Annotated in this window: 66 protein-coding genes and 2 pseudogenes (1 of these 68 cut by a window edge); 32 read left to right on the forward strand and 36 right to left on the reverse strand. The window is 62.3% G+C overall.

Going from position 1 to position 53119, the window contains the following annotated elements:
* Nucleotides 1–376 precede the first annotated feature (376 nt).
* From fumC to JQK88_RS28875, 3 genes are all read left to right on the forward strand, one after another.
* Nucleotides 377–1774, forward strand: coding sequence for a class II fumarate hydratase (fumC, locus tag JQK88_RS28865; RefSeq protein ID WP_192251403.1), 1398 nt, complete (start codon nt 377–379; stop codon nt 1772–1774).
* A 226-nt stretch (nt 1775–2000) separates the two neighbouring features.
* Nucleotides 2001–2423 (forward strand): DoxX family protein, encoded by a 423-nt coding sequence (locus JQK88_RS28870; protein WP_192251407.1) that lies wholly within the window; start codon nt 2001–2003, stop codon nt 2421–2423.
* A 142-nt stretch (nt 2424–2565) separates the two neighbouring features.
* Nucleotides 2566–2979: a DoxX family protein gene (locus JQK88_RS28875; protein WP_192251411.1), complete on the forward strand. Its 414-nt coding sequence runs from the start codon at nt 2566–2568 to the stop codon at nt 2977–2979.
* Between the two features lie 11 nt (nt 2980–2990).
* Here JQK88_RS28875 and ppx read toward each other — a convergent pair whose 3' ends face one another.
* Entirely contained in the window at nt 2991–4523 is a 1533-nt protein-coding gene (gene ppx / locus JQK88_RS28880) for an exopolyphosphatase (RefSeq protein WP_192251414.1), read from the reverse strand.
* The gene (locus JQK88_RS28885; RefSeq protein ID WP_192251417.1) at nt 4523–6724 is read right to left on the reverse strand and encodes an RNA degradosome polyphosphate kinase; all 2202 of its coding nucleotides are present in this window, start codon (nt 6722–6724) and stop codon (nt 4523–4525) included. Before JQK88_RS28885 ends, ppx begins: the two co-directional genes overlap by 1 nt.
* Nucleotides 6725–6961: 237 nt before the next feature.
* On the opposite strand from JQK88_RS28885, the gene JQK88_RS28890 reads away from it, so the two are divergent.
* Both JQK88_RS28890 and JQK88_RS28895 read left to right on the forward strand, forming a co-directional pair.
* Nucleotides 6962–7207: a zinc-finger domain-containing protein gene (locus JQK88_RS28890; protein ID WP_203280212.1), complete on the forward strand. Its 246-nt coding sequence runs from the start codon at nt 6962–6964 to the stop codon at nt 7205–7207.
* 19 nt (nt 7208–7226) lie between these two features.
* Nucleotides 7227–8450 carry an FAD-dependent monooxygenase gene (locus JQK88_RS28895; RefSeq protein WP_203280213.1) on the forward strand — a complete coding sequence of 408 codons (1224 nt, stop codon included), beginning with the start codon at nt 7227–7229 and terminating at the stop codon, nt 8448–8450.
* A gap of 24 nt (nt 8451–8474) precedes the next feature.
* On the opposite strand, the gene JQK88_RS28900 is transcribed toward JQK88_RS28895, so the two are convergent.
* The 6 genes from JQK88_RS28900 to JQK88_RS28925 all read right to left on the reverse strand — a co-directional run bounded on the left by JQK88_RS28900 (nt 8475) and on the right by JQK88_RS28925 (nt 13792).
* The gene (locus JQK88_RS28900; RefSeq protein WP_192251426.1) at nt 8475–9140 is read right to left on the reverse strand and encodes a TIGR02117 family protein; all 666 of its coding nucleotides are present in this window, start codon (nt 9138–9140) and stop codon (nt 8475–8477) included.
* A gap of 102 nt (nt 9141–9242) precedes the next feature.
* The gene (locus tag JQK88_RS28905; protein ID WP_023671483.1) at nt 9243–10046 is read right to left on the reverse strand and encodes an amino acid ABC transporter ATP-binding protein; all 804 of its coding nucleotides are present in this window, start codon (nt 10044–10046) and stop codon (nt 9243–9245) included.
* 21 nt (nt 10047–10067) lie between these two features.
* Nucleotides 10068–11225 (reverse strand): amino acid ABC transporter permease, encoded by a 1158-nt coding sequence (locus JQK88_RS28910; RefSeq protein ID WP_192251429.1) that lies wholly within the window; start codon nt 11223–11225, stop codon nt 10068–10070.
* Nucleotides 11226–11230: 5 nt separating this feature from the next.
* Nucleotides 11231–12418 carry an amino acid ABC transporter permease gene (locus JQK88_RS28915; protein ID WP_192251432.1) on the reverse strand — a complete coding sequence of 396 codons (1188 nt, stop codon included), beginning with the start codon at nt 12416–12418 and terminating at the stop codon, nt 11231–11233.
* A 62-nt stretch (nt 12419–12480) separates the two neighbouring features.
* Complete coding sequence (locus tag JQK88_RS28920) at nt 12481–13509, reverse strand: amino acid ABC transporter substrate-binding protein (protein ID WP_192251435.1); 1029 nt, start codon at nt 13507–13509, stop codon at nt 12481–12483.
* Nucleotides 13510–13600: 91 nt separating this feature from the next.
* Nucleotides 13601–13792, reverse strand: a complete 192-nt coding sequence (locus JQK88_RS28925) for a hypothetical protein (RefSeq protein ID WP_162712180.1) — start codon at nt 13790–13792, stop codon at nt 13601–13603.
* 189 nt (nt 13793–13981) lie between these two features.
* Between JQK88_RS28925 and JQK88_RS28930 the strand changes: the two genes are divergently transcribed.
* The 5 genes from JQK88_RS28930 (at nt 13982) to JQK88_RS28950 (ending at nt 18184) form a co-directional block, all read left to right on the forward strand.
* Nucleotides 13982–15151 carry a cystathionine beta-lyase gene (locus JQK88_RS28930; protein ID WP_192251438.1) on the forward strand — a complete coding sequence of 390 codons (1170 nt, stop codon included), beginning with the start codon at nt 13982–13984 and terminating at the stop codon, nt 15149–15151.
* A gap of 225 nt (nt 15152–15376) precedes the next feature.
* Nucleotides 15377–16462, forward strand: a complete 1086-nt coding sequence (locus JQK88_RS28935) for an HPP family protein (protein WP_203280214.1) — start codon at nt 15377–15379, stop codon at nt 16460–16462.
* Nucleotides 16463–16549: 87 nt separating this feature from the next.
* Nucleotides 16550–17254 (forward strand): RNA polymerase sigma factor, encoded by a 705-nt coding sequence (locus JQK88_RS28940; protein WP_312037345.1) that lies wholly within the window; start codon nt 16550–16552, stop codon nt 17252–17254.
* Between the two features lie 83 nt (nt 17255–17337).
* Nucleotides 17338–17862 (forward strand): DUF4142 domain-containing protein, encoded by a 525-nt coding sequence (locus JQK88_RS28945; RefSeq protein WP_192251446.1) that lies wholly within the window; start codon nt 17338–17340, stop codon nt 17860–17862.
* 10 nt (nt 17863–17872) lie between these two features.
* A complete protein-coding gene (locus tag JQK88_RS28950) occupies nt 17873–18184 on the forward strand; it encodes a cupredoxin domain-containing protein (protein WP_192251449.1) in 312 nt (103 codons plus the stop codon).
* On the opposite strand, the gene JQK88_RS28955 is transcribed toward JQK88_RS28950, so the two are convergent.
* A complete protein-coding gene (locus tag JQK88_RS28955; protein ID WP_192251451.1) occupies nt 18160–19044 on the reverse strand; it encodes a crotonase/enoyl-CoA hydratase family protein in 885 nt (294 codons plus the stop codon). The two genes, JQK88_RS28950 and JQK88_RS28955, sit on opposite strands and share 25 nt — an antisense overlap.
* An 85-nt stretch (nt 19045–19129) precedes the next feature.
* On the opposite strand from JQK88_RS28955, the gene JQK88_RS28960 reads away from it, so the two are divergent.
* Complete coding sequence (locus tag JQK88_RS28960; RefSeq protein WP_192251453.1) at nt 19130–19720, forward strand: TetR/AcrR family transcriptional regulator; 591 nt, start codon at nt 19130–19132, stop codon at nt 19718–19720.
* Here JQK88_RS28960 and JQK88_RS28965 read toward each other — a convergent pair.
* Both JQK88_RS28965 and JQK88_RS28970 read right to left on the reverse strand, forming a co-directional pair.
* On the reverse strand, nt 19717–20943 hold the full coding sequence (locus tag JQK88_RS28965; protein ID WP_203280216.1) for an anion transporter: 1227 nt from the start codon (nt 20941–20943) through the stop codon (nt 19717–19719). The two genes, JQK88_RS28960 and JQK88_RS28965, sit on opposite strands and share 4 nt — an antisense overlap.
* Before the next feature lie 654 nt (nt 20944–21597).
* Nucleotides 21598–21843, reverse strand: a complete 246-nt coding sequence (locus JQK88_RS28970) for a hypothetical protein (RefSeq protein WP_192251457.1) — start codon at nt 21841–21843, stop codon at nt 21598–21600.
* A 273-nt stretch (nt 21844–22116) separates the two neighbouring features.
* Here JQK88_RS28970 and JQK88_RS28975 point away from each other — a divergent pair, with 273 nt between their 5' ends.
* Nucleotides 22117–22404, forward strand: coding sequence for a hypothetical protein (locus tag JQK88_RS28975; protein WP_246501551.1), 288 nt, complete (start codon nt 22117–22119; stop codon nt 22402–22404).
* Between the two features lie 67 nt (nt 22405–22471).
* Here the strand turns inward: JQK88_RS28975 and JQK88_RS28980 are convergent, their stop codons facing one another.
* Nucleotides 22472–23767, reverse strand: coding sequence for a sensor histidine kinase (locus JQK88_RS28980; RefSeq protein WP_312037347.1), 1296 nt, complete (start codon nt 23765–23767; stop codon nt 22472–22474).
* Here JQK88_RS28980 and JQK88_RS37235 point away from each other — a divergent pair.
* From JQK88_RS37235 to JQK88_RS29005, 6 genes are all read left to right on the forward strand, one after another.
* Nucleotides 23651–24112 carry a hypothetical protein gene (locus JQK88_RS37235; protein ID WP_312037349.1) on the forward strand — a complete coding sequence of 154 codons (462 nt, stop codon included), beginning with the start codon at nt 23651–23653 and terminating at the stop codon, nt 24110–24112. The genes JQK88_RS28980 and JQK88_RS37235 overlap by 117 nt on opposite strands.
* A gap of 38 nt (nt 24113–24150) precedes the next feature.
* Nucleotides 24151–24447 (forward strand): hypothetical protein, encoded by a 297-nt coding sequence (locus JQK88_RS28985; protein ID WP_203280217.1) that lies wholly within the window; start codon nt 24151–24153, stop codon nt 24445–24447.
* A gap of 149 nt (nt 24448–24596) precedes the next feature.
* The gene (locus tag JQK88_RS28990; RefSeq protein ID WP_192251461.1) at nt 24597–24764 is read left to right on the forward strand and encodes a Thivi_2564 family membrane protein; all 168 of its coding nucleotides are present in this window, start codon (nt 24597–24599) and stop codon (nt 24762–24764) included.
* A 100-nt stretch (nt 24765–24864) separates the two neighbouring features.
* Complete coding sequence (locus tag JQK88_RS28995; RefSeq protein WP_312037346.1) at nt 24865–25071, forward strand: hypothetical protein; 207 nt, start codon at nt 24865–24867, stop codon at nt 25069–25071.
* Nucleotides 25072–25204: 133 nt separating this feature from the next.
* Nucleotides 25205–25663: a GFA family protein gene (locus JQK88_RS29000; protein ID WP_192251463.1), complete on the forward strand. Its 459-nt coding sequence runs from the start codon at nt 25205–25207 to the stop codon at nt 25661–25663.
* A 332-nt stretch (nt 25664–25995) separates the two neighbouring features.
* Nucleotides 25996–26553, forward strand: coding sequence for a hypothetical protein (locus tag JQK88_RS29005; RefSeq protein WP_203280219.1), 558 nt, complete (start codon nt 25996–25998; stop codon nt 26551–26553).
* Here JQK88_RS29005 and JQK88_RS29010 read toward each other — a convergent pair.
* The gene (locus JQK88_RS29010; protein ID WP_203280220.1) at nt 26550–26819 is read right to left on the reverse strand and encodes a hypothetical protein; all 270 of its coding nucleotides are present in this window, start codon (nt 26817–26819) and stop codon (nt 26550–26552) included. The two genes, JQK88_RS29005 and JQK88_RS29010, sit on opposite strands and share 4 nt — an antisense overlap.
* Before the next feature lie 168 nt (nt 26820–26987).
* Here JQK88_RS29010 and JQK88_RS29015 point away from each other — a divergent pair, with 168 nt between their 5' ends.
* Nucleotides 26988–27182, forward strand: coding sequence for a hypothetical protein (locus JQK88_RS29015; RefSeq protein ID WP_112562371.1), 195 nt, complete (start codon nt 26988–26990; stop codon nt 27180–27182).
* Nucleotides 27183–27256: 74 nt separating this feature from the next.
* Here the strand turns inward: JQK88_RS29015 and waaF are convergent, their stop codons facing one another.
* The 13 genes and pseudogenes from waaF to JQK88_RS29080 form a co-directional block, all read right to left on the reverse strand.
* Nucleotides 27257–28279, reverse strand: a complete 1023-nt coding sequence (gene waaF, locus JQK88_RS29020) for a lipopolysaccharide heptosyltransferase II (RefSeq protein ID WP_192251471.1) — start codon at nt 28277–28279, stop codon at nt 27257–27259.
* Nucleotides 28276–29217 (reverse strand): glycosyltransferase, encoded by a 942-nt coding sequence (locus JQK88_RS29025; RefSeq protein WP_192251474.1) that lies wholly within the window; start codon nt 29215–29217, stop codon nt 28276–28278. The genes waaF and JQK88_RS29025 overlap by 4 nt, the downstream gene beginning before the upstream one ends.
* Before the next feature lie 431 nt (nt 29218–29648).
* Complete coding sequence (msrA, locus tag JQK88_RS29030; protein ID WP_203280221.1) at nt 29649–30167, reverse strand: peptide-methionine (S)-S-oxide reductase MsrA; 519 nt, start codon at nt 30165–30167, stop codon at nt 29649–29651.
* Nucleotides 30168–30235: 68 nt separating this feature from the next.
* A complete protein-coding gene (locus JQK88_RS29035) occupies nt 30236–30559 on the reverse strand; it encodes a hypothetical protein (RefSeq protein WP_203280222.1) in 324 nt (107 codons plus the stop codon).
* 4 nt (nt 30560–30563) lie between these two features.
* Nucleotides 30564–30755 (reverse strand): hypothetical protein, encoded by a 192-nt coding sequence (locus JQK88_RS29040; protein WP_203280223.1) that lies wholly within the window; start codon nt 30753–30755, stop codon nt 30564–30566.
* A complete protein-coding gene (locus JQK88_RS29045) occupies nt 30740–30979 on the reverse strand; it encodes an ABC transporter permease (protein WP_203280224.1) in 240 nt (79 codons plus the stop codon). The genes JQK88_RS29040 and JQK88_RS29045 overlap by 16 nt, the downstream gene beginning before the upstream one ends.
* 96 nt (nt 30980–31075) lie before the next feature.
* Nucleotides 31076–31279: a Pam3-gp28 family putative phage holin gene (locus tag JQK88_RS29050; protein ID WP_203280225.1), complete on the reverse strand. Its 204-nt coding sequence runs from the start codon at nt 31277–31279 to the stop codon at nt 31076–31078.
* Nucleotides 31276–31977 carry a glycoside hydrolase family 108 protein gene (locus JQK88_RS29055; protein WP_203280226.1) on the reverse strand — a complete coding sequence of 234 codons (702 nt, stop codon included), beginning with the start codon at nt 31975–31977 and terminating at the stop codon, nt 31276–31278. Before JQK88_RS29055 ends, JQK88_RS29050 begins: the two co-directional genes overlap by 4 nt.
* A 158-nt stretch (nt 31978–32135) precedes the next feature.
* Entirely contained in the window at nt 32136–33080 is a 945-nt protein-coding gene (locus JQK88_RS29060; protein ID WP_203280241.1) for a glycosyltransferase, read from the reverse strand.
* A 992-nt stretch (nt 33081–34072) separates the two neighbouring features.
* A pseudogene (locus JQK88_RS29065) lies at nt 34073–34723 on the reverse strand (phage terminase large subunit family protein); the annotation flags it as partial.
* A gap of 548 nt (nt 34724–35271) precedes the next feature.
* A complete protein-coding gene (locus tag JQK88_RS29070; protein ID WP_376740468.1) occupies nt 35272–35946 on the reverse strand; it encodes a terminase large subunit domain-containing protein in 675 nt (224 codons plus the stop codon).
* Nucleotides 35906–36280 (reverse strand): hypothetical protein, encoded by a 375-nt coding sequence (locus JQK88_RS29075; protein WP_246501554.1) that lies wholly within the window; start codon nt 36278–36280, stop codon nt 35906–35908. Before JQK88_RS29075 ends, JQK88_RS29070 begins: the two co-directional genes overlap by 41 nt.
* Nucleotides 36273–36689, reverse strand: coding sequence for a hypothetical protein (locus tag JQK88_RS29080; RefSeq protein WP_192251504.1), 417 nt, complete (start codon nt 36687–36689; stop codon nt 36273–36275). The genes JQK88_RS29075 and JQK88_RS29080 overlap by 8 nt, the downstream gene beginning before the upstream one ends.
* Nucleotides 36690–37031: 342 nt before the next feature.
* Here JQK88_RS29080 and JQK88_RS29085 point away from each other — a divergent pair, with 342 nt between their 5' ends.
* From JQK88_RS29085 to JQK88_RS29100, 4 genes are all read left to right on the forward strand, one after another.
* Entirely contained in the window at nt 37032–37472 is a 441-nt protein-coding gene (locus tag JQK88_RS29085) for a Ros/MucR family transcriptional regulator (RefSeq protein ID WP_192249202.1), read from the forward strand.
* A gap of 140 nt (nt 37473–37612) precedes the next feature.
* Nucleotides 37613–37807, forward strand: a complete 195-nt coding sequence (locus JQK88_RS29090) for a hypothetical protein (protein WP_192249198.1) — start codon at nt 37613–37615, stop codon at nt 37805–37807.
* Between the two features lie 193 nt (nt 37808–38000).
* Nucleotides 38001–38270: a hypothetical protein gene (locus tag JQK88_RS29095; protein ID WP_192249196.1), complete on the forward strand. Its 270-nt coding sequence runs from the start codon at nt 38001–38003 to the stop codon at nt 38268–38270.
* Nucleotides 38271–38403: 133 nt separating this feature from the next.
* Nucleotides 38404–38709, forward strand: a complete 306-nt coding sequence (locus tag JQK88_RS29100) for a hypothetical protein (protein ID WP_192249193.1) — start codon at nt 38404–38406, stop codon at nt 38707–38709.
* 45 nt (nt 38710–38754) lie between these two features.
* On the opposite strand, the gene JQK88_RS29105 is transcribed toward JQK88_RS29100, so the two are convergent.
* The 3 genes from JQK88_RS29105 to JQK88_RS29115 all read right to left on the reverse strand — a co-directional run bounded on the left by JQK88_RS29105 (nt 38755) and on the right by JQK88_RS29115 (nt 40485).
* Nucleotides 38755–39108: a hypothetical protein gene (locus JQK88_RS29105; protein ID WP_192249190.1), complete on the reverse strand. Its 354-nt coding sequence runs from the start codon at nt 39106–39108 to the stop codon at nt 38755–38757.
* 363 nt (nt 39109–39471) lie between these two features.
* Nucleotides 39472–39885: a DoxX family protein gene (locus tag JQK88_RS29110; protein WP_203280228.1), complete on the reverse strand. Its 414-nt coding sequence runs from the start codon at nt 39883–39885 to the stop codon at nt 39472–39474.
* Between the two features lie 126 nt (nt 39886–40011).
* Nucleotides 40012–40485: an Lrp/AsnC family transcriptional regulator gene (locus tag JQK88_RS29115; RefSeq protein WP_192249184.1), complete on the reverse strand. Its 474-nt coding sequence runs from the start codon at nt 40483–40485 to the stop codon at nt 40012–40014.
* A gap of 112 nt (nt 40486–40597) precedes the next feature.
* Between JQK88_RS29115 and JQK88_RS29120 the strand changes: the two genes are divergently transcribed.
* Nucleotides 40598–41209, forward strand: coding sequence for an RBBP9/YdeN family alpha/beta hydrolase (locus tag JQK88_RS29120; protein WP_203280229.1), 612 nt, complete (start codon nt 40598–40600; stop codon nt 41207–41209).
* Here JQK88_RS29120 and JQK88_RS29125 read toward each other — a convergent pair.
* A complete protein-coding gene (locus tag JQK88_RS29125) occupies nt 41198–41377 on the reverse strand; it encodes a hypothetical protein (RefSeq protein ID WP_203280230.1) in 180 nt (59 codons plus the stop codon). The genes JQK88_RS29120 and JQK88_RS29125 overlap by 12 nt on opposite strands.
* A gap of 102 nt (nt 41378–41479) precedes the next feature.
* The gene (locus JQK88_RS29130) at nt 41480–42445 is read right to left on the reverse strand and encodes an SDR family oxidoreductase (protein ID WP_203280231.1); all 966 of its coding nucleotides are present in this window, start codon (nt 42443–42445) and stop codon (nt 41480–41482) included.
* Between the two features lie 208 nt (nt 42446–42653).
* Between JQK88_RS29130 and JQK88_RS29135 the strand changes: the two genes are divergently transcribed.
* Nucleotides 42654–42830, forward strand: coding sequence for a hypothetical protein (locus tag JQK88_RS29135; RefSeq protein ID WP_185970293.1), 177 nt, complete (start codon nt 42654–42656; stop codon nt 42828–42830).
* A 185-nt stretch (nt 42831–43015) separates the two neighbouring features.
* On the forward strand, nt 43016–43321 hold the full coding sequence (locus JQK88_RS29140; RefSeq protein ID WP_192249170.1) for a DUF982 domain-containing protein: 306 nt from the start codon (nt 43016–43018) through the stop codon (nt 43319–43321).
* 26 nt (nt 43322–43347) lie between these two features.
* Here the strand turns inward: JQK88_RS29140 and JQK88_RS29145 are convergent, their stop codons facing one another.
* Nucleotides 43348–44067 carry a Crp/Fnr family transcriptional regulator gene (locus tag JQK88_RS29145; RefSeq protein ID WP_192249168.1) on the reverse strand — a complete coding sequence of 240 codons (720 nt, stop codon included), beginning with the start codon at nt 44065–44067 and terminating at the stop codon, nt 43348–43350.
* A gap of 186 nt (nt 44068–44253) precedes the next feature.
* Between JQK88_RS29145 and JQK88_RS29150 the strand changes: the two genes are divergently transcribed.
* The 3 genes from JQK88_RS29150 (at nt 44254) to JQK88_RS29160 (ending at nt 45503) form a co-directional block, all read left to right on the forward strand.
* Entirely contained in the window at nt 44254–44484 is a 231-nt protein-coding gene (locus tag JQK88_RS29150; protein WP_192249166.1) for a DUF6894 family protein, read from the forward strand.
* Nucleotides 44485–44598: 114 nt separating this feature from the next.
* Nucleotides 44599–45099 carry a hypothetical protein gene (locus JQK88_RS29155; protein WP_192249164.1) on the forward strand — a complete coding sequence of 167 codons (501 nt, stop codon included), beginning with the start codon at nt 44599–44601 and terminating at the stop codon, nt 45097–45099.
* Between the two features lie 86 nt (nt 45100–45185).
* Nucleotides 45186–45503 carry a plasmid stabilization protein gene (locus JQK88_RS29160; protein WP_192249162.1) on the forward strand — a complete coding sequence of 106 codons (318 nt, stop codon included), beginning with the start codon at nt 45186–45188 and terminating at the stop codon, nt 45501–45503.
* Nucleotides 45504–45660: 157 nt separating this feature from the next.
* Here JQK88_RS29160 and JQK88_RS29165 read toward each other — a convergent pair whose 3' ends face one another.
* The 4 genes from JQK88_RS29165 to JQK88_RS37580 all read right to left on the reverse strand — a co-directional run bounded on the left by JQK88_RS29165 (nt 45661) and on the right by JQK88_RS37580 (nt 49149).
* A complete protein-coding gene (locus JQK88_RS29165) occupies nt 45661–47754 on the reverse strand; it encodes an EAL domain-containing protein (RefSeq protein ID WP_203280232.1) in 2094 nt (697 codons plus the stop codon).
* Between the two features lie 142 nt (nt 47755–47896).
* On the reverse strand, nt 47897–48454 hold the full coding sequence (locus tag JQK88_RS29170; RefSeq protein ID WP_203280233.1) for an RNA polymerase sigma factor: 558 nt from the start codon (nt 48452–48454) through the stop codon (nt 47897–47899).
* A gap of 158 nt (nt 48455–48612) precedes the next feature.
* On the reverse strand, nt 48613–49002 hold the full coding sequence (locus tag JQK88_RS29175; protein WP_203280234.1) for a DUF427 domain-containing protein: 390 nt from the start codon (nt 49000–49002) through the stop codon (nt 48613–48615).
* Nucleotides 49003–49047: 45 nt separating this feature from the next.
* Nucleotides 49048–49149 carry a putative RiPP precursor gene (locus tag JQK88_RS37580; protein ID WP_376740466.1) on the reverse strand — a complete coding sequence of 34 codons (102 nt, stop codon included), beginning with the start codon at nt 49147–49149 and terminating at the stop codon, nt 49048–49050.
* A gap of 683 nt (nt 49150–49832) precedes the next feature.
* Here JQK88_RS37580 and JQK88_RS29180 point away from each other — a divergent pair.
* The 3 genes and pseudogenes from JQK88_RS29180 to JQK88_RS29190 all read left to right on the forward strand — a co-directional run.
* Nucleotides 49833–50324: pseudogene (locus tag JQK88_RS29180) on the forward strand (Csu type fimbrial protein).
* A gap of 25 nt (nt 50325–50349) precedes the next feature.
* Entirely contained in the window at nt 50350–51072 is a 723-nt protein-coding gene (locus JQK88_RS29185; RefSeq protein WP_203280235.1) for a fimbrial biogenesis chaperone, read from the forward strand.
* A protein-coding gene (locus JQK88_RS29190; protein WP_203280236.1) for a fimbria/pilus outer membrane usher protein crosses the window boundary here: on the forward strand, nt 51044–53119 show its 5' portion. Its footprint extends 342 nt past the window's final position; the window shows 2076 of its 2418 coding nt (coding positions 1–2076); its start codon is at nt 51044–51046; its stop codon lies beyond the right edge, outside the window. The genes JQK88_RS29185 and JQK88_RS29190 overlap by 29 nt, the downstream gene beginning before the upstream one ends.

Consider the following 53119-nt stretch of genomic DNA (forward strand, 5'->3'; position numbering starts at 1 on the left):
GTGCGCCCTGCGTCGGCCTGAGGGCCTCACCGCCACCATCAAACTCCACCCCAAAAGGCAAAGCCGAGCGAGACATCACGGTCAAACCGCTCCGCACGCCTTTCTCCCGTAACTGTGCAACAGGCCCATCGAGGGGGAGATGGCCGGCAGGCCAGAGGGGGTCGCCGCGCACGGAGCGCTAGCCTCCTCTGTCGATAATAGAAGGTCGCATCAGGACGTACCGATCCCCTCTGTCGCCTTTGGCGACATCTCCCCCTCGAGGGGGAGATTAGCTGCGCCCTTCAACCGATTCGCATCCTCGCCCTTCGCAATCTTCGCTTGAAGCGATTTGTGCAACGCGATACGCCGTTGCCAAATTCGATCGTCGGAGAGACAAGTGACCGCTGCCAAGACCAGAACCGAAACCGACACGTTCGGCCCCATCGAGGTCGCCGCCGACCGCTATTGGGGCGCGCAGGCGCAGCGTTCCCTCGGCAATTTCAAGATCGGCTTGGAAAAGCAGCCGGCCTCGATCGTGCGTGCGCTGGGCATCGTCAAGCGGGCGGCGGCGGAAGCCAATATGGAGCTGAAGCGGCTCGATCCGGCCATCGGCAAGGCGATCATAGAGGCGGCGCAAGAGGTCATCGACGGCAAGCTCAACGACCATTTCCCGCTCGTGGTCTGGCAGACCGGCTCGGGCACGCAGTCCAACATGAATGCCAACGAGGTGATCTCCAACCGGGCGATCGAACTTCTGGGTGGCGTCATGGGCTCGAAGAAGCCGGTGCATCCCAACGACCACGTCAATATGAGCCAGTCGTCGAACGACACCTATCCGACGGCCATGCATATCGCCTGCGCCGAGCGCATCGTGCATGACCTGTTGCCGGCGCTGAAGCATCTGCACGCCGCGCTCGAGGCCAAGACCAAGGCCTTCGCCCACATCATCAAGATCGGCCGCACCCATACGCAGGACGCCACGCCCCTCACGCTTGGCCAGGAGTTTTCGGGCTATGCCGCGCAGGTCGCCTCCTCGATCAAGCGCATCGAAATGACGCTGCCCGGCCTGCAGGAACTGGCCCAGGGCGGCACCGCGGTCGGCACCGGCCTTAACGCACCGGTGGGTTTTGCTGAAAAGGTGGCAGACCGCATCGCCGCCATCACCGGCATCGCCTTCGTCACCGCGCCAAACAAGTTCGAGGCGCTTGCCGCGCATGATTCCATGGTGTTCTCGCATGGCGCCATCAACGCCGCCGCCGCGGCGCTCTTCAAGATCGCCAACGACATCCGCTTCCTCGGTTCTGGCCCGCGCTCGGGCCTTGGCGAACTGTCGCTGCCGGAAAATGAGCCTGGCTCCTCGATCATGCCGGGCAAGGTCAACCCGACGCAGTGCGAGGCGATGACGCAGGTCTGCGTGCAGGTGTTCGGCAACAATGCCTCGCTGACCTTCGCCGGCAGCCAGGGTCATTTCGAGCTCAATGTCTACAACCCGCTGATGGCCTACAATTTCCTGCAGTCGGTGCAGCTGCTCTCCGATGCCTCGATTTCCTTCACCGACAATTGCGTCGTCGGCATTGAAGCGCGCGAAGACAACATCAAGGCGGCACTCGACCGCTCGTTGATGCTTGTGACCGCACTCGCCCCGACCATCGGCTACGACAATGCCGCCAAGATCGCGAAGACCGCGCACAAGAAAGGCACGACCTTGCGCGAGGAAGCGCTGGCCACCGGGCTGGTCAGCGCCGCCGACTATGACCGGCTGGTGCGGCCCGAGGATATGACGCATCCGGGATAAGCAGTTCCAGTCGCGTCGCGATTCCCTGGGAAATTGCGTAGCCATCAGAGAATTTGACGGCGGGAAAATTTACTGCCGTCAAAGGCTGATCCGACACGAATTTTGCGCCCTTCGTCCGATCACGGAAATGTAAGCTCTGTGAACAATGTGTCGCCGGTCTGGTGGCTTTGGTGAACAGTCGGCTTGGTCTATCTGACGGGGCATCAACCCTTTTCGGAGAGCCACAATGTCCATCAACACTTCCACTGCCGGCGCCAGCACCGCGTCCAACAGTTCCACCACCATCCTGCTCGGCCGCATCCTGCTTGCCGCCATCTTCCTGCTTTCCGGCTTCGGCAAGCTCACCGCCATTTCCGGCACCGCCGGCTACTTCGGCGCCATGGGTCTGCCGGTGCCGACCGTAACGGCCATCGTCGTCGGCCTGATCGAATTGCTCGGCGGCATTGCCATCCTCGTTGGTTTCCAGACCCGCATCGCCGCCTGGGTGCTCGCCATCTTCACCATCGCAACGGCTCTTGTGGCCCATACCGGCTGGGCCGACCAGAATCAGATGATCCATTTCCTGAAGAACGTCGCCATCACCGGCGGTTTCCTTCTGCTGGCTTCCTCTGGCCCGGGCGCCTACTCGATCGACGCCAGGCGCGGCTGAGCTTTTCCCCTCCCAAGCCTGAAAAAAAGCGGCGCGGAATTTTCCGCGCCGCTTTTTCGTTATCTGTCTAAGCGCGCGTCCGCGTCCCATCCCTGCTAGGATCGGTGGCAGAACAGCCGGCGGACAGACAACGGAGACGACCATGCCTCGCGACGCACTGCTCCTGCTTTCCCGGCTGTTGCTCGCCGCGCTGTTCATCCCGTCCGGTTACCATGCACTTGCCGACATTGCCGGCACATCAGGCTATTTCGCCGGCCTCGGCATGCCGCTGCCGACGCTTGCCGCCTGGGGCACAGGGCTGTTCGAGCTGATCGCCGGGCTGTTGATCCTGGTCGGCTTTCAGACGCCGGTCGTGGCCCTGCTGCTTGCCGCCTTCTGCATCGTCGCGGGCACCATCGGCCATTACGGCCAGGGCGGCGACGATCCTATGCTCGCCTTCATGCACCAGCAGATGCTGATGAAGGACATTGCCATCGCCGGCGGCTTCCTGGCGCTGGCCATGGCTGGTGCCGGCGCCTGGTCGATCGATGGGCGGATCGCTGCAGGCCGCGGCTGAGCGCGTCTGGACTACTTCACTGACACGCTCGGCCCACCCTCAACCGCCAGCACCAGCCGGCGGTTGGTGATCCGCGCCAGCTGCGCCAGACGGCCGGCCGGGCGCTCGCCGTAGAGGTCCGAGAGCGAAGCCGGCAGCACCAGCGCCAGCGTGCCATTGCCGCGGTTTTCCCATTTCAGCTGCGGCATCACGCCGGGCATGGCCGCGGTCAGCAGGTAGACGACGCGCAGCACCGCCGCCAGGATGCGGGCGCGCTCGAGATAGCGCGGCGTCGCCAGCCCACGAATTTCCGGCGCGGCATCGTTGAACACACCCTCATGGCGGAACAGGCTGACCAGCGCCAGGAAGGCACGGCCGGGATGGTCGACGCCGATGAAGGAGGCGTGGGCGATGATGTTGAGCGACTGCTTGCCGCGATATTCCGGGTGTGCGCGCCAGCCTATATCGGCCAGCAGACAGGCGGCGTGGCGGTAGCGCGCCTCATCCTCGGTCTCGTCGATGCCGAAGGCGGCAAAGGTCTTGCCCGTCCATTCAACAAGCTCATGCGCATGGGTGACGGAACGCGAGCGCAGCCGGGCCAGTTCCTCCGAGGCGGAGACCAGCGGATCGGCCTTCTGCTCGGCCTGGTCGAGCAGCGAATAAAGGAACCCTTCGCGCACGCCAAGCGCCGAGACGATGATCTTCGACGGCTGCATCGCCGCCATGATCTCCTGCAGCACGACCGCGCCATAGGGCAGCAGCGAGCGGCGATTCTTGGAGACCCCCTCGATACCGCGGACCTTCTCGATCTCGGGCCGCGCCACCTGCTTGAGGAAACTCAAAGCACTTTCGGTCGAGATCTCGTAGTGATGCATGACACCGAGCGGATAGTTGCTCATTTCCATGTGCAACCGGGCGAGGTTTCGCCAGGTGCCGCCGACGGTATAGAAGGGCCTGCCCTGCCCGCCCTTCAGAAGCTTGGCTCGCGCCAGTTGCTCGCGCGTGATCTTGGCCGCCTGGGCGAGCGAATTCTTTGCCATGTCCTGCAGCCGTAGGCCGCCCAGCGGCAGCGTGATGCCGTCGCCGATCGCCTCGCCATTGATGTCGATGAGCTCCAGGCTGCCGCCGCCAAGGTCGCCGGCAATGCCGTTGGCCGGGTGGAAGCCGGAGATGACGCCGAGCGCCGAATAATGCGCCTCCTCCCGGCCAGTCAGCACGCGGATCTCGGTCTTGAGCACATCCTCGGCGCGGTGGATGAAATCGGGGCCGTTGATCGCCTCGCGGGCAGCGGCGGTCGCCAGCACATACATGTGCTCGGCACCGGCCTGGTTGGACAGCGCGCGGAAGCGGCGGAACTCTTCCATCGAGCGGGTCACGCCCTCGGGATCGAGCTTGCCGGTCGACACAATGCCGCGACCGAGGCCGGCCAGCATCTTTTCGTTGAACAACAGGGTCGGCGAGCGCGCCAGCCCTTCATAGATGACAAGGCGGATCGAGTTCGAGCCGATGTCGATGATGGACAGCGGTCGGCGATCCTGCAGCCGGCCCTGGGAAGTTGAAATCATCAGCCGGACGCTGCAGCGTTTTTCTTGCGGCGTTTGAACTGCGCGATGCGCTTGGGCGCATGCGACTTCAGCGCATCGCCCCGTCCGGACAGGCTAGGATTGGTCATGAAATATTCCTGCGCGTTGAACGGTTCCTCACCCTCCTCCAGCGCCACGCGCCGGGAGGTTCCGTCAGCCAATACGTCGAAACTTTGCTGGTTGTCCATGATGTTGCCCAGCATGATCTGGCCAAGTATCTGTTCATGCACAGTTGGATTGGTGATCGGCACCATGGTCTCGACGCGGCGGTCGAGATTGCGCGGCATCAGATCGGCCGAGGAGATGTAGACGATCGCCTCGTCCGAGGGCAGGCCATGGCCATTGCCGAAGCAGTAGATGCGGCTGTGTTCGAGGAAGCGGCCGACGATCGACTTGACCCTGATGTTTTCCGACAGGCCCGGCACCTGCGGCCTAAGGCAGCAAATGCCTCGCACGACGAGGTCGATCTCGACGCCGGCGCGGCTGGCGTCATAGAGCGCGTCGATGATGTTCGGATCGACCAGCGCGTTCATCTTCATCCAGATGCGCGCCGGCCGGCCGGCCAGCGCATGGCCGATCTCGTCGGTGATGTGCTTCAGGATGCGGCTGCGCAGGGTAAACGGCGAGATGGCGATCCGCATCTCATCGGTCGGCTCGGCATAGCCGGTGATGAAGTTGAACAGCTGCGCGACATCGCGCGCGATCGTCGGATCGGTGGTGAAGAAGGACAGGTCGGTGTAGATGCGCGCGGTCACCGGATGGTAATTGCCGGTGCCCAGATGCACATAGTTGCGCAGCTTGCCGTCCTCGCGCCGCACCACCAGCGACATTTTCGCATGGGTCTTCAACTCGAGGAAGCCGAACACGACCTGGACGCCGGCGCGCTCGAGATCGCGCGCCCAGCGGATGTTGGCTTCCTCGTCGAAGCGCGCCTTGAGCTCGACCAGAGCGGTCACCGACTTGCCGGCCTCGGCCGCATCGACCAGCGCACGCACGATCGGGCTGTCGTTGGAGGTGCGATAGAGTGTCTGCTTGATTGCCACCACTTCCGGGTCGGCCATCGCCTGGCGCAGGAACTGCACCACCACGTCGAAGGATTCGTAGGGGTGGTGGACGACGATGTCCTTCTCGCGGATGGCCGCGAAACAATCGCCGCCATGTTCGCGGATTCGCTCGGGAAAGCGCGGATTGTAGGGCCTGAATTTGAGGTCGTCGCGCGGCACGGAGACGATTTCCGAAATCTGGCTGAGCGCCAGCGGGCCGGTCAGAACGCTGATGCGGCTCGAAGAGACGCCAAGCTCGCCGGCAACGAACTCGCGCAATTCGCCGGGCATCGACTTGTCGAATTCGATGCGGATGACCGAACCGCGGCGACGGCGCTTCAGCGCCGTCTCGAACAGGCGCACAAGATCCTCCGACTCCTCCTCGACCTCGATATCGCTGTCCCGGATGATGCGGAAGGTGCCGGAGCCCTTGACCTCGTATCCGGGGAACAGCTTGCCGATATAGAGGCCGACCGCCTCCTCGAGCGGAATGAAGCGAACATGCTGCTTGCGGTCCGGCAGACGGATGAAGCGCTTCAGCGCCACCGGCAGGCGCAGAAGCGCACTCATCTCCTCGCCATTCTTGCGATGGCGCAATTGCAGCGCCATGGAGAAGCCGAGGTTGGGAATGAACGGAAACGGATGCGCCGGGTCGATCGACAGCGGGGTCAGGACCGGGAAGACCTGATCCTGGAAATGATCTTCCAGCCAGACCTTCTCATCCTTGGTCAGTGCATCGCGGGTGATGCTCTCAATACCTTCCTTGTTGAGCAGCAGCATCAGCGCCGACAGGCTGTTCTGCTGGTCCTCCTGCAGCCGCTCAACCTCGCGCAAAAGCTGTTCGAGCTGCTGCTCGGGCGTGCGCCCGTCGGGGCTCTTGAGCGCGATGCCTTCGCGCACCTGGCCGGCAAGACCGGCGACGCGGACCATGAAGAATTCATCGAGATTGGCGGCCGAGATCGACAGGAAACGGACCCGTTCGAGCAGCGGGTGGTGTTCGTTCTGCGATTCCTCGAGAACGCGCCGGTTGAACTGCAGCCAGGAGAATTCGCGGTTGACGAAGCGGTCGGGATTGCCGCCCTCGGGGCTTGCCACCTCGACATTGATGAATTCGCTCTGCACCGGCTTTAGTTCGTTCATGGTTTCCTGCCCGCAACCGTTCCTTTTGGAGCGCCGCACATGCCGGAATGGTCATGGACGCTCTAACATGCCTTTGTGACGCGTGATCCGTCGCGGAATCGCTCGGCTTCCGGGGTCATGCGCTTAACCGGCTCAACTTATCCTCTGCCAGCCTTTTGCGACAGTTTCATTTCATCGATCTTGCAAAGAGAGCTGTTATGATCCAGATGCAGACGAGACTGCGTTAAGGAGACGACGATGGCAGGCGGTTCCATTCCCCATTTCCAGAACGATGCCGGCCATCCGGCGATCGACATCGGTGTCAGGGAATTCATGTGCACCGGCGCCAACCCGCCCTTCGATCATCCGCATGTCTTCCTCGACATGGGCGACGACAATGAAAAGGTCTGCCCGTATTGCTCGACGCTCTACCGCTATTCGGCGAAGCTGAAGGCGACGGAAACGGTGCCGGCCGGCTGCATTTACATCGACCACGCCGCCTGATCCTGTCGCGGCAAGCCCGATGGAAGACATCAGGTCCCGGCAGGTCATAATCGCCGGGGCCGGCGTCGCCGGGTTGACGGCTGCCCTTGCCTTTGCCGAACGCGGATATGCGGTAAGGCTGTTCGAACAGGCGTCGCGCCTCGAAGCCACCGGCGCCGGCATCCAGCTTTCGCCCAACGCAACACGCATTCTTCGAAAGCTCGGCGTGCTTGAGCGCCTGCTACCGGCGGCCTTGCGACCGGAAGCGGTGGTGCTCAAGGAGGCCGGGACGCTGCGCGAACTGGCGCGGGTGCCACTTGGGCATGCCGCCGAAGCGCGCTGGCAGGCGCCCTATCTCGTCGCCCACCGCGCTGATCTGCAGGCGGCACTGCTGGCGCAGGTGGCTGATCGGCCGGGAATTGAGCTTGTCACGGGTGCACGCGTCAACAGCATCGCCGTCAATGCGTCAGATGTTGCCGTGACCGCCGAAGCGGATGGCCGCGCGATCGAGGCAAGCGGCCGGCTCCTGGTCGGCGCCGACGGCGTCTGGTCGTCGGTCCGGGCGCAACTCGCAGGCTTCGGCAAAAGCCGTTTTTCGGGTGAACTCGCCTGGCGGGCAACGGTCGCGGCTGAGAGCGCCGCCGGAGAAGCCTTTACCGCCATCGCCGCCGCCGACTGCGTCACCACGTTCCTGCATCCCGGCTTCCACATGGTCGCCTATCCGGTCAGCAACGGCCGCGCCTTCAATCTCGCCGCCTTCACCAAGGGCGAGCGCATAGCCGAAGGCTGGTCGGGCCATGCCGACCCAGCTGTTCTCGACGGCGCCACGCGCGGCGCAGCGCCGGACCTCGCCAGGCTTGTGGCGCTGGCCGGTCCCTGGACGGCCTTTCCGATCCATACAGTCGTCCAGCAGCGGTGGACAAGCCCGCAAGGCATCGCCCTGATTGGCGACGCCGCGCATGCGATGACGCCGTTTGCGGCGCAAGGCGCGGCCATGGCGATCGAAGATGCGTTTACGCTCGCCGCCGTCGTCTCCGACGTCCCTGCCGATCCGGCGAGGAGTCTTCATATCTGGGAAAACCTGCGACGGCCGCGTGTGGCCAAAGCCGCAGGTCGCGGCTCCGTCAACCGCATAGCCTGGCATGCCGCCGGTCCGGTGGCGATCGCCCGCAATCTGTTCCTGGCCATGCGCTCGCCCGACAAGCTCGCGGCCGATCTCGACTGGCTCTATGGCTGGGAGCCGCAGAAAATCATCCGGCGCTAGACATCGCCGGGATGCCGTCTTCGCCTAGTTGTACAGCCGCATCGACAGGCCGAGCGAGGCCGGCAGCGGGTTCCACCAGCCGGTGCGCAGGCCGGCGGTGCGCAGGCCCGCCGCCGTCCAGGTGTTGCAACCGACCAGCGCATTGAAATGGCCGTTCGCCTCGAAGAAGCGGTCGAAGCGGGAATAGGCCGCATTCTCGATGACGAGCGGACCGTTCGGCCCTTGCTGGAAGCTCGCTTCGATATAATCGAGCAATGCTGCAAAACGCTGCTCATCGATGTCGAAGCCGGTGACGTCAGGATGCGGCTCGGCGACGGCGGCGGCGATATCGACATGCATGGCCGAGGCGTCCAGCGTCAGCGCCTCGAGCATAGGCACTGCTTTCAGCTCAGACCAGGTCGGTGTCTCCAGATAGAAGGCGCGGCCACCCCAGCCGAAGACGATGTAGCGCACCTCAGGAGCATCCACGGGGATGCCGGCATCGACCAGGAAATGGAAGCGTTGGCGTACGGCATCATCGACCGGTATGGCGATGTCGGTGTGGATCGGATTCTTCAGCACAAGAATATGGCGCGTGCCCTCACCCGCCGCTGATGCCGGCCAGAGCGGGCGCGGCACCAGCGTGCCGAGCGTGGTGGCAAGCACGAGCGCGGCAACCAGCATGGCCAGGAAACGCAGGGCTCTTCTCATGCGGCGGCGGCTTTGCGGTCTCCCGACGTCATCGTCCGGCCCCAGACAGCAAAAAAGCCCGGCCGCATTGCGGCCGGGCTCTTCTGGTTTGGATGAAAATGCTCAGTGCAGGATCTGCGACAGGAAGAGCTTCGTGCGCTCGTGGCGCGGATGGTCGAAGAACTCGGCCGGCGTGTTCTGTTCAACGATCTGGCCCTGATCCATGAAGATCACCCGGTTGGCGACCTTGCGAGCAAAGCCCATTTCGTGGGTGACGCACAGCATGGTCATGCCTTCTTCGGCCAAGCCCACCATCGTCTCCAGCACTTCCTTGATCATTTCAGGGTCAAGCGCCGAAGTCGGCTCATCGAACAGCATGATGCGCGGGTTCATGCACAGCGAGCGGGCGATCGCCACGCGCTGCTGCTGGCCGCCGGACAATTGGCCCGGATATTTGTTGGCCTGTTCCGGGATTTTCACGCGCTTGAGGAAGTGCATGGCGATTTCCTCGGCCTGCTTCTTCGGCGTCTTGCGCACCCAGATCGGCGCCAGCGTGCAGTTCTCCAGGATGGTCAGATGCGGGAACAGGTTGAAGTGCTGGAACACCATGCCGACCTCACGGCGCACCTCGTCGATCTTTTTGAGATCGTTGGTCAGCTCCTTGCCATCGACGATGATCTTGCCCTTCTGGTGTTCCTCCAGCCGGTTGATGCAGCGGATCATGGTAGACTTGCCGGAACCCGAAGGACCGCAGATGACGATGCGCTCGCCGCGCATCACCTTCAGGTTGATGTCCTTCAGCACATGGAACTCGCCATACCATTTGTGCATGCCGATGATGTCGATGGCGACATCGGTGGTCGAGATGTGCATCTTCTTCGCATCGACCTTGATCTCTTCGGCGCTGACGGCGTTTTCTATGACCATGGCAGGTTCCCCTTTTTGTTCTTAGCGTTTGTGGCCGGTGTCGAGCCGGCGTTCTGTGTACATCGAATAGCGCGACATGCCGAAGCAGAACAGCCAGAAGACGAAGGCTGCGAAGATGAGGCCAGATCTCGCGGTCTGCGGCGTCGCCCAATTGGCGTCCGCGAAGTTCTGCTTGACGACGCCAAGCAGGTCGAACATCGAGATGATGATCACCAGGCTGGTGTCCTTGAACATGCCAATGAAGGTGTTGACGATGCCGGGAATGACCAGCTTCAGCGCTTGCGGCAGTACGATCAGCGTCATCTTCTGCCAGTAGCCGAGGCCAAGTGAATCCGCGCCCTCGTACTGACCCTTGGGGATCGCCTGCAGACCACCGCGTATCACTTCGGCCATGTAGGCAGCGGCAAACAACGACACACCGATCAACGCCCTGAGGTATTTGTCGAAGGAAACGCCCGCGGGCAGAAACAGCGGCAGCATGACGCTGGCGAAGAATAGAACCGTGATCAGCGGGATGCCGCGAACGAACTCGATGAAGATCACGCACAGCGTCTTGACGATCGGCATCTTGGAGCGTCGGCCGAGCGCCAGCACGATCCCCATCGGCAGCGACACGGCAATACCGACAAAGGACAGGCTGAGCGTCACCAGCAACCCACCCCACAGCTGCGTCTCGACATGGGGCAGGCCAAACATACCGCCAACCAGCAGCACGAAGGCGACGATCGGCAGCACCAGGAACAGAAGAATGGCGTTCAATCCTTTGCGCGGCACGCGTGGGATCAGCAGCGGCACCAGCAGCACCACGAACAGGATGGCGACCAGGATCGGCCGCCAGCGTTCTTCGATCGGATAACGGCCAAGCATCAACTGACCGAACTTGGCGTTGACGAAGGCCCAGCAGGCGCCGGACCAGCCGTCCGGCTGGATGCCACCTTGCGCTGCCGTGGCGCATACCGTGCGATCCGGCCCCACCCATTGGGCGCTGATGAAGGCCCAGTTGATGATGGGCGGCACGATCATCACCACCAGCGCAATAGCCAGCACAGTCAGGATGACGTCGCCCACCGAGCCGACCAGGTTCTTGCGAACCCATGCCAAAGGCCCCCGCACGCCTGCCGGCGCCTGTTGCGCCAGTGCCATTTCGGTGCGTACCCAGGAGGTATCATGTTCCTGCATGGCCGTTACCTCTCCACCAGCGCCATCCTGGCGTTGACCACATTCATGACTGCCGAGGTCACCAGGCTGATTATGAGGTAGACGACCATCATGATCAGCACGCCCTCGACCGCCTGGCCGGTCTGGTTCAGCACAGTGCCGGCGATTGCCGTCAGGTCCGGGTAGCCGATGGCAATGGCCAGCGACGAGTTCTTGGTCAGATTGAGATACTGACTGGTCAGCGGCGGGATGACGATGCGCATGGCCTGAGGAACGACGACAAGCCGCAGGATCGATCCCGGCCGCAGCCCCAGCGCGCCAGCCGCCTCGGTCTGACCCTTGCTGACGCCGAGAATGCCGGCGCGCACGATCTCGGCAATGAAGGAAGCCGTGTAGAATGACAGCGCCAGATAGAGCGACAGGAACTCGGGTCCGATCTGGAAGCCGCCGGTCAGGTTGAAGGTCGATTGTTTGGGAAAATCGAAGCTCAGCGGAAAGCCGCTCAGCGCGTAGGCCAGCAATGGCAGGCCGACGATCAGCGCCAGCGAAGTCCACAACACCGGAAATTGCTGGCCGGTCGCCATTTGCCGCTGGCGCGCCGTGCGGGCTACGAACCACGCCATGGCGATGCCGACAAGCAAAGCGACGAAGATCAGCCAGGAGCCCTCGCCCCAGATAGCCCGTGGAAAATAGAAGCCGCGCTGGTTGAGGAAAGAGCCGAACGGCAAATTGAAACTGTCGCGAGGCGCCGGCAGCACCGCCAGCACGCCTGAATACCAGAAGAAGATCACCAGCAGCGGCGGGATATTGCGGAACACCTCAACATAAACGGTGCAGATCTTGCGAATCAGCCAGTTTCGCGACAAGCGGCCGATACCGACGACAAAGCCGATGATGGTCGCGGTGATGATGCCGGCACCGGCAACGATGAGGGTGTTGATCAGCCCGACAATAATGGCATCGCCATAGGTCGAGTCCGAAGTATAAGCGATGGGCCTGACTGGGATGTCGAACCCCGCGCGGTTTTTCAGGAAGCCGAAACCGGAAGCGATATGCAGGCGCTGCAGATTCTCGATAACGTTGTGGACGATCCACCAGACGCCCGCCACCAGCAAGATGACAACCACCGCCTGGAAAAAAATCCCGCGGACTTTTGGATCGTTGATGAAGGAACCTCGGCTCGGCTCCTCGCGAATAACTTCCTGCGACGCCATTGGACCATCCCTGGAAAGAGAAACCGGAAGGCAGACGATCTGCCTTCCGGATCACATTTCGATCAGCGGATCGGTGGCGCGTATTGCAGGCCGCCCTTGGTCCACAGCGCATTGATGCCGCGCGCGATCTTCAGCGGGCTGCCGGTGCCAACATTGCGCTCGAACATCTCGCCGTAATTGCCCACGGCCTTGACGATGTTGACGACCCAGTCATTGCTCACGCCGAGGTCGGTGCCGATCTTGGTTTCGGCTTCCTGACCGAGCACGCGCTTGATCTCCGGATTATCCGAGGTCTTCAGCTCCTCGACATTGGCCTGGGTGATGCCGAGTTCCTCGGCCTGCAGCAGCGCGAAGTAGGTCCACTTGACGATGTGGTACCATTGGTCGTCACCCTGGCGCACGGCCGGACCGAGCGGCTCCTTGGAGATGATCTCGGGCAGCACGACATGATCGGCCGGCGCGCTCAGCGTCAGGCGGATGCCGTAGAGACCCGACTGGTCGGTGGTGTAGACGTCGCAGCGGCCGGCGTCATAGGCGGCGTTGACCTCTTCCAGCTTTTCGAAGACGACCGGATTGTACTCCATCTTGTTCGCCTTGAAGTAGTCGGCGAGGTTGAGCTCGGTCGTGGTGCCGCTCTGCACGCAGACCGCCGCGCCCGAAAGCTGCAGCGCGGAATTGACGCCCGGCAGCTTCTTGGCGTTGATCATGAAGCCCTGGCCGTCATAGTAGGTGACGCCGATGAAGTTCAGGCCGAGCGCCGTATCGCGATTGATGGTCCAGGTGGTGTTGCGCGACAGGATATCGATCTCGCCCGACTGCAGCGCGGTGAAGCGCTCCTTGGCGCTAAGCGGGGTGAACTTGACCTTGGTGCCGTCGCCGAAGACGGCAGCCGCGACAGCGCGGCAGAAATCAGCATCGATGCCTTTCCAGTCGCCCTTGTCGTCAGGCGCCGAGAAACCGGCCAGACCAGTCGAGACACCGCACTGGATGAAGCCCTTCGCCTTGACGTCGCCGAGCGTGGTCGCCGACGCGGCCGAAGCCATCCATCCAAGCGCAGCGGCGCCGAGAATGCCAATTGCAATGTGTTTCATAACCCACAGACCCTTTTCTGTTTTTCAGGTAAACCCTGATCCTCAGGCAAATCCTGATCTTTTTCCCGCGTGAACCCGGCTCCCATCCGGCTCATTCCCGGAACCCCGCGTCGTAACCGACGCCCGGCTCCTCCCATTCACGAACTGCATCGAAGGCGATTATTCCTGTGAGGTCAAGGGAAATGACCGATTCACGACAGCTTTGAAAACCAATTGCCGCGAATGCCTGAAATGCGCACAAGAGCACCAGGAAATCGGCAACCCGTGCAAACAAATCAGTCAAGGAAGCAGCCGCACAAGTCTATAGCTCGCGACAGACTCCGCCGTCACTATAGCGATGCTTTGTTGGAGGCGCGAACCGCGATGGATTGGCCCATGTAAACCCCACCGCTTGGCGGGTCCACGGCTGTTGCGCGGGCTTTGCCACCGCTTTATGGCTGATCTCCTTACATCCTTTGACAGGCGGCGAACCATGGCGACAGACGGCAGCGAACTGGGCATCAACACGCGGCTTGCCCATTCCGGCAACAACCCGCACGACTATTTCGGCTTCGTCAATCCGCCGGTCGTGCATGCCTCGACCGTTCTCTACCCCAACGCCGCGACGATGGCCGCGCGCAGCCAGAAATACACCTACGGCACGCGCGGTACGCCGACCACCGACGCGCTGGCGCATGCGATCGACGCTCTGGAAGGCTCGGCCGGCACGATAATCGTGCCGTCGGGCCTGGCGGCGGTGACCATTCCGCTGCTGGCTTTCCTGTCGGCGGGCGATCACGTTTTGATCGTCGATTCCGTCTATCATCCGACCCGCAATTTCGCCGACACGATGCTGAAGCGGCTGGGCGTCGAGGTCGAGTATTACGACCCGCATGCCGGCGCCGGCATCGCCAAGCTGATCAAGCCCAACACCAAGGTCGTGTTCACGGAATCGCCGGCCTCAAACACTTTCGAGGTGCAGGACGTCCCGGCCATCGTCAAGGCGGCGCATGCGGCCGGCGCCATCGTCATGATGGACAACACCTGGGCGACGCCGCTCTATTTCCGCCCGCTCGACCACGGCGTCGATATCTCGATCCATGCGGCGACGAAATATCCCGCCGGCCATTCCGATGTGCTGTTGGGAACGGTGTCGGCCAATGCGGACTGCTGGAAGCAGCTTTGCGAGACGTTCTACACAATGGGCTGCTGCGCCGGCCCCGACGACGTCTACCAGGTGCTGCGCGGCCTGCGCACGATGGGCGTGCGGCTGGATCACCATCAAAAGAGCGCGCTTGCCATCGCCGCCTGGCTGGAAGGCCAACCCGGCGTGGCGCGCGTGCTGCACCCCGCGCTCCCCAGCCACCCCGACCATGCCGTGTGGAAGCGCGATTTTTCCGGCTCGAGCGGCATCTTTTCCATTGTGCTCAAGGGCGGCGGCCAGAAACAGCAGCACGCCTTCCTCGATGCGCTGAGGATCTTCGGCCTCGGCTATTCCTGGGGCGGCTATGAAAGCCTTGCCGTGCCGGTCTTCCTCGGCGACCGCATCGTCGCGAAGGGTCCCTATGACGGCCCGCTCATCCGCCTGCAGATCGGGCTCGAGGATGTCGAGGACCTCAAGGCCGATATCCTGCGCGGACTGGCCGCTGCCGCGGCGGCATGAACCGCAACCTGCCAAGCCGAATCCGCAAACCGGCCCAAAGGCCTGAAAAGACTGGCTGGGAAGCGTTGTGAGACGCCCGATGTCGCAAAGCCGCTCATTGCTCGGCTGTGCGCAATGTTATTTCCCCAGTATGCGGTTTTTCGGATTGGATTGACTTTCAAAGCTGGCAGTCAGCCCGCATTGCAGGCGCTTCGAGCCGCAACTTCCAGCCAGACTGAGCTTGCCATGGCCTTTCGTCTCTTTGTCCCCATTCTCGCCGGCGCGACGCTGCGTGAGCGCCTTATCGCCTGTATCGGCGCGATGGTCGGCATTGCGCTGACCGGGGCGATCGGCGCGCTGGTGCTCGGCAACGGCCCGCATGTGCCGCTGCTTGTGGCCCCGATGGGCGCGTCGGCGGTGCTGCTGTTTGCGGTGCCTGCGAGCCCGCTGGCGCAGCCATGGTCGATCATCGGCGGCAACACCGTATCCGCGCTGATCGGCGTGATCGTTGCGCATTTCGTGCACGAGCCGGCTCTCGCCACGGGCATGGCCGTGGCGCTGGCGATCGCCGCCATGTCGTTCACGCGCTGCCTGCATCCGCCGGGCGGAGCCGCCGCGTTGACCGCTGTCCTTGGCGGACCGGCGGTGACCAGCGCCGGCTTTCTGTTTCCCTTCGTGCCGGTGGCGCTGAATTCCATCATTCTGGTCGCACTCGGCTATGCTTTCCACAGGCTGTCGCGACGCAGCTACCCGCACCGGCCCGCTCCTGCCGCCAACAGCCATGGAACGGCAGATCCGCCGGCCGTGCAGCGCGTCGGCTTCAGGCCCGAGGATATCGATGCCGCGCTTGGTGCATTGGATGAGACTTTCGATATCGATCGCAGCGATCTCGAATTGCTGCTGCGCCAGGTCGAACTGCAGGCCATGGTTCGCTCGCACCGGACGTTGCTGTGCGCCGACCTTATGTCCCGCGACGTGGTGTCGGTGCCTGAGCACGCCTCGCCCGATCAGGCGCGACAGCAACTCCTCGACCACAACATCCGCACCTTGCCGGTGGTCGACGCGGAGGCAAGGCTGGTCGGCGCCGTCGGCCTGCGCGAGCTGACACGGGCTACCGAAACGGTGAAAGGCGTGATGTCGAACGCCGGCACCGCCTCCCCCGACACACCGGCAATGAGCCTGCTTCCCGTGCTCACCGACGGGCGCAGCCATGCAGTGGTGATCATTGACAGCGAGCGCCGCATCCTCGGCCTGATCACGCAGACCGATCTCCTGGCGGCAGCCGCCCGGATACAGACGGCAGACAGGGCGCGGCCAGAAGCTGTAGGATAGATCGCTCCAGGTGCAGAAAGGTCGGGAACCTTTTGTCGGCGGCAGCATCCAATGTCCCGATCAAGCGTCTGGCCAGGGAGAGCGGTCGTGACCAGGAAGTCAGCAATACAAACTGTCGCGGTTTCCGCGCCCGGCGACATGCTGCTTGTCCACCGCGCGATGGCGCACGAGGCGGATGCCTTCCGCGCCATCATCAAGACGCACAACCAGCGGCTCTACCGCATCGCACGCGGCGTCGTGCGCAACGACAGCGAGGCCGAGGACATCGTCCAGGAGGCCTATGTCCGGGCCTTTGCCGCTCTGGCGACGTTTCGTGGCGATTCTTCCCTGGCGAGCTGGCTGTCGCGCATCGTCATCAACGAAGCGCTCGGCCGCTTGCGCAAGAGGCGGCGTACCGTGGCGATGCCTGAAAGCCAAGAAGCGCAAATCATCCAGTTCCCCCTCAACCCAAGTGACGATCCGGAGCGGACGATGGCGCAGCGGCAGATTCTCAAGCTGGTCGAGCGAGCGACCGACAATCTTCCCGATGTCTATCGGACAGTCTTCATTGCCCGCGTTATCGAGGGCCTGAACATCGAGGAAACGGCTGATCTGCTTGGCGTGCGGCCCGAGACCGTCAAGACCAGATTGCACCGGGCGCGTGCCCTGGTGCGCAAGGCGCTGGATGACGAAATCGGCCCGGTGCTGCTTGATGCCTTTCCCTTCGCGGGCCGGCGTTGCGAGCGATTGACCGAAGCGGTCATGAAGCGGCTCGGCTTGCAAGGCCGATCTTCGGCCTTCGCCGATTCCTAGGGAACGTTTCTTCCCCTCCCGCATCCAATACGCGTCAACCCAGATGAAGCCCGCCGCCTTCGCGGTCGGGCAAAGGAGATGCCATGTTTACTCGACACATAGCCGCGCTCGCCACCGTGCTGCTGATGGGCACGGCCCCGCTGGCGCAGGCTGCGGACAAGCCTACCGATCCGCAGATCGCCCATATAGCCTACACCGCGGGCACGATCGACATCGAGGCAGCCAAGTTGGCTATCAAGACGTCAAAGACCAAGGAGGTTGTCGATTTCGCCAAGGACATGGAGCGCGACCACGAGGCGGTCAACAAACAGGCACTCGACCTGGTCAAGAAGCTCAAGGTGACACCGGAAGACAACGCCACCAGTCAGGCGCTGAGCGCGGCAGCGAAAGAGGAGCGCGCCAAGCTCGCCAAGCTCGAAGGTGCCGCCTTCGACAAAGCCTATGTCGAGAACGAAGTCGCCTACCACAAGCAGGTCAACGGCGCGCTTGAAACCCTTTTGATCCCATCGGCCAGCAATGCCGAGTTGAAGAGCCTGCTGGAGACGGGCCTGAAGATTTTTCAGGGCCATGAACAGCACGCGGAGCATGTTGCAGGTATGTTGAAGTAAGGACAAGTCCATGTCGAAACGGCAGCTGTGGATTGCACTGGTGCTGGTCTTCGGGACCTCACCCGTGCAGGCCGAAACCATTCAGGTCACCATCGACAAGCTCGTCTTTTCGCCAGCCACCGTCGAGGCAAAGGTCGGCGACACGATCAAGTGGGTGAACAAGGACGTGTTCGCCCACACGGCTACCGTCAAGGGTGGCTGGGAAGTGATGATCCCGCCGAAGGCAACAGCGAGCCTGACCCTGCAGAAGGCGGAAGCGGTCGACTATTTCTGCCGCTTCCACCCCAACATGAAAGGTCATCTGGCGGTGACGGCGCCCTGATCCCGTTCTGCAAGCCGGTCCTGCTGCGTTGACGCTCGCCTGGCTTCATCCGGCCGGGTGATGTGCGTCCACGAGCCGTCACAGCCCGGCTGGCGGCGTGCGATCCAGGCATCCAGCCCTTCGCGCAGATCAGCGGTCGGGGCCATGCAGGCGAACTGCTCGGCCTCGACCAGCAACCCCTCCGCTATGCTGTGGTTGAGGCCGCGCGCCACCGCGGTGAGGATCGCGGCAATTGCCGCCGGGGAGTGCGTGACGATGCGCCGGGCGAGATCGAGCGCGGCCGGCATCAGCTCCTCGTGCGGCACCACCTGGTTGACGAGGCCGAGTTCGAGGGCGCGCGGCGGCGGGAACCAATCGCCGGTCAACAGCAGTTCGAGCGCCCGCTTGCGCCCTACCAGTCTCGGAAGCCGCTGCGTGCCACCGAAGGTGGGCGGCATTGCGAGGTTGATCTCAGGCTTGGCGAACAAGGCGCGGTCGCTGGCGATGGCGAGCGGCACGGCTTCGGTGATCTCGCAGCCGCCGCCAAAGGCGATGCCGTTGACGGCGGCTATGACAGGTTTGCGAAACGCTTCCAGCCTTGCCGTCAGCCGCTGTCCGCGCATGACGAAGTCGCGCAGCGCGACGTCGGCGCCGTTGGCCACGCTGCCCGAGAATTCATGGATGTCGCCGCCGGCGGAAAAGGCGCGCTCTCCTGCTCCGGTGAGGATGATGGCGCGGATGGCATCGTCGGTCTCGATCGCATCGAGGATCGCAAGCAGGCAATCGATCAGCGCATAGTTCAAGGCGTTGAGTTTTTCGGGGCGATTGAGTGTGAGGATGGCGATCCCGTTGCGGGCCTCGGTCAGCACAAGTTCGGTCATGTCTGTTCCCTTCCCTTCGTTTGTCGACCGAAGTGGATCAGGTTTTCGATTGCATGTATATTCACTAGGCGGTATACATAGCATCATGCCTGAAGCTGAAAGCTCGACCCGCAAACGCATTGTCGATGCCGCGACGAAGCTCTTCTATGCGGAAGGTATCGGCCGCGTCAGCGTCGACGCCATCGCCGAAAAAGCGGGGCTGACCAAACGGACGCTCTACTATCATTTCAAGAGCAAGGACGATCTGATCGCCGCCTACCTCGATGGCCGCGACCAGCCCAATCTGAAGCAGATGGCCGGCTGGTTCGAGACGGCCGAAGGCGGTGCCGACCGCAAGGTCGAAGCGATCTTCGCCAATCTGGCGCGGGTGGCACGCCATCCCAAGTGGAAAGGATGCGGATTCCTGCGCACGGCCGCGGAGCTTGCCTCGATGCCCGGACACCCAGCGGTCAAGGCGGGGTCGCGACACAAGGCAAATTTCGAAAAATGGCTGGCGGCGGAACTGTCGGCCCACAGCATCGCAGCGCCGCATATGCTGGCGCGCGAGATCATGCTGCTGATGGACGGCGCCTTCTCCAGCATGCTGATCCACCACAACCCCGACTATATCAAGGCGGCCGGGCATGCCGCTGCAACGCTGGTTCGGGCACGGTTGGTGTCAGCGACCATCTCCTAGAAACCAACAGCCAGCCAAGCCGTGCCGGCAGCGAGGGTTAGCAGCGTTAGCGGCACGCCGACCTTGAAGAAAGCTGAGAAGGACAGCTGTTTGCCGGCGGCCCGCGCCTGCTCGGCGACGATCAAATTGGCGACCGAGCCGAGCAAGGTGAAATTGCCGGCCAGTGTCGAGCTCATCGCCACCACCAGCCAGGCACGCTCCGGGTTTTCAAGGCCTGGTATGAACGGCCTCAACGCCAGCACCGCCGGAACATTGCTCATGATGTTGGAAAGCACAGCGGTGAAGCCGGACAGCCGCCAGACATCGTCCAGGCCAAGGTTCTTGGCGGAAGCAATGATATCAGGCGTCAGCAGTGTTTTCTCGGCGCCAGCCACGACAATGAACAGGCCGGCGAACATGAACAGCAACGGGCCGTCAATCTCGCGGTAGATGCGTGACGGTTTGATGGCGCGGGTGAGCAGCAGGATGGCGCCGCCGATGAGTGCTGCCTTGGCTACCGGAACGCCGGCGAAGAACGCGACCGCCAGGCCTATGCAGACAATTACTGCCTTCAGCACCTGTCCGGGCAGCATGCGGCCGCGATAGACTTCCGGGCTGAGTTCGGCACTGCGCGCGAATTCGGTGCGGTAGACGACGCGCACGATGACGATAACGGCGACAAGGCCAAACAAGGCAACCGGCGCAAGCGCGGCCGAAAAGGCCGGATAGGAAATTCCCGACAGCGCGCCGATGACCATGTTCTGTGGATTGCCGGTGATGGTGGCGACGCTGCCGCAGTTGGATGCGGTGGCCGTGGCGATCAGATAGGGGATGGGATTGCGGTTGATGACGCGGGTGACGTGGACGACGATCGGCGCCATCACCAGGCAGATCGCGTCATTGACCAGGAAGGCCGACAGCACGCCGGTCAGCAGCGTCACCATCACCAGGAGCATGAAAGGCGCGTGCGCGTGCTCGATGGCGTAGGCGCCGAGCGCCCGGAAGGCGCCCGAGACCTTCAGATGCGCCACCACGATCATCATGCCGAGCAGCAGCGTGATGGTGTCGAAGTTGATGGCGCGATAGGCATCTTCCATGCTGAGCGCGCCGATGGCGATCATCGCAGCACCGCCGAGCAAGGCGATCCCTGCCCGGTCGAGACGCAGGCCCGGGATGCGGCCGATGGCGACGCCGGCATAGGTCAGGATGAGGATCAGCAATGCCGCCGCGCCCATCAATGTCATTGGCAAATCATCCTGTTCAAATAAACCGACGCCGGAACGGATCCTTCCCGCTCACGTCTTCAGCCATGCAGCTTTTAGCGTCGCCCCAGAAAAGCGAAAGCGTCCATGGAGATCCGAGTGTGAAAATTGGCGGGCAAATCGTGGTGCGGAGAGCAAACGGAGCGAGCCATCTGTGGCGGGTCCCCGCACGTGACAGACCATCGCGAAACTCCGCCGTCGCCTCGTTCGTGACTTATATGGTTAAGTTCTAATTCAGGCTTTTCGGATATAGATGGCGTAGCCGTATTTCGGCCTGGGGTTTCCAGATGGGCCAGAGTCTTGAGAGAGAGTGCCGCGCTTCGGAGAGGGAAAATCTGCTGACCCGCCCGATGGAATGTCCGCTCTGCCGCGGCGCCCGCAAGATCTTTGTCTGCGCAAGATGGATGGGTTCGAACGGTCATTGCTGCCCCGGGGGAACCCACCGGCTCAGCTGCCCGGGCCACAGTGTCGTATGCCTGGAGTGCGGTGAAGGGGAATTTTGAGCGGAACGGTCAACCCCCAGGGACACCCAGAAATTCCCGTTCAAAAGTCCCGGAAACGCAAAAAGCCCGCCCCGGCGAACCGGAGCGGGCTTGCAACCATGATAGCGGCAGTTTCAGATGAAGCGACTGGTTGTTAGTCGCCAGGTTGTTCGCCCGACGATCCGTCCCCATTCGCACTGCGTAGAATTCCAAAGTCCTGCGACTTCACTCCTTGCCCGGCTGTCAGGAATCCGTCCGCGTCCAGACCGCGCCGCAGCAATTCCCGCACCGCGGCCGAACGGCTTGGCATACGCTTTTCAAAGCGCCAATTTTCCAAGGCAGACAATTCCTCGGCCGTCAGCATGATCTGCAGTCGCTCGGGTCGTTCCAACTCGGCCATTCGCGCCTCCAATCGCTTGGACCAGAAATACCATGAGTTAGTATGTGTCACACTAACAGTACAGTTAGGGGTCTCCGCATAGCGCGTCAAGAGCGACCGATAGGCAGGTCACACTCAAGACGTGCTATGATAATGAAGCGTCGATTGCGCAACCAACGCTCTATACTAACTGATTGATTTGTATGGTGATTTTCAATATTTTCCTTGTCATTTGAAAATACCAGGCGCATCTTGTTTCGTGAGGGACAGCCCACTCCTGGAAAGGAGGCTTCCATGCGTTACGGATATTCGGCCCAATTAAGAGAAGACCTCAATTCACGGGTTCTGGCCGCCCTACGCTCCCATGGAATGGTCAACATCGCCGTGGTTGCCGAAGAAGTGCGATTGCGCAATCTTGACGAGAACCTCGCTCTCGAAGACGTCGAGTTGCTTGTGATGCAGGTGGCCCAACTCTACGGCGCAGCGATGGAACTCGATGGCCTGGCCGCCGTCGAGGCGGCGCGATTTACATCGCTTCCCAACATTCGGCGAGAACTGTCTGGCATTGACAGTCTTGGATAACCGCACCGCGCCGCCTGCCCTGTTACAGGGATAAGGCGTGGCCGCCGACGCGACCCACGCATCTTTGTCAATCGAGTACGATGTCGGCGAGAGAGGCTTGAACGGAGCGTAGCGGTGCTTCGAGCGTCCAGACAAAACCTTGTTCCCTGAAGTCCATCAGTCCGATGCCGCCGAGCGCCTGTGGTGCAACCCGCTTGAGGACGACAGATCCAAAACCGCGGTGCGTGGTCCCCCCCAGGCTCGGCCCGTCAAGCTCACGCCATATCAGGCGAAAGATATCGGTGCCGTTGGCTCCCGGTGTCGCACTCCATTCGATTTCGACACGTCCGCGGTGGCGCGACAGCGCTCCGTGCTTTGCCGAATTGGTGGCCAGCTCATGGAAGGCGATGCCCAGATACTGGACGGCATTTGGCTGAAGTGTGATCGCCGGTCCTGCCACCGACAGACGATCGGGCTCCGCGAACGCTTTGAGCTGCGCCTGGATCAGGTCGCCGACCGTGGCGCCCCGCCATTCCGCGTCGACCAGGAGATCATGGGATTGCGAAAGCGCCGTGATGCGCTCTCGCACCTGTTCAAGGAAAGCTGCCGGCGTGCCCGCCGATTTGCTGGTTTCGCGGATCATCGAAATGATCACCGAGTATTGGTTCTTCACGCGATGGTTGACTTCGCGCATAAGCAGACGGATACGTCCCTCGCTCTCCTTGTGGGAACTGATGTCGCGCGCGATCTTGGAAGCTCCGATGATCCGCCCAATGCCGTCGCGGATCGGCGAGATGGTCAGCGATACCGGGACGAGGCTGCCGCTCTTGCGCATGCGCACGGTTTCATATGATGGCACGCGCTCGCCGGCGCGTATGCGGGAGATGATCGAGGCCTCCTCGCCGAGGCGATCGAACGGAATGAGCATCGTTACCGGCTGGCCGATCGCCTCGGCCGGCGTATAGCCGAACAAATGTTCGGCGGCATCGTTCCAACTAGTGATGATGCCGTTGATGTCCTTCGAAACGATCGCGTCCATGGACGACTCGACAATCGCGGCAAGTCGCATGCGGGCCTCGTCGGCCTGCGTCTGCGTGCGCATATCGAGCAAGGTGTTGATGGCGCCGATAATGTTGCCCGATTCGTCGCGAAGCAGGCGCGGGTGGGCTTTGAATGGAATGAGTTCGCCGTCCGGCCGCTCCGCAATCGCTTGATCCCACGGGATATCGCGTCCTTCAAGCATGGAGATTGCCATTGGGCACTCGCCATGCGCCATCGGCCGGCCATCGAGATGTCGCAGCTTCCAGGAGCCGCACCAAAGGTCTCTGCCTATTACAGGACGGTGCCCCCACAGATCAGCCGCGGCCTCATTGAAGAACGTGATGCGGCCCTGTGTGTCGATGGTGTAGACGGCAACGGGCAACGCTTCCAACAAATGGGCAGCGGAGACTCCTGGAATTCCAGGCTCCAGCTGTTGGACGACATCAGCATATTCCCCTGCCACGAATTCCCCTACACGCTCGATTTTTGCAGCTTGCTGCCACAGCTGAAATGCACGCGCGAGGTTTCGGTTCCCGTCGCACCCTCAGAGCGACCGTCGTTCTCCTGCGGAAGGGCGATTGCCTACGCGGGCGGCGTCGATTTCGGGGCTCGCGCAAAACGCCGACCACCAAGCGCAACCCAGGTCAACTTTGTCGGAACCTTCGTCAACCCGAGCGGTTCCCCCTAGGTCGCAATGCGGCGAGTTTCGAAAAATGGAGAAACACCATGTTTATGAAAATCCTTGCAGCTTCAGCCCTTACCGTCGGTCTGGCGACCTCGGCGATGGCGCAGAGCGCTGACGGTGGTGGCAGCGGCAAATCGGTTGTGGTCACGCCCGATCCGGCCGATCCCAACGCCGTTGATCCGAGCGCAACCTACAGCACCAACGGCATGAACGGCGCGCCAAACTCGAATGCCGATGAAAACTGTGCCGCCAGCCCGCAGGGCGCCCAGCCCGACGCCAACGCTAAGTCACCGGGAACTGTGTCGCCAACGGTGAACGACAACAATTGCGGCAAGTAAGCTGCGATCGCCATCAGCTTAAGGCCGCGGAACGGAATTTCGCGGCCTTGCTGTTAACCGGTCAGCCTCGCACCGACAGGAACCAATCAACAGCGAGAGCGTTTGCCGCTGCGTACTTTGTTCAGACCTAGCCAAACGGAGTGAGGGACATGGCTTCATCGCTACTTATCGGCATTCTGATCACCTTTCTGGTGATCATCCTTGTGCTCTATCTCGTTCAGCGCCTGCCTCTCGACGGCCGCACGAGACAGATCGCGCAGATCGTTGTCATCATTATCGGCATCATTTCGTTGCTGAAATATCTGGCGGTGTTCTAGAATAAGGACCGCTATGAGATTCCAAAGGCTCGTATGGATCGTCGGAACAGCGTTGTTTGTCGCAACAACCACGGCCTACGCTCGACCGGACACGCGAACGATGACCTGCGAGGAGACACAGCGCCTGATCCAGAGCCATCACTCGGCCGTGCTGACGACAGGCCGCAACACTTACGATCGCTACGTTCGTCAATTTGGCAACGACTGCGACTGGCCGGAGGTGCCGGTTGCCGCCTCCGCTCCAACACGTGATGGACAATGCCGCGTCTATTGGTGCCGGGAGCCGGTGTTCGACTTCCCGAACTGACGGAGCCAACTGCGCGCGCCAGCAAATGCACTGCGCGAGGCAACGCGGAACCCTTGCGCTCCGCGTGAATTGATTCTGCGCATGGCGCTGCGAGGTGTAGCGGTGTGATGCCCAACAAGACGGAGGAGCGGTCATGCCCAATGATACAAGGCGAAGCGGCAGCTGCCTTTGCGGCGGCATCCAGTTTTCGGTGACGGGAGATCCCTTTCGGATTGGCCTTTGCCATTGCAAGGACTGCCGCAAGGCCAGTGGGTCGACTTTTTCGGCGTTCGCGGTGTGGCCGCTCGAGGCGTTTGAAACGACGGGTATCGTCAGCAGCTATGGCGACAGAAGCTTTTGTCCAACCTGCGGCGGCCGGGTCCCGCTGGTTCGTGAGAACGAGGTGGAGGTGACAATTGGCAGCCTCGATGAGGTCCCCACCGAAGGACTGGAGCCCAGCTATGAGCTGTGGATCAACCGCCGCGAACACTGGTTGCAACCATTGCCCGGCGCCCGGCAGTTCGAGCATGACCGGGTGGAAGACGGGTCGACAAATGATGGCCTGACAGCTGAACCGGTTTCTGAAGGCGCTGAAACGCCGTTATCTGCGTAGTGTACGCATCGCAGAACCTAGCCAGTCGAAGCGCAAAAAGGCCCGCCTTGCCTCGAGCCAAAGGCGGGCTCGACGCTCGCTGTCTTTTTGTAACCGGCAATCGATTTACCGGTAGCGGGTCAGCTGGAATTCGCCTTGCGGTTGCAGGGCGACGCTGGTTTATTTAAAAACGAGAGCTTAAGACCACGTCTTATCGTTACGCCAACTATGCTGTCCAAGTATGTTTGGCGTGACGCAAAGAAATCTTGCCAGCTCGTACAAAAGGACAACTTGTTTGTTTCCTTTTTTGTTACATAGTGTGGCGAATCTTGAAGCCGAATGAGGCGGTTTTCATGCAGTCAGCGCGCATGGGTCGCAGTCCGCACGTGCAATATCCACCGATTGATGGATTCTGGACCTGGGACATCAAGCGTGACCGCGTTTACGGCGACGCCAATCTTTCTGACTATTTCGGGCTGACGCTCGAAGAGTTCTCGCACGGCGTATCCATGGAAAGATGCATGCAGAGCATCGACGCCGAAGATCGGCTGCGGGTGCACATCGCGATCCGCAAGGCGGTTGAGCGGAGAGCGGGGTTCAGGGAGATCTATCAGGTCCGCTCAGACAAGATGGGGCTTCGCCGGATAGTGGCGGTTGGCCAATGCTATGTGGACGGTCAGGGAGAAGCGGCCTTGTACCCCGGCTGGTTCATCGATCTGACCCGCAATGTCGATTCGGGCGAGACAGCACTTCGCGAGGTCCACCGCCATATCGAACAGGCCAAGGAGATCTCACAGTCGATAGGACAGGACCTGCTGTTCTATCTTCTCGAAAATGCCCAGGAAGAGGCGCAGCGACGCCTTGACGGCAGGACGATGAGGCGCAACTCGGCTTGGAGCAGACCTTGTTAGCTTTTGCGGGCAATCTTACCGCGACCGCGGACTTCAGCCGTCACCATGCGAGCAAAATGGCTTTGAGGCGAGCGGCGCTCCAGCAAGCTGGCGCGCTCAAGAGCAGCGTCGCCGTAAAACTCGACCAACACCGTCGCTGCGCTGGCGGCGTCGACCCTGAGCCGGCCAAGGTCGGCGTGTCCGTCCCGGCTGGACGACACGCTGCCGGCGATGACATCCATCATGGCCTGCAACTTGTCGGGGGAACTGCCCTCGTCTTCGTGCATCGTCGCGGTCCGATTGGCGGCGTAAAATATCGACATTTTCGCAAAAAGTGCAATAGGGTCGTTGATCAAGCGCTAATACAACCTGATACAGCTCCACCGTGAGCTTCACCGCAATCTTCATGCAAGCATAGTCAGCGCACAGTTCATGCGCAGACATTGGGGGCACCGATGAACCAGCCGAGCAAGATGGAGAACCTGCAGTTCGCGCAAGGGATACTGCGGGAACTTCGGCAGAAAGCCGAAGCCGACGGCGAGAAGCTTCTGACCTATCTCATCGACATGGCTTACCTTGAAGCCAGTGATCGCATTCGCGCGCATTGGGTCGGCAATCACGAGCCCGAAAGCCGCAGGGCCAAGGGGTAAAGCCGAAACGGAGCGATGGCGGCGCCCTCACGGGCGCGTTTTGGATCAGGCGCCGGAGGCCATCCAGACCACCGTCAGTTGTGAATACCGGCTGAAAGGCCAGCCAGCACCTCCCTCACCCGGGTTTCGCTGATCCCGCGCGTATCCTTGACCCAGCTGGGCGTCGAGAGCGGCGGCTCGATAAAGCGAACATGGCTGTTTACCGGACCGTGCACGTAGGGGCGATTTAGCCCGTAGATGAGCGCACATGGGACGTTCAGGGCAGCGGCGGCGTGCGAAATGCCGCCGTCAACCCCCAGGAACATGGTCGACGCAGCGATCTGGCACATCGCATCAGCAATCGATGGGGTCGAGGTGAAGTCGGTTGCCTCAGGGATGGCGGCGCGGATTTTTACAGCACCGGCGCGCTCGCGCGGTCCGCCGACAATCCAGATTGCCCAGCCGCGATCATGGTGGTCTCTGGCCACCGAGATGAAGCGCTCTATGGGCCACGAGCGGAAATTTTCGATGTCTGCCGTATAGAGCGCCAGCGCGGGCCGGCCGGCATCAATCTTGTGGCGTTGGCGCCATTCGCCCAACTCGGCCGGATCGACCACAAGCCGGGGCGCTGGCCATTCTGTCCCCGCAGCCGGCTTTTCGCCAAGAGAGGCAATCGAGCAGACCTCCTCGAAGAGCCGCGTCTTGCGCGGGCCGAAAGCCCATAGATGTGCCAGCCAGCCGGCCGGGAAGCGATTGAGGAGGCCGAATTGCAACTCCTGCGGATAGCCGATGCGCTCCTCAATGCCGGCCATAAACGCCATCAGCGCCGCCTTGGTGCTGCTGGTCATCAGATAGGCCGTCCCGTAGTTCTCCTTTCGCAACTCGCCGACAAGGCGGCCGCGCTCTGCAAAACCGGGCCGCTGATGGCGCTTGGCAAGCGCCCAGCCTTTCCTGACATGCGGCATCAGGCGCGCCAATGGTGCCGCGACCGGCGAGGTGACGACATCGATGGGGCGACCGGGAAATCGCTCGGCAATGATCTGGATGGCGGAGTGGCAACGGACGAAGTCGCCGACTGCCGGAAAGCCGACGAAGAGGATTGGATCGGTGGTCGTCAAGGAAGCGCTTCGCCGTCAAGGATGCGGGCATAGAGATCCAGATAGCTACGCGCCGCTTTCTGAATCGGAAATCGCGTCGCAGCCGATTCGCGGCATTGCTGAGGCGTAAGGTCGGCGACGGCTTCGAAAGCGGCCGCAAATTCTTCATCGCTCTCGAAGAAGCGGCCGCTGTCTGCATCGACGGTCTCGGGCAACGCGCCTCGCGGAGTCGTCAGCACTGGAGTGCCGCACAGCATGGCTTCGACCGGTGCGTTGCCGAACGGCTCCTCCCAGGCGATCGGATTGAGGAAGGCTCGCGCCTCGCCGAGAAGGCGAAGCTTGGGCTCGCCGTCAACGATGCCGTGGAAACGGTATCGGCTGCCAAGGCTCTTGAAAAACAAACCTTCGCGGCGAGTCTGACTTCGGCCCAGCAGCTTCCAACGCGAGCCACCGGCGATATCGAGACCGAAATCGAACTTTTTGGCGAGATCGACGGCGCGGTTGAGGCCTTTGCTCGATCGCGCAATGCCTGCGAGAAACAGCAGGCGGTCGCCCTTTGCCGTCGACAAACGATAGTCGTCTACCGGAAAGCCATTGTAGACGAAGGTCTTGCGCCCATGCTGGCGGGCATGATTGGCGCTGATAAAGCTCCAGTTCGCAACCGGCATGGGCTGGTCCGGCATAAAGCCGCGCTGTGTATTCAGCGTTGGAAATGGCACTTCAACCGGCCAGCTGTGCGTGTGGACGATTTGCGTGTCGCGCGGAATGGCCGCCCGGCATTCGGCATCGGTTGAAGCGTGCCGGACTTCGAAGAGCGGATGGCTGGAGCCAGGACCGGCGACCACCACGACATGGTGGCCGAGACGAACCATCTCCGTTGCCAGCCATTCGACCTGACGCTGAATCCCACCGTAACCCCGGCAGGGTATTACGCCCTTCAAAACGAGCGTCACCCGCATTGATCTTGCCTCACAGTCCTCTCAAAGACGGTTCAGTTGCGTCACGGGCTTGGCATTGTCAAGGTCACGCCGGAATCGCGAAAAGCCTCGCCCACTGTCAGTGTTGCGCCTCTATCACCGGGTTACGGAATCGTTAATCAGCGCTTGCTACTATGCCGAATGACCAAGAATCTCGGCAATGCATCCAGGACCATCCCCAGGCAACAGCTAAAGAGGTCCGCCATTGATCGGCTGGCGCCTGCCCTGTTTCCGCTGGTCGTCGTCGCGCTTGGATACATGATCGGCCGGCAATTCTTCGGCTTCTAGGCCAATCCTCTCCGGATACGCTCGCGGCGGAAACGCCGCGAACAAACGCAAAAAAACGCCACACCCTTTCGGGTGCGACGCTCTCAGCTCTAAACCCATACCGGTATCGGCCGTTTGTGGCTGCGTTACGAAGCGGCCTTTTCGCGGACCGGAAGCTTCCAGCCCGGCCTGACAAAGTGGCAGGTGTAGCCGTTGGGATATTTTTCGAGATAGTCCTGGTGTTCGGGCTCGGCCTCCCAGAAATCGCCCACCGGAGCAAGTTCGGTGACGACTTTGCCGGGCCAGAGCCCCGAGGCATCGACATCGGCAATGGTGTCTTCGGCGACGCGCTTCTGCTCGTCACTGGTGTAGAAGATCGCCGACCGATAGCTCATTCCGACATCGTTGCCCTGCCGGTTCCTGGTGGTCGGATCGTGGATCTGGAAAAAGGATTCGAGCAGCGTGCGAAAGCTGATCCTGGCCGGATCGAAAATGATCTCGATGGCTTCGGCATGGGTGCCGTGGTTGCGGTAGGTGGCATTGGGCACATCGCCGCCGCTGTAGCCGACACGGGTCGAGATCACGCCGGGATAGCGCCGGATCAGATCCTGCATGCCCCAGAAACAGCCGCCGGCAAGCACTGCACGTTCGGTGGACGTCGCCATATCATACCTCCTTTGGATTGCTCCTTAGGTAGGCATTGTCGCTGGCTTCTTCCAGCACCTCAATTGCGTCACTTGTCGACAGCCGGCCTGAACCGCCGCACGATCACCTCGAAGACGATGTCGGAAATCCACATGGCCGAGACGCCGATCAGGAAGGCGGCGGCAAGTGTCGTGGTGTCGTCGGCGGGATCTGGAATGGGCATCCCCGTCGCCTTGAACCAGGCAACGGCGGGCAGCGTCAGATAGGCCGCCGCCAGCGCCCCGCAGATCGGCGAAGCGATCATCTCGCGCAGCTTATAGCGATGGCGTGACAGCGCCCGCAGCACGCCGCCGGCCAGTCCGGCGGCGACGACGGGGCCCTTGATGCCAAGCATGTCGAAGAGGTCGTGCATCGGCTTAAGGCCTCCACCCGCAAAGCTTTTGTCCCTTGCGGTTGTGCGTCAAAAGCGCTCTCGCCTCGGCGTCCGACAGCGCATCGACGGCTTTGGCCGACAGGCGCAGCGGGCTCGAGACCGTGCAGAAGCCGCCCGAAGCCGTCGTGCAACCGGCCAGCACCACAAGCAGCGCAAGCATCAGTCCTTTGCCCATGATTTCAGCTCCTTTCGAACAGCGTCCGCCGGCAGTGCGCCGATATCGTTCTGCACCTGGTCGGCGACCGCGCGCGCCGCGGTTTCAGCGGCCGCCTGTCTGCCGCGCTCGGCCTTGGCGCCGGCCAGGCGCTGGTGAAAGCCCCAGCAAAGGGCGGCGATGACCGATGCCAGGAAGCCCAGCAGCGCCTTGTTGCCGAGCACGACGGCAAGGAGCGCACTCACAGCAGCCACCCGGCCACGAGCCCGGCCGCAAAGCCGATGGCATAGGGTTTGGCGGCTTCGAGATAGGCGATGAGCAGTTGTTGCAACCCTTCCATGTCAGTGCGCCCAGGCGAATTTGCGGGAAAGCCAGTGCCAGGTCTCGGTGACCGAGGCGATGGCAAGACCGGCGGCGACCTCCAGTCCCGCCTGGATGTCGGGATCGGAGGAAAACGCTGCAGCGTCGTCGGCGCCGAGCAGGCCACGCGCGACCAGAACGCCGGCGCCGTAACGCAGGCCGATGCGAATGAGGACGGCGATCATGTCGAACTCCTTGCGAAAATGGATTTCAGGATCTGAAGCAGCGTGGCCCAGAACGGCAGGCGTTCGACGGGAGGCGCAATGGAGGCCCCGGCCGGCGCAGGCGATGGCGTAGAGCCGGGTGCGGCGGATGGGCCGGGCGGATGTTGTGGCCCCCATGGATCCGGCGAAGGTGCCGGAGCGGGCCGAGGGGCAGACATCAACAGCGCCTGGGAACGGACCGACCGGACGCGGTCGCTCCAGCCCTTGCCGAAAACCGGCCAGGTCGGAAGCCGTCGCAGGAATGCCAGGCGGGCGTCGCAGAGGTCGTCGATGACGGCGCCCGATGGCCTGGCGCCGACAGCCCTCAGCGTGGCCGGGCCGATCCTGCCGTCCTGCACCGCACCCACCGCCGCTTGCAGATATTTCGCCGCCCTGCCCGGCCCGCTGTTCACGGCGAAGTCGAACACGGCATAGTCGACGCCGCCGGGAAGCTCGGCGCCGGCCACGGCGTCCCAATAGAAGCGGCGATAGACGGTCGCCACCTGCTCGCCGCTGATCTCTCGCAGATCAGCCTTGCTGGCGTCCGCCTTCACATAGCGGCGGAAGTTGGCAAGCGTCACACCCTTCATGGTGGCGCCGCCCGGATCGGCTGGATTGTCGGACCAGCCGCCTTCCGATTTGAGGACGAGCGCAAGCGCCCGCGCGAAATTGCGGTCCATGGGAGTGCCTCTTTGGGTTGTGGGATTTAGCTAGGCGAATTTAGCTGGTCACAAATCAAACAAAGGAGACGAGTGTCTCGCTAACCTAACCGAGCAGACCGGCATGTCGGTCCCCCACCACAACGCTTCCTCACAGGATAGGAGCCGCTAGACAGGGTTCACGGAAGCGTTTCGCCATCGAGGATGCGTTTATAGAGTTCCAAGTAGGCCTTTGCGGTCTTCTGGATCGGAAACCTTTCGGCAGCTGATTCACGGCATGTTCGCGCGGAAATGCTGTCGATCTCGTTTAGAACGTGAGCAAAATCCTCATCGGTTTCAAAGAAGCGCCCGCTCTCTGCATCGACCGTTTCTGCAAGCGCACCCCACCGCGTGGTCAGCACCGGGGTCCCGCATAGCATTGCTTCGACTGGGGCCATGCCGAACGGCTCTACCCAAGAGATCGGATTAAGGAATGCACGCGCCTCGCCGAGCAATCGCAGCTTCTCTTCGCCATCGACGGCACCGTGGAAACGGTAGCGCCACGACAAGCTCTTGAAGAACAGGCCGTCTTTCCGGGTCTGGCTGCGCCCCAGCAACTTCCACCTCGATCCACCTGCAATATCGAGCTCGAAGTTGAATTTCTTTGCCAGACCAACGGCCCGGTTGAGGCCCTTCCCGGCCCTTGCTATGCCGCCCAGAAACAATAGCCGGTCAACTTTGCGATCTGCGAGCCGATAGGCATCTACCGGGAAACCGTTATAAACAAACGTTTCTCGGTTATGCTGATGCGCGTGACTGGCGCTGACAAAGCTGAAATTTAGCCCCTCCCTCGGGGCGTTCGGAACATAGCCGTGCAGGGTGTAAAGCGCACGATATGGGCTCTCTACATCATACCAGCCATTGAAATGCACGATGTCAGTATTGGCAGGGATCGCCGCCAAGCATTCCGCTACTGACGCCACCTGCCGGACCTCGCAACGCGGATGGCTTGATCCCGGGCCGGCAATCAGCGTGATTTGATGTCCGAGAGATACGAGTTCGCTGGCCAGCCAATCGATTTGCCGCTGGGTGCCACCGTAGCCTCTAGAGGGTATTTTGCCTTGCACCGCAATAGTAATATGCATTTCCAAGGTTTAGACCGTTGCCCATATTTGGCAAGCTAGGCCCATGCCCTCACAACGAGTTTCCAGCTAGCGTTCGTTATATCGTTAAAACCGGCTCCAGCCTTGTTGAGGATTTTGATTGAGCCAGCAGCGCTACCAAGCCGTACATTCAAATTGGTCGCGTCCGGCACAATGCTAATAGCTTGAACGGTCGCATCAGTTGTATTGAGAGCGGGGTTAATGGGTATCTCATCACCAACCGCGTACCCCGAATTGGCCGTAGTACATTGGATGAAGGCTACATAGAGCGGCGGCTTGACCCCAAGTCCATGGGCAAGGATGAGAGAGCCGCCGGCCGTGAGCGTTTGTGGGGCGCTCTCGAACGATTTGGTAAACGGTAACGTCCCCCACTGTGGGGCTGACCCGCCGCTGTTCATTAGAAGGGCCTGACTTGCCGTTCCCTTGGCGAGGCGCCCCCAAGTTCCCACACCTGTGCCGTAGATAAGGTCTCCGGCAACTGCCGCGCCGATGCCGGTCAATGCAGTCAAAACCGCTGACGCAGCCTGATAGACTGAAGAAATACCAGCGATAGCTGTCGCGACAAACCCCGTCGTCGCAAGCTGCGTCGTGTTGGTGCCTGGTGCCGCCGTCGGTGCGGCGGGCGTTCCCGTGAAGGTCGGGCCAGCCTTTGGCGCGAGGCTCGACACCGCGACCCCGCTGTCCTTGGCTAGCTTGCCCGTCGTACCGTTGAAGGTGGCGATGTTGTCGGCGATCGCCGAGGCCGGGCCGGCGATCAGGTCGGTCACCTTGATGCCACTATCCTTCCCCACCTTGCCCGTCGTGCTGGCGAACGTGACAATGTTGTCGGCTACCGAAGACGCAGGCCCCGAAAAATCCCCCGTCCCTGTCCCGTCGGCGCCCTTGTCGCCGGCGCGGTCGAACATCAGCCAGATGCCATTGGCCGTCGTCGGTAAGGTGCCTGCGCCGCTGACATAGGCGAGCGTCAACTTGCGGTAGCGCGTCGCCGCCATCAAATCGTCGCGCAGCTTGACCACCTGGCCGTCCTTGCGGTGGTAGAGGCGGAATTCCTCGAACCAGGACAGCAGCGTCGAAAACACCTTGAAGCGGCCGGATTGCATGCGGTCGAGCATCTCCATCAGCCCGGCCTCGACCGAGACCGAGCCGTCAGCAAAGCGGGCGTGGCCGGTGAGCATGTTCAGCCCGTGCGCGGCATATTGTTTGGCGAGCGCGGTGCCCGCCCCTTCCAGCGTCTCGCGCCGGCCGTCGCGCGGCCAGGCCCAGGGCAGCCATTCGCCCCAGGGTTTGAGCGCCAGCGCCTGCATGGCCGGCGTCTGCTGCGAAGCGCGCGACGCCTTGGTGACATAGACGACATCGGCCTCCGTATCCCAGGCGAGCTCGACAGCGGCCGACGGATGATCCCAGCCGAAATCGAGCGCGCCGATCCGCGGCCAGTAGCGCGGCAACCGGAACGGCTCGCAGGCGATCAGCTCTTCGGCAATCGGAAAGATGCGGCCGGAGCCCAGCACCGGGATGCCGCGCGCACGTGCCTCGCGCTCATGCTCGGGATAGGCGGCAATGATCGCGGCGCGCTCGTCCGGCGAATAGTGCCCGGCATCGTCGATGGTCATGAAGGTGACGTGACGGGACATGCCTCACCTCGGTCATTGATGGCCAGGAAGGGTCAAACCAATCTTGCCGGATCTGCGTCTGTCGGTCGGCGGCCAATGGCATTCTTAACGGGACGCTAATATACGTAGACACTCCAACGAGCAGCGCCTGCCGGATGCTTGAGGAATGCCATGCGAAGATTCATCTTCACGGCGATGTGTATCGCTGCCGCGACGGCCGCTAGCGCCCACGATTGGTACAAAGACAGGATTGACCCACAGACGAAATTCAAGTGTTGCGGTGGTTCCGATTGCCGCGCCATACCTCAGTCTTCGGTGCGGCCCAGGATCGACGGTGGTTACATCTATTTGCCGGATAATTTCATCATCCCACCGGACCGCGTGCAGGAATCCCCAGACGGCCAATACCATATCTGCGAAGGTACCTACGTCATAACCAATCAGCTGTATTTGCGTTGCTTCTTTGCGCCTCGTGTAAAGATCTCTCTGCTTCTTCCGCGTTGAGGTAGATACCGGGCGTCGCTGCGGCAGCACCGGCGCCCTCCCCTGCGGGAGGCTCTACGTCACCCCCCCGCCCTGCCCTCCACCTCCTGCGCCGACAAAAACCGCAACACCACATCACTCATGCCGAGCAGCGGTGTAAACGTGACGATGGTGATGCCGCCCGTGGCGTTGGTGCGGGTCAGCCCTTCGGAATAGATGTCGAGCGGCGGCTCCTCGTCGAACCAGACGCCGTGCAGCGTTTCGCCCTGCCACTTTTCACGGCCCTTCTCATAGCTCTTGAACGACAGCACGGACTCATCGGCTTGCACGTCGCCGCCACCGCCCCAGCGCACCACGATGCTGTCGAGCGCGCCGGGCGCGCCGCGGCCCATGGTGGTGTGCACAATGGCGTCGGCGGGGATCATGCCGGTGCCCCAGGCGGCCTGCTGCTGCGGCGGGCCGACCAGCACGCGCTGCGGGTTGTCGCGCGTGCCCTCGCCGGTCACGCCCGCCGCCCATAGCCGCACGGCGGCGTCGAAGGTCTTGCCTTGCCACCACTGGGGATAGCGGCCGGTGAGGTGCATGGCCCATTCGGCGCCGCCGGCTCTGGTCTTGCCGAGCTGGTTGCCGGCCATGAACAGCCGTTCGCGATTTTTGGCGCCGGCGGCGTGAAACTCGGCCTGGCGTTCATACGGCGTGTAAGATGCAAGCAGATTAGTCCTGCGTCTTCGGTCCAGCTCCTGCAGCAGCGCCAGATAGTGGCGGCGCGCCGTCCGGTTGGTCGCCGAACGGACCGAGGACGGCTTCGAGGCCGCGGATACGGCGGCGGATCTCGTCATCGCTCAGGGTTTCCAGATGGTCGAGGGAGACATGTAAATCCTTGGGAAGCACCGATTGCACGATCTTCAGATACTGGTCGGGCTTGTCGGCCCTGACCGCGGCAATCACACCGGCGCCATGGGCGCGGAAATCGGCGCGCATAGCGTTGAGGAAATCGTCGCCAAGCGTCTTCTTCGTCCGCTTCGTTGTGGCAGTGCCGGCTGGCGCCTTGCGGCCAGGGCGCGCACGCGGCGCCGTCCGGTCAGCCATGATCCTGAATCCCGGCGGGCTCAGCCTTGCTGGCGACAACCTGCTTTGCCGGTCTCGTCCGCTTGATTTTGCCGGGCTTGCGCCGTTTTGCCTTCGCCGGTTTCCGGGTGGTCTTGCGGTTGGCCGCATCAGCGGCATCGGCCGGCGCTTCGCCCCTTTCGGCAGGCGCACCTTTCAGGCTTGCCCTGACAAGACCGATCGCGCTTCCGTCGTGCGCGCCGCGCGGAAAGCCGAAGTCGCCGATCGCGTCGACGGGACCGCCGCGGATCATGCCGATCAGCACGCCCGGCACGACCGGCTCGACGCGGCCGACACGCGCCTGCGGGGCAGTGCCTTCGAACAGGCCGATGGCGCTGACGAGCTCGCGGCCGTCATCGTCGGTGATGATGGTGGCATAGCGGTTGGACATGGGCTTCTCGCGGATATTGCAGAATGAACCGAGGATAGCGTTCCTTCGCGCCCCCCTCTGTCCTGCCGGCATTCGATATCGGAACCTTGTGGGCATCAGAAAAACAAAACCCGCCTCGGCGGCGGGTTGCTGGCGCAAATCAGCACCATGGAGAAATGATACGATAGCTGCCCTCATCCGTCAATAGGAAATAAGAAACAATTCCTATATCGGTCAAAGACTCAGCGGTGTTAGCGCTACCATATTTATCGTCAAGTCATATGCATATGTGCTAAAGTGCCATGCCGCAGGGGAAGTTTGTCTGATAATTTGTTCTTTGGCATCAAGGGGGCAACAGAGGCCATGTCTGACGACAAAATTCGAAATATAAATTTGACCGCCGACATCGTCGCGGCCTTCGTGCGCCACAATTCGGTGCCTCCGGAAGGTTTGCCGGCGTTGATCGAGAGCGTCAACTCGGCGCTCGCGGCCGTGGACAATCCCGTTGCGCCGCCGCAACCGGCACCGGAGCCCGCCGTCAATCGCAAGCGCTCGGTGACGCCGAATTTCATCTTCTGCCTCGAGGACGGCAAGAAGTTCAGGTCGCTGCGGCGCCATCTCGGCTCCGCCCATGGTATGACGCCGGAGGCCTATCGCGCCAAATGGGACCTGCCCGGAGACTATCCGATGACGGCGCCCAGCTACGCCGCCAAGCGTTCTGAGCTGGCAAAGGAATTCGGGCTCGGCATCAGAACAGAGGCTCCGGCCGCCAAAGCGCCGGCCAAGCGCAAGACCAAGGCGTAACGCGAAGTCCCTGCGCCGGTAAGCGATTCCAGGAACAGCGCGGATCGTCTTTTCCTGGGGAATTGCGTCAAGACAAAGAGATGGAGCGGTTCGGCGTTTAGGTGAAACGGTGAACCGCGCTATCCGTCCGGAGGACGATCATGGTGGCCGACGAGCCCAATGACGTTCGTGTCGAACGCGTCGGTCGCCGCCAATGGGCGGTGCTGGTTGCCGAGAATGGCACGGTGACCCAGCGCCTGTTTGAAGCCCAGGAAGCGGCCGAGGATTTTGCTGATGGCGAGCGGACAAGGCTCGGCCTGCCCGCAAGGCCGCCGGCAGAGGATCCGCTGGCCTGAGTGAGCTTCAACCGCGGGATATCGCCCGAAACAAAAAAACCGCCTCGGCGGCGGGTCGTCGGCGCAAATCAGCACCATAGTCAAACCATAGCATAACTGCCTTCAGCCGGCAATCGCGGCGGATCGCAGGGCGCGGCTGGTCATTAGCTGGCGCTTATGGAATCATTCCGCTCCGACTCGGGGAGAATGCAGCATGGACAAACCAGCCATGGCATCCGTGTTCAGGATGCGGCATGCGCCAGCCACTGTTTCGGGCGTCCGCAGCGTCGGCCGGGGCCAGGCCGATCCGGTCATCGGCAGAAGGCCGCTTGGCGAGGCGATCCGCTTCGTCATCGACGCCCACCCCCATTACGACATCAGCGCCGTCTCGATCGCCTTTGGCGACGGCTCGGCCCCGCGCCTCGGCAGCAGGGAGGTCAAGGCGCTGTGGGCCGAATATGGCCGTCGCTGGATGGAAGAGTAGGACCGGACTACGCCTCCCTCTGGATCGGAACAGGCGCTCATGCGTTGACGCTGGAGTTTTGTTTACGCAATTCCGGACGGAAAACCGCTTCACACTTTTCCTGGAATTGCTTTAGCCAATGGGAGCAAACGCCATGAATGTCGCCAATCTGCAACTCGAAGGCCTGCTGATGGCCGTCGCCTCGATCAACCAGGTTCTGGTCCGCAAGGGCGTGCTGTCGGTCGAGGACATCGACATCGCCTTGCGCAAGGCCGAGGCCATCGAAACCGGCGAGGAACGGTCCGGCGGCATGTCGGAGTCCAGCCGCGACGCCGTCAACTTCCCGATCCGGTTGCTGGAACTGGCCAATCAGTGCCAGCCGGAGACGGACATGCCTTCCTTCTCGAAACTGGCGCGCATGGTCGGCCAGATGAAGGAACCCTACAACGACCAGCGGTGAGGTTGCGCTACCCGCGGCCGTGACCGGCGCGCGAGGCGGCTGATCTCAATACCGTCCCTGCAGGATCTTGATGAGCTTGCTGTTGTCAGCGCTGGGCGACAGCATCTTGCGATAGTCGGCGTAGGTGATCTTGCCATTGGCCAGCGCGTTGAAGAGCCGGTTGCAGAAGGCGGTTTCGTATCTTGCCGGGCTGACATTCATGAGTGCCGACAAATTGTTCTTGTCGGACTGCGAAGTGGTTCTTTCGTCGGCGACGCATTCGTTGATGACAGAGCGCTTGGCGGCCGGGCTGCCGAGTGTGACAGGTATGGTGTTGAATTCGCTTTCCGACATCGAAGTACAGCCGGCAAGCAGTGACGCGCCGACAAGGACGGCAGCAAAACGCATCGCTATGTTCATGAATTCCCCCTTGGACCTGTCACCGTGCTTATCGCGGCAAAACGCGCAAGTACAGTGACAATATCGTCGTATTCGGCTGCGAAGCTTAGGCCAGGCTAGTCGCCCTCGCCCCGGCCGAAAAGTAGGGCTATCGCATATGGATTCTTACGAAGAGGGACCCCCACCCTAACCCTCCCCACAAGGGGGAGGGAACGCTGCCGCGCATCCTGCTATCTCCGCCCTGCAATAATTGCCGAGATCAGCGCCAGCAGGGTCTCCCTCCCCCCTTGTGGGGAGGGATTAAGGGTGGGGGTAAGTGCCGGGCAAACATCTCGGAAAATGTCATATGCGATTGGCCTGCGGCCCAAGGGGGGGGGCAGACGTTCACCACCGGCCGAGCTTGGAGGCCAGCACGCTGCCCGGTCCGTGTACGGCGGCAAACAGCAGGCCGGCGGCGAACGGGAAATGGGACATGAAAGCGCCGAACTCGGCCTGGTTGCCGGCCCAGTGCGACGGACCATGGAAGGCAAAGCCGAGGAAGACGACGTAGACGGCGGCGACCAGGGCCGCCGGCGTGAAGAACGCGCCGGTCAGGAGGGCGATCACCAGCAGCGTTTCTAGGATCGCGGCGCACCAAGCCAGAAACAACGGGAACGGGAAACCGGCGGAGGCGATGTAGCCGGCGGTCATGCCCATGTCCATGAACTTGAAAGCCGCCCCCATCGCGAACATGGCAGCCAGGATCAGGCGAGCGATGAGAATGGCCGCGGTCTGCCACGGCGATTGAACGGTTTCCATAATGTCCTCCTGGGATTGCTAGGGGTTTCGCTCCAAGGACGGGCAGCGCGCCGCCGATCCGACATCATCCCGCAAAAATTCTCGGCTGGCAAAACGGGACCTCTTGGCGGCGCCTGGGAATCCCGCTCAGAGCTTCGCCATCAACTCCCGTCCCAACCGCTTCGGCGGCTCGGCGCGCAGCACCACATTGGTCGTCACCGCGCCGTAGCGGCCGATGGCGTCGACGATGCTTTCGAGGTCGGGCGGCGACGGGACGACGACCTTGACGAGAAAACAGTCCTCGCCGGTCACCCGCAGCACCTCGAGCACTTGCGGCATGGAAGCGAATTTCTTCAGGCAAGTCTGGATGTGCTCATGCGTGGTGCGCAGGCGGATCATGGCCATGGTGCCGAGACCGAGGGCGGCGGCATCGATCGCCGCCCGGTAGCCGGCGATGATGCCGCGCTCCTCCAGCCGCTTCACCCGCTCCGACGTCGCGGGCTGCGACAGGCCCACGCGGCGGCCGAGTTCGGAAATGCCGATGCGGCCATCCTCCTGCATGATCTCGATGATCGCCATGTCGGTGGGGTCGAGCCGTGGCCGGTAATCGCCGTTTGCCATGAGCACCTTCAATCCATCGGAATTCTTCGCTGCTTTCCGATGATCTCTCATTCCGCGGACGAGGAGAAGACCTAGAGTTGACGCCATCGTTCACCAGGAGACAGGACATTCCATGACCGACTTCATCATCTTGCCGGGCAGCGGCGGATCGGGCGAGGCCCATTGGCAGACACGCTGGCAGCAGGCCAATCCGGCGATGCGCCGCTTCAGCCCGGCTAGCTGGGACCTGCCGGATTTCGACGACTGGGTGGCAGCGCTGGAGCGTGCGGTGTCGCAGGCAAAGTCGCCACCAATCCTCGTCGCCCACAGCCTCAGCTGCCTGCTGGTCGCACATTGGCAGACGGTGTCGAGCCGCCAGGTCGGCGGCGCGTTCCTTGTTGCGGTTCCCGATCCGGCATCGTCCGCCTATCCCGCTTACGCAATTCCCTTCGCCGACACGCCGTGCGACTCGTTCCGCTTTCCTTCGCTGATCGTCGCCAGCACCAATGATCCTTACGACCCGCATCGCTATGCCGTGGCGAAGGCCGGGCAATGGGGCAGCGCGCTGCATATGGCCGGGCCGCTCGGCCACATCAACAGCGACAGCGGGCTGGGCGACTGGCCGGCGGGAATGGAGCTGCTGATGGCTTTCGTCGGAAGCATCGACTTGAAGGGCGATGGTCGAGCATCGGCTGACGCCGACGGCCGCTCGTCTTCGCACAATGTCCTGAATTCAGCTGGCTAGAAATCTTTCACGCGAAGAATCCTGCTCCTGCTCCTGCTGCTCCTCCCGCTCCTTCCGCTGCCGCTCGGCGTCGGCCTTGCGCTTCGGGCAATCCTCGTAGTCGTGGTCGCGCGAGCCGCAATAGGAGCAGCATTTTGCCGGCGTGTCGGGGCGAAGTATCATGGCCATGCACAAGAATGCACGAAAAGTCATCCGGTTGCAGCAGCGTCTTCGACGTCGCTGCTCGGATGCGTGTCTTGCGCTCCGAAAGAGCCGGGCCAGCCCTGCCCTTCAATAGCCGCCGACGATCGGCAGGATTTCGCCGGTGATGTAGCTCGAGCATTGCGGCGAGGCCAGGAACACATAGGCCGGTGCGATCTCTTCGGGCTGGGCCGGGCGCTTCATCGGCGTCTTGGCGCCGAACTGCGAAACATCGGCCGCCTGTTTGTCGGACGGGTTGAGCGGCGTCCACACCGGTCCCGGCGCCACCGCGTTGACGCGGATGCCCTTGCCGATCAGATTGCCAGAGAGCGCGCGGGTGAAGGCGTGGATGCCGCCCTTGGTCATCGAATAGTCGACCAGTTCCTTCGAGCCGTCTATGCCGGTGACCGAGCCGGTGTTGACGATGGCCGAACCCGGCTGCATATGCGCCACCGCCTCCTGAGCCATGTGGAAATAGCCGTAGAGGTTGGTCTTCAGCGTGGTGTCGAAATGCTCCTCGGTGAGGTCGGCGAAATCGGCCGAGTGGACCTGGAAGGCGGCGTTGTTGACCAGCACGTCCAGCTTGCCGAGTTGCTTGACCGTGCGCTCCACCGCGTGGCGGCAGAAGGCGCGGCTGGCGACATCGCCGCGCAGCGCCAGGCAGCGCCGGCCCTCGGCCTCGACCGCCTGCCTGGTCACTTCGGCATCCCTGTCTTCGCTGAGATAGACGATGGCGACGTCGGCGCCTTCGCGCGCAAACAAGACTGCCACGGCGCGGCCGATGCCGGAATCGCCGCCGGTGATCAGCGCCACCTTGCCGTCGAGCTTCCTCGATCCCTGCCAGAACGGCGCATCATAAAGCGGCGCCGGCTTGATCTCGCCTTCCTCGCCGGGCTTGGGATGGTGCTGCTTCGGAAAAGGCGGCTCGGGATAGAGCCGGGCGCCGGCCTGCATGGCGGCGTCAGGTTTGGCTTTCGCCTTGTTGCGGTCGTCGGCGTCGACCTTGCGTTGCACGCCGCGCTGCTTGCGCACCGCCTTCGAGGTTTCGGTCAGCATGGGATTCTCCTTCCTTGTCGGAGGACAACGCGCTCCGAGCAAAAAGGTTGGCCGAGCAAAAAGGTTGGCCGGGCAAAAAGGTTGACGGCAGGCTTTGCGCACAAGCGGTCGCATTCGTCCGGCCTACATCAAAGTTAAATGCGAGGCACAGGCGTCAGGTGCTAGGTGAGTGAAAAAGGGGGGACTCTAAAACTCTAGGGAGGAGTCCATGGAGGTTCGAAATCTGGTTGCCAAACTGTCGGCCGCACTGCTGCGCCGGCGCGCCGCATCGCCGCCAATACTGTTCAGACCAATCCGCAACTCGCTCGCCGACATCCCCTTGAAGTCGCAGTCGCGACCGCCCTACCGGCCGCGCCAACCGATCCGGCCGGCCAGCAACATGTAGCCTTCGCAAGCTGCAACCACTTCGCGATTTCCTCGTTTATGGCGATCCCGATTCACGGAGGCTGTCCATGAAATCGATACCAACAAACAACCCCGTCCTGGTTCTGGGCGCCGCTGCCTTCCTGGTCGCGCCTTTCGCCGGGCTTTTGTGGCGGACGCGGGAATGGATCGGATGGTGAATTTCTCATGAGCCGATTTCTTCCCCTGACGATCAAATTCGTGGACGGCAGTACCATGACGGTGTCGTCGATCGCCGACGCCAACAGGGCGCTGGACGGAAAGTGGAAGAACAAGGACGCTCAGGCCTACAAGGCGGCCGTCAGGCTGGTGGATGATGCGCTGAACGGAATTTGCCGCCCGGCCATTGCCTTCGCCGCTTTCAAGAATGCCGCCGATCAACAGGGCTTGCTGAAGCCGGCGAAGCCAAGCGCCGCCCTTGCCATGCTCGACGAATTGGCGTCGCTGAACGGACATCATTCAAAGCCAGGCTGAGGCGCGTCCCTTCGGACGCCGATGACCTATCTCGGCTCGCGGTTCATGCTGAGATAGGTCGGGTCGAACTCGGCGATCTCGACAAGCCGCTGCCACTCCAGGATCGTCACCATGTGGTTTGCCCAGCCGATGACGCCGAGCCTGCGCAGCGCGCCGATGACCCGGTTCATGTGAACGATCGACAGCCCCAGCACGTCGGCCAGTTCGGCCTGCGACAAAGGCAGACGGAAACTCATGCCATTGGTCTGCTTGACCACTTGAAGCCGGACGAACAGCTCGCACACCAGATGCGCCAGATGCGAGGTCTTGGATCGCCTGCCCATGGCCACGATCCATTCACGGTGGATGGCGCCGTCGACGAGTGTGTCCAGCCACAGCAACCGGGTCAGATGAGGCGCCTGTTCGGTGATGGCGCGCAGCCGGCTGTGGTCGGCGGCGATGACCCGGCATGGCGAGAGCGCGATGATGCCATGGTCCATGGTCTTGAGCAGAAAGGCGTGCAGGTCGACAAAATCGCCAGGCACCTGCAGCGAGGTGAATTGCCGGCCGCCATCCTCCAGCACCTTGTAGCGCGCCGCCAGACCTTCGATGATGAGCGTGCTGTAGCCGGGTCTCGATCCCTCCGGAACGATGTCCTGGCCAGTGGCAAAATCCATCTCGACCATCATGGCGCCGGCCAGCAGCCCCTTCTCCTCTTCAGAGAGGGCGTCATGCTGGCCAAGGTTTAGATAAAGAGATTCCAGCATTGAGGAGTTCTTCCATCCGGGATCGGTTGCTGTGGCTCAACGCCGGAGATCGGGTGCGGTTGCACTCAGCCGGGCATGGCGTCCGTTTTAGCCTGGCGGTGACGGTGAGAAATCTGTTTGAGAATCAGCCGGATGGAACCATGGCTACGGACAGGGGTTTAGCGTCTCATGCAGGATGCTTACGCCATGGAACGGTTCTACTTCGATCTCTACAACACCGAAAACCAGATCGATGAAGAGGGGCAGCTCTTCCCAAGTCGTGAGCGCGCGGGTGCCGAGGCGCTGCGCATATTGCACGATGTCGCGCGCGACGAGATGCCGGAGGGCGAGCACCGGCGGATCACCGTCAAGATGCTGAACGAGAACAGGGAGCAGATCTTCGAAGCGTCGCTGACCATGGCGTCGTTGTGGAGTTGAGCGTCGGCCGCCCTGTCGACCACGGCATGGAACCTCTTGCCCTCCCCTCTGTTTCCTAAGGGAGGCCCAGCGGCAGGAGCTGCTGGCCAGCTAATTGATTGGAGGCACGAACCCATGTCCCTGCAAAAGCTTCATCCCGAGCAGGTCGACGCGACACGCGACCATGCCTATTCGACCTTTGCCCCGGCGCTCATCGGTTCGCTGACCAAGCGACTGGCGCGCTGCCAGGGAGCCAAGGAACTGAGCGACGTGGAAAAATCGCTGATCCGCCTGATCGAAAACGCCGACGTCGATGAGCCGCAAGCCGAGGCGATGAAAGAGTTTGCCATCGAGTTGGTGGTGTCGACGATATCGGAGGCCCGCGCCCACCCCGACAGCAAGAGTGACGTCGAGGCCGTCGGCGAGCGCCGCGCGGAGGGCCGCTCGGAGAATCCCGACACGCTTGAAGAACAGCTCCAATCCGGGCTCGAGGATAGCTTTCCGGCAAGTGATCCGCCGGCCGTTGTCTCAACCTCGATCTCCGGCGGGTCGAAGGATCTTGTCGGCACCGACGAGGTGTTGCGCCGCAAGAAAGAGGCCGCGCAGCGCAAGCAGGAAAAGGCCGACGCCAGCTAAGCTGAGGACTGCTCTCAAGCAGGCATGCGGATGACGACTGCCCGCATCACGTAGACGAAGGGACACGTAAACGAAGGGAGAAGACAATGCCGCGTGGAGATAAATCGAAATATACCGACAAGCAGGAGCGTAAAGCCGACCACATCGCCGAAGGCTACGAGCATCGAGGCGTCTCTGAAAAAGAGGCCGAACGTCGTGCTTGGGCGACGGTGAACAAAGACGATGGCGGCGGCAAGAAGGAAGGCGGTTCGGGCCGCGGCAAAGATACCGGTCATCCGGCCGCGCACAAGGGCGGCAAGCTCGGCGGCAAGGCGTCAGCCTCGCGCTCTTCGGCCAGCAAGTCGGCATCGGCAAAGAAGGCCGCAGCAACTCGCAAGCGCAACGATAGCCACGCGCACCGCTGAGTGCTGATCTCCCACAAGGAAGATCGTCCTCTTGCACACGTGATGGACCGGTGCGCCGAACTTTCAGGCCAAGACATCATGCCTTGAGCTTAACGGTCGGGTGATGGTGACCGAATTTTCTCACCGGCGAGTTGCCCCTTCAACTGGGGCTCGCCCGTCAGCCGAACCGCTTGCGCGGCGCCTCGGCGCTCGCCCTTGCCACGATCGCCTCCAGCGGCTCCGGCCGGTGCAGCAGGAAACCCTGGCCGTAGGCGACGCCCATGTCGCGTAAAATGTCGAGCGCGGCCTGCTCTTCGATCTTTTCGGCCACCACCGCGCAGCCGAGGCTTTTGGCGATGCCCGCAATGGCTGAGACGATCTCTCGGTCGAACCGGCTTTGCGCGATGTTTTCGATGAACGAGCCGTCGATCTTGATCTGATCGACAGGAAAGCGCCTGAGATATTCGAACGAGCTCATGCCGGCGCCGAAATCGTCGAGACTGACGCGGCATTGCCGCTCGCGCGCCTTGCGTACAAACTGTTCTGCGGCGTCGAAATTGGTGACGGCGGCGGTCTCAGTGATCTCGAAGCCGACGGCCGAATGCGGCGCGCCGGTCTCGGCGATGACGGCGTCGACGAAATCCCACAGCAGCGGGTCGCTCAGTGTCTGCGCCGACAGGTTGAAGCCGAGCGTGATGGCGCCCGATTTCATGGCCGGGCCATGCTGCGACAGTGCAGTCCTGATGATCCAGCGGTCGAGCCGTGAGGCAATGCCGAAGCGCTCGGCGACCGGAATGAACTCGCCCGGCGGGATAAGCTTGCCATTGCGCCCGGCAAGCCGCGCCAGCACTTCGACATGACGGCTCTCCCGCCAGGGTTTCCCGAGCAGATGAATCTCCTGGCCGAACAGTTTCAACCGTCCGTCGTCCATGGCGTCGACGGTGTCGGCGGCGACACGCGCCGCGTTGAGGCCGCCGGAGCCCGAGGCCGAGTCAGCCGAAAACACAGCAAAGCGGTTGCGCCCCGCAGCCTTGGCCGCATAGCAGGCGTCGTCGGCGCAGGCCAGCGCATCGGCCACCGTCGTGGTGGTGTCGTCGACAAAGGCGATGCCGATGCTGGCCGCAAGCTTGCGCGACGTGGCCGGCAGGCCGAGGTCGGCGTCGCGCACCGCCGCAAGGATTGCGCCGGCCAGCGTCTCGGCCGCGGCCGGCTGGCAATTGGGAACCAGCAGCGCGAACTCGTCGCCGCCCAGGCGCGCGGCGCGCGCCGATAACGGCAGGCAGCCCAATATGCCGCCAGCGACACCCTTCAGCGCCAGGTCGCCGGCGGCGTGGCCGGCAAAGTCGTTGAGCGCCTTGAAGTAGTCGAGATCGACATAAAACACCGCCAGCGGCAGAAGCCGCGCGGTGGCGATGTGGACGGCCAGCAGCCGGTCGAATGCAGCGCGGTTCAGCAAACCGGTCAGCGCATCGTGGTGCGCGGCGTAGGCGAGTTCGCGTTCGCGCTTCTTGTCCTCGGTGATGTCGCGCACGGTGCCGAGAATCTGGCCCGCGGAGTCGGGAGCTGCGATGAAGCGCACCAGCGATTCGACATGACGGATTTCGCCGTCTCGCCGGATGATGCGGTATTGCGAGGCAATGACTGCGTCGGTCGCAAGCGGCAGATGGGCGCGCTCGGTGGTGTCCTTGTCGTCGGGGTGGAGATAGGTGTGCCAGAGGTCGGCGGCCACCTCGTCAGTGTCTGCGACGAGGCCGAAGATCTCCCTGGTGCGCGCGTCCCAGTAGCTCTTGTTGGCGTCGATATCGTGATGCCAGATGCCGGTGCCGCTGGCCGCCAGCGCCAGGCGGAAACGCACATTGACCCGCTCCAGTTCGGCTTCGGCCTCTTTCTGCCGGCTGATATCGGTCTGAACGCCCATCAGCCTGACCGGCCGGCCAGTCTCGTCACGCTCGACAATGCCGCCGCGGTCGAGCACCCAGATCCAGTGGCCGTCCTTGTGTCTCAGGCGCAGCTCGGTCTCGATCGAAGTGGTCAGGCCGGCAATGTGCCGCTCGCCGCTGGCCAGCGCCCGCTCGCGATCGTCGGGATGCGTCAGTTGCAGCCAGAGGTCGCCGGTGTTGGCAAGCTCGCCATCCTCATAGCCCAGCATGTGCGACCAGGTCGGCGAATAGAAACAGTCGCCGCTCAAAATATCCCAGTCCCATACGCCCAGATGAGCGCGTTCGAGCGCAAGCGCCCAGAACTCTCCATTGCGTATTTTATCTTCAGCCATGCCCTGGTTTCGTCCACCCCATCGCCGCAATTGTACACGGAAGCAGACAAGAAACCGTTACCGGATGCGTGCGCATACGAGGCGCAAAGCCTGCAACCGTGCCGGATCATGCCGCGAGACTTCATCATGCGATCGGGATCCATCATGCCATGGGCGCCCTGATTATGCCCGTCCGGCCCGGCCCGGGTTCGACAATCCTTATCGCGCGGCGGCGCGCATTGTCCTCGAGCAGGCCGCGCAGTTCCTCGCGGCCACGCGCGATGCGCGACATCAGCGTGCCGGCCGGCACGCCAAGCATCTCGGCGGCCTCGGCGTAGGAAAAGCCCTCGATGGCGACCATGGTCAGCGCGGCACGGCGGTCGGGGCCGATCGCCTGCAGCGCATCGATGATCTCGCGCGCCGCGACGTTGTCCAGCTGGTCGGCGGGAGAGGCCTGCACCTCGCCGGCTTCCAGCGGCAGCATCGAGGCCTCGCCACGCCGGTTCACCTTGCGCATCTGGTCGATGAACAGATGATGCATGATCGTGAACAGCCATTTTCGCGGGCTCTCTCCCGTCTGCCAGTTGTCCAGCCGCAGCAGCGCCCGTTCGAGGCAGTCCTGGACGAGATCGTCGGCGGAATCGCGGTCGCGCAGCAGGGAGCGCGCATAGCGCCGCAGACGCGGGATTTCGTCGAGGATGGCTCTCTGCTTTTCGTCCATGACCTTGTTGTCTTCGTTGTCGGCTTGTCGCCGATGCAAAACCGCTGCGCCCTCGGGTCGAGCCCGAGGGCAGCTTCGGCCAGCATGAAAGTTCCTCTGTTCGTGCATGTCGTTTGCTCCAAAAACGCGACGCACTTTTTAGGCAACAGGCATGATGTTCAGCGCGGCGCAGCGTCGATGGTGACCCGGTCGGGATAGAAGGCGCCGTGGTCGCAAATCCCCGCCATCTCATCGAATGGCTGCTCATAAGCCCACATCGCGTCCTTGCCAGCTCCACCCGCCGGCAGCACGTCCCAGTAGCTGGCGTCGCCCTTGTAGGGGCACAGCGTCGACAGCGCCGTCTTCTTGAGCTTGCGAAAGTCGATGTCCTCGAACGGGATGCAGAAGGAGAAGCGATGAGGCGGCTCGGTCACTATTTTGGCTTTCGCCGACGAGGCGATGATGGCGCCATTGGCAAACACGACGACACGCCCCTTGAAGGGCTCGACGGTGATCACCTTGCCCGGATTGCGCCGAAAGCCGGGCGACGGGTTCGCATGCTGATCCACGGCCGTTCTCCTTGTCTGCAGTAGCTCCGAAGCCGATCGAAGCCGTCAGCTGCCGTTTTCGACGGGGCCCGACAGGATGATCACTGCCGTGACGCGGGTCAGTTTTTCGCGCTTCTGAAGCCTTGGCTTCTCGTATGTCTTCTTCATCGTTCTTCCTTTTCTTGACGTCTGCAGCCTACCGGTGTGCGATCATGGCTCGAAGGGACAACAGGCGCATCTCCCGTCCGGCCGATGCGCGGCCGTCGGAAATCAGGGTGAGCGTGGCAAGAATGATTCCCAGATGTTTCCCGCGATCCAACGACGGTGGATTTATCTCAGCCGGCACGACCATGCTTGGGCTGGGCGGAACACGGTTTTGGGGAATGCGGCCCTGGCGGCACAACTGCCAGGCTTAGGCAGGCCGGAACAGCGTTTTGGGCTATGCGGACCAGCGGCGACGGCGATGGCCGCTTGGCGTCGGCATAGCCTCGCGAAATAATCGACAATACGAGACAACAGCCAAGACTCTATCAAATCAAGGCGACTCGGTCTGAATGTTCGCCTTTTGAGCAAAACATCTAAAATAAATTGTCGATGGACGAACTATCACTTCCAAAAAGTTTCGATTTTATCCTTATTAACCAAATCTTAACCAAAATTATCCGATACAATTGAAGCTATTCATCTGTCGTAATCCGAATCTAAGTTGCACTAATCATTACGCTGATCGCTTTTGACATTGCCGATATCGTTGATGTCTTTGCGGGGCGTATAGTGGGAGGGGCTGCAGGGTTGAAATCCGGGTAAGGACTGTTCGCGAGGAACGGTCTGCCCGACGGAGGAACATACGTATGAGATTGCTGAAATATGCGCTGCTGGCGGGAGCGTCGCTGCTTCCAACCTTGCCCGCGATCGCCGCGACCGCGACCGGAAATCTGACCGTGCGCATCACGATCACAAATGAATGCAAGGTCCAGACAGGAAGCGATCTCAATTTCGGGTCACACGGCGTCATCGACGCCAATATCGACGTGGACAGCACCATCGGCGTGCAGTGCACGACCGGCCAGACCTATGATGTGGGTCTGGGTGTCGGGCTTGGCGCGGGCGCGACCACCGCGGTCCGCAAGATGACCGGACCGGCGTCGGCGACAATCAACTACACGATCTACAGGGAAAGCACCCGCACGCAGCTCTGAGGGACAACGATTCCCACGGAAACGGTTTCGGGAACCGGCAATGGCAGCGTGCAGAACATTACGGTCTATGGCCGTGTTCCAACGCAAACGACGCCGGGGGCAGGCCTCTACACCGACACCGTTGCGATCACCGTAACCTACTGACCAACGACGCCAATACGAGGACGACATGCGATCCATGCTTTCATGCATTGGCGCCACGGCTATTCTGTTGCTGTGCGCCGGTCTCTCACACGCTGCTTCGCTCAGGGTGGCGCCGACAGGTCTTGAGCTGATCGCTCCCGACGCCTCGGCGGTTCTCAACCTCAGCAACGACGACACCAAGCGGCCGATCAATGTGCAGATCAGGGTCTTCGCATGGAGCCAGTCCGGCGGCATCGAGACGCTGACGCCAACCACGGATGTCGTCGCCAGCCCACCATCGACCAAGCTCGGACCCAACGCCCAATACGTGGTTCGCGTCGTGCGGGTCTCGAAGGCGCCAGTGCGCGCCGAAGAGAGCTACCGCGTCATCGTCGACGAACTGCCCGACCCCTCGCGCAAGAAAGCCGGTACGGTTGCGCTCGCGCTGCGCTATTCGGTGCCGGTGTTCTTCCGCAACGCCGACGCAGCCGCGCCGGCGATCGCGTGGAGCCTTTCGCGCAATGGCGGCAGCCTGATGCTCACCGCCAGCAACAGCGGCCAGAGCCGCTTTCGCCTGTCCAACCTGACGCTGACCCAGGGCGGCAAGAAGCTCGGCAACCGAAACGGGCTTGTCGGCTATGTGCTGGGCGGCGCGACCATGCAGTGGCCGATCGGCAGCAGCAAATCACTGTCCGCGGGCTCCGTGCTTTTGAAGGCACAGAGCGATCTTGGACCCTTCGATGCCAAAGTTGCCGTCAAGGGCCGCTAGCACCGCGATTGTCGTCGCGCTCGCGACTTTCACACCTTGCCCGCCAGTGAACTCGCAAGAACTGCCGGCCGTGACGAACACTGAACAGCCTGATCCCGTTTTGCCGGCCGGCCGCAGCCTCTATCTGGAGGTGTTCATCAACGACGTCTCTACGAAACTGATCGGCAATTTCACCGAGATGCCGGATGGCGGCCTGGCGGCGACGGCGCAAGAGCTGAAGGAGGTCGGGTTGAAGCCGCCGGAGGGTGCCCAAGGTGCTGGCGGCCTGGTCAGGCTCGACCAATTGGCGGACGTGTCGTTCCAGATCGACGAAGCGGCGCAGCGGCTCTACGTCACCGCCGCCAATAACAGCCGCGAGGCGCGCATCGTCGATCTCGGCTTGCGCTTGCAAGACCGGCCGGCGCCGCAATCGGGCTATGGCGCGGTGCTCAACTACTCGCTGTTTGCCAGCTCAAACACATTGTTCGACGGCGACAACGAACTGTTCCAGGGCATCTCGGGCGGCTTCGACGCGCGTGCGTTCAGCCCCTATGGAACGCTCAGCCAATCGTTCATCGCCGGCTATTCCGACGGCAGGCTCGGCGGCTTCACGCGGCTCAACACGACCTGGAGCTATTCCGACCCCGACCGGCTGATGACCTACCGGGCCGGCGACTTCGTCTCCGGCGGACTGTCATGGACGCGGCCCGTCTATCTCGGCGGCATCCAGGCGCAGCGCAATTTTAGCCTGCGCTCGGATCTGGTGACATTGCCCCTGCCCTCCTTCGGCGGCACGGCGGCGGTGCCGTCGACACTCGAGGTCTATACGCAAAACGTGCGCACCTATTCCGGCGACATCCAGCCCGGACCTTTCCAGGTCACCAATCTGCCGGTGTTCACCGGCGCCGGGCAAGCGCGGGTGGTGCTGCGCGACAGCCTCGGGCGCGAGACCACCGCCACCTTGCCGTTCTATGCATCCAGCATGCTGCTGCGTCAGGGACTGCTCGATTTTTCCGTCGAGGCGGGCATGGCGCGGCGCAATTTCGGCATCTCCTCCGACGACTATGACGGCCGCGTCATGGGCGTAGCCACGGCGCGCTACGGCCTGAGCGACCGGCTGACGCTGGAAGCCCATGCCGAGGGCGGCGGCGACCTGATCAATGGCGGCGTCGGCGCTGCCTTTTCGCTCGGACCTTACGGTGCGGCGTCGGTGGCGGCGGCGGGCAACCATCATGACGGGCGCACCGGCTCGCTGGTCGATGCCAGCGTCGAATTCGGCTATGATGGCTGGGCGATCAACGCGCACATGAAGCGGGCCTTCGGCGGCTATGAAGACATCGCCTCGGTGACGGCGCAGCCGGTTCTCGACCCCGACGACTTCACCCGTTTCAGCGCCGGCGTGCCGCGCGCGGTCGACCAGGTGACGCTCAGCGTGCCGATGCCGCTCGATTTCTCCAGCCTCAACCTCTCCTATACCCATTTGAAGAGCGCCGAGGGCGATACCAGCCAGATCGTCGGGCTGTCCTACAGCCAGGCGATCTTCAAGCGCAGCACGCTCTATGCCACCGCCTTTGCCGATCTCGACGACGACAGCAGCTATGGCGTGTTCGCCGGGATTTCGATCCCGTTCAACGACGACATCACAGCCTCGACAGGCGTCGAGCAAGGGCCTGACGGCCTCAATGTCGTTGCCGACCTCGCCAAGTCGGAACGGGCGGAGGACTTCAGCATCGGCTGGCAGTTGCGAACGTCGGAGGGTGAGGTCCCCAACCGCTCGGCCGCTGTCAGCTATCGCGCGCCGTTTGCGCGTTTCCAGGCCGGCGCCCAGCAATTCGACAAGGATTTTCGCGTAACCGGCCAGATGGACGGGGCCATCGCGGTGGCGGGCGGCGGCGTGTTCGCCACCAACCGCATCGACGATGCCTTTGCCGTCGTCGATGTCGGCACGCCTGACGTCGAGGTGCTGCATCAGAACAGGCCGGTCGGAAAGACCGACAGCAAAGGCCGTATCCTGGTCACCGGGCTCAATTCCTATGAGCTGAACACGGTCTCCATCGATCCGAAGAAC

The organism is Mesorhizobium caraganae (assembly GCF_016836705.1).
In the GTDB taxonomy this organism is placed as follows: domain Bacteria; phylum Pseudomonadota; class Alphaproteobacteria; order Rhizobiales; family Rhizobiaceae; genus Mesorhizobium; species Mesorhizobium caraganae.

What these genes read in the sequence shown, in the direction of transcription:
- JQK88_RS28870 (WP_192251407.1), top strand. Translation starts at nt 2,001, where the DNA reads ATGTCCATCAACACTTCCACTGCCGGCGCCAGCACCGCGTCCAACAGT.
- JQK88_RS28875 (WP_192251411.1), top strand. Translation starts at nt 2,566, where the DNA reads ATGCCTCGCGACGCACTGCTCCTGCTTTCCCGGCTGTTGCTCGCCGCG.
- ppx (WP_192251414.1), bottom strand. Translation starts at nt 4,523, where the DNA reads ATGATTTCAACTTCCCAGGGCCGGCTGCAGGATCGCCGACCGCTGTCC.
- JQK88_RS28885 (WP_192251417.1), bottom strand. Translation starts at nt 6,724, where the DNA reads ATGAACGAACTAAAGCCGGTGCAGAGCGAATTCATCAATGTCGAGGTG.
- JQK88_RS28890 (WP_203280212.1), top strand. Translation starts at nt 6,962, where the DNA reads ATGGCAGGCGGTTCCATTCCCCATTTCCAGAACGATGCCGGCCATCCG.
- JQK88_RS28895 (WP_203280213.1), top strand. Translation starts at nt 7,227, where the DNA reads ATGGAAGACATCAGGTCCCGGCAGGTCATAATCGCCGGGGCCGGCGTC.
- JQK88_RS28900 (WP_192251426.1), bottom strand. Translation starts at nt 9,140, where the DNA reads ATGAGAAGAGCCCTGCGTTTCCTGGCCATGCTGGTTGCCGCGCTCGTG.
- JQK88_RS28905 (WP_023671483.1), bottom strand. Translation starts at nt 10,046, where the DNA reads ATGGTCATAGAAAACGCCGTCAGCGCCGAAGAGATCAAGGTCGATGCG.
- JQK88_RS28910 (WP_192251429.1), bottom strand. Translation starts at nt 11,225, where the DNA reads ATGCAGGAACATGATACCTCCTGGGTACGCACCGAAATGGCACTGGCG.
- JQK88_RS28915 (WP_192251432.1), bottom strand. Translation starts at nt 12,418, where the DNA reads ATGGCGTCGCAGGAAGTTATTCGCGAGGAGCCGAGCCGAGGTTCCTTC.
- JQK88_RS28920 (WP_192251435.1), bottom strand. Translation starts at nt 13,509, where the DNA reads ATGAAACACATTGCAATTGGCATTCTCGGCGCCGCTGCGCTTGGATGG.
- JQK88_RS28930 (WP_192251438.1), top strand. Translation starts at nt 13,982, where the DNA reads ATGGCGACAGACGGCAGCGAACTGGGCATCAACACGCGGCTTGCCCAT.
- JQK88_RS28935 (WP_203280214.1), top strand. Translation starts at nt 15,377, where the DNA reads ATGGCCTTTCGTCTCTTTGTCCCCATTCTCGCCGGCGCGACGCTGCGT.
- JQK88_RS28945 (WP_192251446.1), top strand. Translation starts at nt 17,338, where the DNA reads ATGTTTACTCGACACATAGCCGCGCTCGCCACCGTGCTGCTGATGGGC.
- JQK88_RS28950 (WP_192251449.1), top strand. Translation starts at nt 17,873, where the DNA reads ATGTCGAAACGGCAGCTGTGGATTGCACTGGTGCTGGTCTTCGGGACC.
- JQK88_RS28955 (WP_192251451.1), bottom strand. Translation starts at nt 19,044, where the DNA reads ATGACCGAACTTGTGCTGACCGAGGCCCGCAACGGGATCGCCATCCTC.
- JQK88_RS28960 (WP_192251453.1), top strand. Translation starts at nt 19,130, where the DNA reads ATGCCTGAAGCTGAAAGCTCGACCCGCAAACGCATTGTCGATGCCGCG.
- JQK88_RS28965 (WP_203280216.1), bottom strand. Translation starts at nt 20,943, where the DNA reads ATGACATTGATGGGCGCGGCGGCATTGCTGATCCTCATCCTGACCTAT.
- JQK88_RS28970 (WP_192251457.1), bottom strand. Translation starts at nt 21,843, where the DNA reads ATGGCCGAGTTGGAACGACCCGAGCGACTGCAGATCATGCTGACGGCC.
- JQK88_RS28975 (WP_246501551.1), top strand. Translation starts at nt 22,117, where the DNA reads ATGCGTTACGGATATTCGGCCCAATTAAGAGAAGACCTCAATTCACGG.
- JQK88_RS37235 (WP_312037349.1), top strand. Translation starts at nt 23,651, where the DNA reads ATGCGCCATCGGCCGGCCATCGAGATGTCGCAGCTTCCAGGAGCCGCA.
- JQK88_RS28985 (WP_203280217.1), top strand. Translation starts at nt 24,151, where the DNA reads ATGTTTATGAAAATCCTTGCAGCTTCAGCCCTTACCGTCGGTCTGGCG.
- JQK88_RS28990 (WP_192251461.1), top strand. Translation starts at nt 24,597, where the DNA reads ATGGCTTCATCGCTACTTATCGGCATTCTGATCACCTTTCTGGTGATC.
- JQK88_RS28995 (WP_312037346.1), top strand. Translation starts at nt 24,865, where the DNA reads ATGACCTGCGAGGAGACACAGCGCCTGATCCAGAGCCATCACTCGGCC.
- JQK88_RS29000 (WP_192251463.1), top strand. Translation starts at nt 25,205, where the DNA reads ATGCCCAATGATACAAGGCGAAGCGGCAGCTGCCTTTGCGGCGGCATC.
- JQK88_RS29005 (WP_203280219.1), top strand. Translation starts at nt 25,996, where the DNA reads ATGCAGTCAGCGCGCATGGGTCGCAGTCCGCACGTGCAATATCCACCG.
- JQK88_RS29010 (WP_203280220.1), bottom strand. Translation starts at nt 26,819, where the DNA reads ATGCACGAAGACGAGGGCAGTTCCCCCGACAAGTTGCAGGCCATGATG.
- JQK88_RS29015 (WP_112562371.1), top strand. Translation starts at nt 26,988, where the DNA reads ATGAACCAGCCGAGCAAGATGGAGAACCTGCAGTTCGCGCAAGGGATA.
- JQK88_RS29025 (WP_192251474.1), bottom strand. Translation starts at nt 29,217, where the DNA reads ATGCGGGTGACGCTCGTTTTGAAGGGCGTAATACCCTGCCGGGGTTAC.
- msrA (WP_203280221.1), bottom strand. Translation starts at nt 30,167, where the DNA reads ATGGCGACGTCCACCGAACGTGCAGTGCTTGCCGGCGGCTGTTTCTGG.
- JQK88_RS29035 (WP_203280222.1), bottom strand. Translation starts at nt 30,559, where the DNA reads ATGCACGACCTCTTCGACATGCTTGGCATCAAGGGCCCCGTCGTCGCC.
- JQK88_RS29040 (WP_203280223.1), bottom strand. Translation starts at nt 30,755, where the DNA reads ATGGGCAAAGGACTGATGCTTGCGCTGCTTGTGGTGCTGGCCGGTTGC.
- JQK88_RS29050 (WP_203280225.1), bottom strand. Translation starts at nt 31,279, where the DNA reads ATGATCGCCGTCCTCATTCGCATCGGCCTGCGTTACGGCGCCGGCGTT.
- JQK88_RS29055 (WP_203280226.1), bottom strand. Translation starts at nt 31,977, where the DNA reads ATGGACCGCAATTTCGCGCGGGCGCTTGCGCTCGTCCTCAAATCGGAA.
- JQK88_RS29060 (WP_203280241.1), bottom strand. Translation starts at nt 33,080, where the DNA reads ATGCATATTACTATTGCGGTGCAAGGCAAAATACCCTCTAGAGGCTAC.
- JQK88_RS29075 (WP_246501554.1), bottom strand. Translation starts at nt 36,280, where the DNA reads ATGGCTGACCGGACGGCGCCGCGTGCGCGCCCTGGCCGCAAGGCGCCA.
- JQK88_RS29080 (WP_192251504.1), bottom strand. Translation starts at nt 36,689, where the DNA reads ATGTCCAACCGCTATGCCACCATCATCACCGACGATGACGGCCGCGAG.
- JQK88_RS29085 (WP_192249202.1), top strand. Translation starts at nt 37,032, where the DNA reads ATGTCTGACGACAAAATTCGAAATATAAATTTGACCGCCGACATCGTC.
- JQK88_RS29090 (WP_192249198.1), top strand. Translation starts at nt 37,613, where the DNA reads ATGGTGGCCGACGAGCCCAATGACGTTCGTGTCGAACGCGTCGGTCGC.
- JQK88_RS29095 (WP_192249196.1), top strand. Translation starts at nt 38,001, where the DNA reads ATGGACAAACCAGCCATGGCATCCGTGTTCAGGATGCGGCATGCGCCA.
- JQK88_RS29100 (WP_192249193.1), top strand. Translation starts at nt 38,404, where the DNA reads ATGAATGTCGCCAATCTGCAACTCGAAGGCCTGCTGATGGCCGTCGCC.
- JQK88_RS29105 (WP_192249190.1), bottom strand. Translation starts at nt 39,108, where the DNA reads ATGAACATAGCGATGCGTTTTGCTGCCGTCCTTGTCGGCGCGTCACTG.
- JQK88_RS29110 (WP_203280228.1), bottom strand. Translation starts at nt 39,885, where the DNA reads ATGGAAACCGTTCAATCGCCGTGGCAGACCGCGGCCATTCTCATCGCT.
- JQK88_RS29115 (WP_192249184.1), bottom strand. Translation starts at nt 40,485, where the DNA reads ATGGCAAACGGCGATTACCGGCCACGGCTCGACCCCACCGACATGGCG.
- JQK88_RS29120 (WP_203280229.1), top strand. Translation starts at nt 40,598, where the DNA reads ATGACCGACTTCATCATCTTGCCGGGCAGCGGCGGATCGGGCGAGGCC.
- JQK88_RS29125 (WP_203280230.1), bottom strand. Translation starts at nt 41,377, where the DNA reads ATGGCCATGATACTTCGCCCCGACACGCCGGCAAAATGCTGCTCCTAT.
- JQK88_RS29130 (WP_203280231.1), bottom strand. Translation starts at nt 42,445, where the DNA reads ATGCTGACCGAAACCTCGAAGGCGGTGCGCAAGCAGCGCGGCGTGCAA.
- JQK88_RS29135 (WP_185970293.1), top strand. Translation starts at nt 42,654, where the DNA reads ATGGAGGTTCGAAATCTGGTTGCCAAACTGTCGGCCGCACTGCTGCGC.
- JQK88_RS29140 (WP_192249170.1), top strand. Translation starts at nt 43,016, where the DNA reads ATGAGCCGATTTCTTCCCCTGACGATCAAATTCGTGGACGGCAGTACC.
- JQK88_RS29145 (WP_192249168.1), bottom strand. Translation starts at nt 44,067, where the DNA reads ATGCTGGAATCTCTTTATCTAAACCTTGGCCAGCATGACGCCCTCTCT.
- JQK88_RS29150 (WP_192249166.1), top strand. Translation starts at nt 44,254, where the DNA reads ATGGAACGGTTCTACTTCGATCTCTACAACACCGAAAACCAGATCGAT.
- JQK88_RS29155 (WP_192249164.1), top strand. Translation starts at nt 44,599, where the DNA reads ATGTCCCTGCAAAAGCTTCATCCCGAGCAGGTCGACGCGACACGCGAC.
- JQK88_RS29160 (WP_192249162.1), top strand. Translation starts at nt 45,186, where the DNA reads ATGCCGCGTGGAGATAAATCGAAATATACCGACAAGCAGGAGCGTAAA.
- JQK88_RS29165 (WP_203280232.1), bottom strand. Translation starts at nt 47,754, where the DNA reads ATGGCTGAAGATAAAATACGCAATGGAGAGTTCTGGGCGCTTGCGCTC.
- JQK88_RS29170 (WP_203280233.1), bottom strand. Translation starts at nt 48,454, where the DNA reads ATGGACGAAAAGCAGAGAGCCATCCTCGACGAAATCCCGCGTCTGCGG.
- JQK88_RS37580 (WP_376740466.1), bottom strand. Translation starts at nt 49,149, where the DNA reads ATGAAGAAGACATACGAGAAGCCAAGGCTTCAGAAGCGCGAAAAACTG.
- JQK88_RS29185 (WP_203280235.1), top strand. Translation starts at nt 50,350, where the DNA reads ATGCGATCCATGCTTTCATGCATTGGCGCCACGGCTATTCTGTTGCTG.